The organism is Rhizobium sp. AN73 (genome assembly GCF_030757975.1).
Taxonomy (GTDB): domain Bacteria; phylum Pseudomonadota; class Alphaproteobacteria; order Rhizobiales; family Rhizobiaceae; genus Agrobacterium; species Agrobacterium arsenijevicii.
This window is the reverse complement of the sequence record NZ_JARWME010000001.1, coordinates 57,672-115,342: the sequence shown is the minus strand read 5'-3', so window position 1 is coordinate 115,342 and position 57,671 is coordinate 57,672. Positions and strand designations below refer to the sequence as shown.

The 57,671-nt window shown below is 59.3% G+C and carries 49 protein-coding genes and 1 pseudogene (2 of these 50 cut by a window edge); 36 read left to right on the top strand and 14 right to left on the bottom strand.

Features of this window, described 5'->3' with window-relative positions; genetic code table 11:
• Positions 1 to 857, top strand: the 3' portion of a protein-coding gene (locus RBH10_RS00460) for an aldehyde dehydrogenase (protein ID WP_281039201.1). The gene continues 595 nt to the left of window position 1, outside the view; 857 of the gene's 1,452 nt are visible here — the last part of the coding sequence; the start codon falls outside the window, past its left edge; it ends in the stop codon at positions 855 to 857.
• A gap of 29 nt (positions 858 to 886) precedes the next feature.
• Here RBH10_RS00460 and RBH10_RS00455 read toward each other — a convergent pair whose 3' ends face one another.
• Entirely contained in the window at positions 887 to 1,783 is an 897-nt protein-coding gene (locus RBH10_RS00455; RefSeq protein WP_281039200.1) for a LysR family transcriptional regulator, read from the bottom strand.
• Between the two features lie 94 nt (positions 1,784 to 1,877).
• On the opposite strand from RBH10_RS00455, the gene choX reads away from it, so the two are divergent.
• Together choX and betC are read left to right on the top strand one after the other, a co-directional pair.
• Positions 1,878 to 2,831, top strand: a complete 954-nt coding sequence (gene choX, locus RBH10_RS00450) for a choline ABC transporter substrate-binding protein (protein WP_281039199.1) — start codon at positions 1,878 to 1,880, stop codon at positions 2,829 to 2,831.
• Between the two features lie 14 nt (positions 2,832 to 2,845).
• Positions 2,846 to 4,360: a choline-sulfatase gene (gene betC / locus RBH10_RS00445; RefSeq protein ID WP_281039198.1), complete on the top strand. Its 1,515-nt coding sequence runs from the start codon at positions 2,846 to 2,848 to the stop codon at positions 4,358 to 4,360.
• A gap of 12 nt (positions 4,361 to 4,372) precedes the next feature.
• Here betC and RBH10_RS00440 read toward each other — a convergent pair whose 3' ends face one another.
• From RBH10_RS00440 to RBH10_RS00415, 6 genes are read right to left on the bottom strand one after another with little or no spacing between them, the layout of a single operon-like run.
• Positions 4,373 to 5,272 (bottom strand): carbohydrate kinase family protein, encoded by a 900-nt coding sequence (locus tag RBH10_RS00440; protein ID WP_281039197.1) that lies wholly within the window; start codon positions 5,270 to 5,272, stop codon positions 4,373 to 4,375.
• A complete protein-coding gene (locus RBH10_RS00435; protein WP_281039196.1) occupies positions 5,269 to 6,309 on the bottom strand; it encodes an ABC transporter ATP-binding protein in 1,041 nt (346 codons plus the stop codon). The genes RBH10_RS00440 and RBH10_RS00435 overlap by 4 nt, the downstream gene beginning before the upstream one ends.
• The gene (gene argH, locus RBH10_RS00430; RefSeq protein WP_281039195.1) at positions 6,309 to 7,823 is read right to left on the bottom strand and encodes an argininosuccinate lyase; all 1,515 of its coding nucleotides are present in this window, start codon (positions 7,821 to 7,823) and stop codon (positions 6,309 to 6,311) included. Before argH ends, RBH10_RS00435 begins: the two co-directional genes overlap by 1 nt.
• 4 nt (positions 7,824 to 7,827) lie before the next feature.
• Complete coding sequence (locus RBH10_RS00425) at positions 7,828 to 8,670, bottom strand: carbohydrate ABC transporter permease (protein WP_281039194.1); 843 nt, start codon at positions 8,668 to 8,670, stop codon at positions 7,828 to 7,830.
• Positions 8,667 to 9,608 carry a carbohydrate ABC transporter permease gene (locus tag RBH10_RS00420; RefSeq protein ID WP_281039193.1) on the bottom strand — a complete coding sequence of 314 codons (942 nt, stop codon included), beginning with the start codon at positions 9,606 to 9,608 and terminating at the stop codon, positions 8,667 to 8,669. Before RBH10_RS00420 ends, RBH10_RS00425 begins: the two co-directional genes overlap by 4 nt.
• Before the next feature lie 15 nt (positions 9,609 to 9,623).
• Positions 9,624 to 10,889: an extracellular solute-binding protein gene (locus tag RBH10_RS00415; protein WP_281039192.1), complete on the bottom strand. Its 1,266-nt coding sequence runs from the start codon at positions 10,887 to 10,889 to the stop codon at positions 9,624 to 9,626.
• A 244-nt stretch (positions 10,890 to 11,133) separates the two neighbouring features.
• On the opposite strand from RBH10_RS00415, the gene RBH10_RS00410 reads away from it, so the two are divergent.
• Genes RBH10_RS00410 through RBH10_RS00400 form a run of 3 tightly spaced genes read left to right on the top strand, consistent with a single transcriptional unit; the run spans position 11,134 to position 15,690 of the window.
• Positions 11,134 to 12,360, top strand: coding sequence for an ROK family transcriptional regulator (locus RBH10_RS00410; RefSeq protein ID WP_281039191.1), 1,227 nt, complete (start codon positions 11,134 to 11,136; stop codon positions 12,358 to 12,360).
• A 19-nt stretch (positions 12,361 to 12,379) separates the two neighbouring features.
• Positions 12,380 to 14,782, top strand: a complete 2,403-nt coding sequence (locus RBH10_RS00405; protein ID WP_281039190.1) for a PIG-L family deacetylase — start codon at positions 12,380 to 12,382, stop codon at positions 14,780 to 14,782.
• Positions 14,779 to 15,690, top strand: coding sequence for a DMT family transporter (locus RBH10_RS00400; protein WP_281039189.1), 912 nt, complete (start codon positions 14,779 to 14,781; stop codon positions 15,688 to 15,690). The genes RBH10_RS00405 and RBH10_RS00400 overlap by 4 nt, the downstream gene beginning before the upstream one ends.
• Positions 15,691 to 15,709: 19 nt before the next feature.
• Here the strand turns inward: RBH10_RS00400 and RBH10_RS00395 are convergent, their stop codons facing one another.
• Positions 15,710 to 16,171: a hypothetical protein gene (locus RBH10_RS00395; protein ID WP_281039188.1), complete on the bottom strand. Its 462-nt coding sequence runs from the start codon at positions 16,169 to 16,171 to the stop codon at positions 15,710 to 15,712.
• A gap of 80 nt (positions 16,172 to 16,251) precedes the next feature.
• Positions 16,252 to 17,139 carry an AraC family transcriptional regulator gene (locus RBH10_RS00390; protein ID WP_281039187.1) on the bottom strand — a complete coding sequence of 296 codons (888 nt, stop codon included), beginning with the start codon at positions 17,137 to 17,139 and terminating at the stop codon, positions 16,252 to 16,254.
• A 196-nt stretch (positions 17,140 to 17,335) separates the two neighbouring features.
• Here RBH10_RS00390 and RBH10_RS00385 point away from each other — a divergent pair, with 196 nt between their 5' ends.
• The 8 genes and pseudogenes from RBH10_RS00385 (at position 17,336) to RBH10_RS00350 (ending at position 27,475) form a co-directional block, all read left to right on the top strand.
• A complete protein-coding gene (locus RBH10_RS00385) occupies positions 17,336 to 18,802 on the top strand; it encodes an alpha-glucosidase/alpha-galactosidase (RefSeq protein ID WP_281039186.1) in 1,467 nt (488 codons plus the stop codon).
• Positions 18,803 to 18,908: 106 nt separating this feature from the next.
• Positions 18,909 to 20,996, top strand: coding sequence for an ABC transporter substrate-binding protein (locus RBH10_RS00380; RefSeq protein ID WP_281039185.1), 2,088 nt, complete (start codon positions 18,909 to 18,911; stop codon positions 20,994 to 20,996).
• Between the two features lie 87 nt (positions 20,997 to 21,083).
• Entirely contained in the window at positions 21,084 to 22,091 is a 1,008-nt protein-coding gene (locus RBH10_RS00375) for an ABC transporter permease (protein ID WP_281039184.1), read from the top strand.
• Between the two features lies 1 nt (position 22,092).
• Positions 22,093 to 23,229, top strand: a complete 1,137-nt coding sequence (locus RBH10_RS00370) for an ABC transporter permease (RefSeq protein ID WP_281039183.1) — start codon at positions 22,093 to 22,095, stop codon at positions 23,227 to 23,229.
• A gap of 12 nt (positions 23,230 to 23,241) precedes the next feature.
• Positions 23,242 to 24,908, top strand: a pseudogene (locus tag RBH10_RS00365) (ABC transporter ATP-binding protein).
• A gap of 21 nt (positions 24,909 to 24,929) precedes the next feature.
• Entirely contained in the window at positions 24,930 to 26,297 is a 1,368-nt protein-coding gene (locus tag RBH10_RS00360; RefSeq protein WP_281039181.1) for an alpha-glucosidase/alpha-galactosidase, read from the top strand.
• A 213-nt stretch (positions 26,298 to 26,510) separates the two neighbouring features.
• Positions 26,511 to 27,113 (top strand): hypothetical protein, encoded by a 603-nt coding sequence (locus tag RBH10_RS00355; protein WP_281039180.1) that lies wholly within the window; start codon positions 26,511 to 26,513, stop codon positions 27,111 to 27,113.
• A gap of 215 nt (positions 27,114 to 27,328) precedes the next feature.
• On the top strand, positions 27,329 to 27,475 hold the full coding sequence (locus tag RBH10_RS00350; protein WP_077983920.1) for a DUF1127 domain-containing protein: 147 nt from the start codon (positions 27,329 to 27,331) through the stop codon (positions 27,473 to 27,475).
• Positions 27,476 to 27,917: 442 nt separating this feature from the next.
• On the opposite strand, the gene RBH10_RS00345 is transcribed toward RBH10_RS00350, so the two are convergent.
• A complete protein-coding gene (locus tag RBH10_RS00345; RefSeq protein ID WP_281039179.1) occupies positions 27,918 to 28,361 on the bottom strand; it encodes a response regulator in 444 nt (147 codons plus the stop codon).
• Between the two features lie 377 nt (positions 28,362 to 28,738).
• On the opposite strand from RBH10_RS00345, the gene ftsZ reads away from it, so the two are divergent.
• The 3 genes from ftsZ to RBH10_RS00330 all read left to right on the top strand — a co-directional run bounded on the left by ftsZ (position 28,739) and on the right by RBH10_RS00330 (position 31,676).
• Positions 28,739 to 29,701, top strand: coding sequence for a cell division protein FtsZ (gene ftsZ / locus RBH10_RS00340; RefSeq protein ID WP_045020942.1), 963 nt, complete (start codon positions 28,739 to 28,741; stop codon positions 29,699 to 29,701).
• Between the two features lie 202 nt (positions 29,702 to 29,903).
• Positions 29,904 to 30,602, top strand: coding sequence for a GntR family transcriptional regulator (locus RBH10_RS00335; RefSeq protein WP_281039178.1), 699 nt, complete (start codon positions 29,904 to 29,906; stop codon positions 30,600 to 30,602).
• Positions 30,603 to 30,710: 108 nt separating this feature from the next.
• On the top strand, positions 30,711 to 31,676 hold the full coding sequence (locus RBH10_RS00330) for a dihydrodipicolinate synthase family protein (RefSeq protein ID WP_281039177.1): 966 nt from the start codon (positions 30,711 to 30,713) through the stop codon (positions 31,674 to 31,676).
• 115 nt (positions 31,677 to 31,791) lie between these two features.
• On the opposite strand, the gene RBH10_RS00325 is transcribed toward RBH10_RS00330, so the two are convergent.
• Positions 31,792 to 32,829 carry an Ldh family oxidoreductase gene (locus RBH10_RS00325; protein ID WP_281039176.1) on the bottom strand — a complete coding sequence of 346 codons (1,038 nt, stop codon included), beginning with the start codon at positions 32,827 to 32,829 and terminating at the stop codon, positions 31,792 to 31,794.
• Between the two features lie 324 nt (positions 32,830 to 33,153).
• Between RBH10_RS00325 and RBH10_RS00320 the strand changes: the two genes are divergently transcribed.
• The 7 genes from RBH10_RS00320 (at position 33,154) to RBH10_RS00290 (ending at position 40,243) form a co-directional block, all read left to right on the top strand.
• Positions 33,154 to 33,960: a transporter substrate-binding domain-containing protein gene (locus RBH10_RS00320; protein ID WP_281039175.1), complete on the top strand. Its 807-nt coding sequence runs from the start codon at positions 33,154 to 33,156 to the stop codon at positions 33,958 to 33,960.
• Between the two features lie 70 nt (positions 33,961 to 34,030).
• Positions 34,031 to 34,696 carry an amino acid ABC transporter permease gene (locus RBH10_RS00315; protein ID WP_281039174.1) on the top strand — a complete coding sequence of 222 codons (666 nt, stop codon included), beginning with the start codon at positions 34,031 to 34,033 and terminating at the stop codon, positions 34,694 to 34,696.
• A gap of 12 nt (positions 34,697 to 34,708) precedes the next feature.
• Entirely contained in the window at positions 34,709 to 35,362 is a 654-nt protein-coding gene (locus RBH10_RS00310; RefSeq protein WP_281039173.1) for an amino acid ABC transporter permease, read from the top strand.
• A complete protein-coding gene (locus RBH10_RS00305; protein ID WP_045020931.1) occupies positions 35,355 to 36,077 on the top strand; it encodes an amino acid ABC transporter ATP-binding protein in 723 nt (240 codons plus the stop codon). Before RBH10_RS00310 ends, RBH10_RS00305 begins: the two co-directional genes overlap by 8 nt.
• Positions 36,077 to 37,318, top strand: a complete 1,242-nt coding sequence (locus tag RBH10_RS00300; protein ID WP_281039172.1) for an FAD-binding oxidoreductase — start codon at positions 36,077 to 36,079, stop codon at positions 37,316 to 37,318. Before RBH10_RS00305 ends, RBH10_RS00300 begins: the two co-directional genes overlap by 1 nt.
• A gap of 113 nt (positions 37,319 to 37,431) precedes the next feature.
• Positions 37,432 to 39,141, top strand: a complete 1,710-nt coding sequence (locus RBH10_RS00295; protein WP_306180351.1) for an aconitase X — start codon at positions 37,432 to 37,434, stop codon at positions 39,139 to 39,141.
• A gap of 73 nt (positions 39,142 to 39,214) precedes the next feature.
• A complete protein-coding gene (locus RBH10_RS00290) occupies positions 39,215 to 40,243 on the top strand; it encodes a proline racemase family protein (RefSeq protein ID WP_281039170.1) in 1,029 nt (342 codons plus the stop codon).
• A gap of 223 nt (positions 40,244 to 40,466) precedes the next feature.
• Here the strand turns inward: RBH10_RS00290 and RBH10_RS00285 are convergent, their stop codons facing one another.
• On the bottom strand, positions 40,467 to 41,489 hold the full coding sequence (locus RBH10_RS00285; RefSeq protein WP_114835867.1) for a LacI family DNA-binding transcriptional regulator: 1,023 nt from the start codon (positions 41,487 to 41,489) through the stop codon (positions 40,467 to 40,469).
• 157 nt (positions 41,490 to 41,646) lie between these two features.
• On the bottom strand, positions 41,647 to 41,967 hold the full coding sequence (locus RBH10_RS00280) for a hypothetical protein (protein WP_045020923.1): 321 nt from the start codon (positions 41,965 to 41,967) through the stop codon (positions 41,647 to 41,649).
• Positions 41,968 to 42,263: 296 nt separating this feature from the next.
• Between RBH10_RS00280 and RBH10_RS00275 the strand changes: the two genes are divergently transcribed.
• The 7 genes from RBH10_RS00275 to RBH10_RS00245 all read left to right on the top strand — a co-directional run bounded on the left by RBH10_RS00275 (position 42,264) and on the right by RBH10_RS00245 (position 50,090).
• Positions 42,264 to 43,067: a transporter substrate-binding domain-containing protein gene (locus tag RBH10_RS00275; RefSeq protein WP_281039169.1), complete on the top strand. Its 804-nt coding sequence runs from the start codon at positions 42,264 to 42,266 to the stop codon at positions 43,065 to 43,067.
• 66 nt (positions 43,068 to 43,133) lie between these two features.
• Positions 43,134 to 43,838, top strand: coding sequence for an amino acid ABC transporter permease (locus RBH10_RS00270; protein ID WP_281039168.1), 705 nt, complete (start codon positions 43,134 to 43,136; stop codon positions 43,836 to 43,838).
• Complete coding sequence (locus RBH10_RS00265) at positions 43,835 to 44,494, top strand: amino acid ABC transporter permease (RefSeq protein WP_020009852.1); 660 nt, start codon at positions 43,835 to 43,837, stop codon at positions 44,492 to 44,494. Before RBH10_RS00270 ends, RBH10_RS00265 begins: the two co-directional genes overlap by 4 nt.
• Positions 44,475 to 45,206 (top strand): amino acid ABC transporter ATP-binding protein, encoded by a 732-nt coding sequence (locus RBH10_RS00260; protein ID WP_281039167.1) that lies wholly within the window; start codon positions 44,475 to 44,477, stop codon positions 45,204 to 45,206. Before RBH10_RS00265 ends, RBH10_RS00260 begins: the two co-directional genes overlap by 20 nt.
• 23 nt (positions 45,207 to 45,229) lie before the next feature.
• The gene (locus RBH10_RS00255; RefSeq protein WP_281039166.1) at positions 45,230 to 46,165 is read left to right on the top strand and encodes a 2-hydroxyacid dehydrogenase; all 936 of its coding nucleotides are present in this window, start codon (positions 45,230 to 45,232) and stop codon (positions 46,163 to 46,165) included.
• A 188-nt stretch (positions 46,166 to 46,353) separates the two neighbouring features.
• A complete protein-coding gene (locus RBH10_RS00250) occupies positions 46,354 to 48,522 on the top strand; it encodes a putative bifunctional diguanylate cyclase/phosphodiesterase (protein WP_372339757.1) in 2,169 nt (722 codons plus the stop codon).
• A gap of 512 nt (positions 48,523 to 49,034) precedes the next feature.
• Entirely contained in the window at positions 49,035 to 50,090 is a 1,056-nt protein-coding gene (locus RBH10_RS00245) for a porin (RefSeq protein WP_281039165.1), read from the top strand.
• Between the two features lie 235 nt (positions 50,091 to 50,325).
• Here the strand turns inward: RBH10_RS00245 and RBH10_RS00240 are convergent, their stop codons facing one another.
• A complete protein-coding gene (locus RBH10_RS00240) occupies positions 50,326 to 51,816 on the bottom strand; it encodes an amidohydrolase family protein (RefSeq protein ID WP_281039164.1) in 1,491 nt (496 codons plus the stop codon).
• A gap of 167 nt (positions 51,817 to 51,983) precedes the next feature.
• Here RBH10_RS00240 and RBH10_RS00235 point away from each other — a divergent pair, with 167 nt between their 5' ends.
• The 5 genes from RBH10_RS00235 to RBH10_RS00215 all read left to right on the top strand — a co-directional run.
• Positions 51,984 to 53,549: an ABC transporter substrate-binding protein gene (locus RBH10_RS00235; RefSeq protein ID WP_281039163.1), complete on the top strand. Its 1,566-nt coding sequence runs from the start codon at positions 51,984 to 51,986 to the stop codon at positions 53,547 to 53,549.
• A gap of 169 nt (positions 53,550 to 53,718) precedes the next feature.
• On the top strand, positions 53,719 to 54,687 hold the full coding sequence (locus tag RBH10_RS00230) for an ABC transporter permease (RefSeq protein WP_281039162.1): 969 nt from the start codon (positions 53,719 to 53,721) through the stop codon (positions 54,685 to 54,687).
• An 18-nt stretch (positions 54,688 to 54,705) separates the two neighbouring features.
• The gene (locus tag RBH10_RS00225) at positions 54,706 to 55,656 is read left to right on the top strand and encodes an ABC transporter permease (protein WP_281039161.1); all 951 of its coding nucleotides are present in this window, start codon (positions 54,706 to 54,708) and stop codon (positions 55,654 to 55,656) included.
• Between the two features lie 5 nt (positions 55,657 to 55,661).
• On the top strand, positions 55,662 to 56,855 hold the full coding sequence (locus tag RBH10_RS00220; protein ID WP_281039160.1) for an amidohydrolase family protein: 1,194 nt from the start codon (positions 55,662 to 55,664) through the stop codon (positions 56,853 to 56,855).
• On the top strand, positions 56,855 to 57,671 hold the 5' portion of the coding sequence (locus tag RBH10_RS00215; RefSeq protein ID WP_281039159.1) for an amidohydrolase family protein. It continues 677 nt past the right edge of the window; the window shows 817 of its 1,494 coding nt (coding positions 1-817); it begins with the start codon at positions 56,855 to 56,857; its stop codon lies off the right edge, out of view. Before RBH10_RS00220 ends, RBH10_RS00215 begins: the two co-directional genes overlap by 1 nt.

Genomic DNA, 57,671 nt, shown 5'->3' with positions numbered 1-57,671 from the left:
TGAATGCGGTCTCCAATGCTCCGGAAGATGCGGCAAAGATCGTCGAAACGCTGATCGCTCATCCCGCCGTTAGAAGGGTGAATTTCACCGGTTCGACCCGGGTTGGTCGTGTCATTGCGGAAACGGCGGGTCGTTACCTGAAGCCAGCGCTTCTGGAACTTGGCGGCAAGGCGCCCTTCATCGTGCTTGACGATGCCGATATCGATGCGGCGGTAGCTGCGGCAGCTTTCGGCGCCTATATGAACCAGGGCCAGATCTGCATGTCGACGGAACGGATCATCGTGATCGACAGCGTCGCCGATAGTTTCGTGGAAACCTTCGCCAAAAAGGCGGCGAGCCTGACGGCGGGCGATCCGCGTGAGGGGAAAACCCCGCTTGGTTCGATGGTCAGCGCCGAAGCGGCGACGCGTATCCATGCGCTGGTCGATGATGCGGTTTCCAAGGGTGCTCGCCTTGTGGCGGGTGGCGGCGGCACCGGCACGATTCTGGATGCGATTGCCGTCGATGGCGTGACGCCGGATATGCGGCTTTATTCCGAGGAAAGCTTCGGCCCGGTCGTTTCCATTATTCGCGCGGGCAGCATCGATGAGGCCGTCAGCATCGCGAACGAAACCGAATTCGGCCTTTCAGCCGCCGTTTTCGGCCGGGATCAGGCAAGAGCATTGGCGGTTGCCGGGCGCATCGAGAGCGGCATCTGCCACATCAATGGCCCGACTGTTCACGATGAGGCGCAGATGCCTTTCGGCGGGGTCAAAGCCTCCGGTTATGGCCGTTTCGGCGGCACGGCGGGCATTGCGGAATTCACCGAACTGCGTTGGGTAACGCTGCAGGACGGTCCGCTGCATTACCCGATCTAACTGGAAAAATCACCGGCTGGCTGATCGCGTTACCGTTTCTCGTCGATCAGCCAGCCGGTCAGTTTCCTGACCGCGCTGTCGTTATTTTTCGGCCGCAGCAGCCAATAACCACGGCCCGGTGCCTCAAGGCTCGGGCCTGCGGTTACCAGCACACCCGCCTCGACCAGCGGATCAACCAGGCCGGCCCAGCCGAGCGCGAAACCCTGCTCGCCGATCGTTGCCTGAACCACCATGGTGTAATTGTTGAAACTGATGTCGCCGCTGTCGTTTTCCGCGCCTCGGTGCATGCCGAAGTGCTTGAAATAGGCAGCCCAGTCGAACCAGTGCGTCTGTGAGGTGTTTTCGAGGTGGATGAGTTTCAACCGCGAAAAATCCGCGACGGTCTCGGGCGCCAGCTGCTCCGCTAAAAGCGCCGGTGAGCAGACCGGCGTGACCTTTTCGGAGAGCAGTAGCACCGCGCCATCGCCCGCATCCTGCCGCGTGCCGAAAATGATCATCACGTCGCTGTCGTGTTTGCCCTGTCCGAGCGGGTCCTGCGTGGCGACGATCTGGATGTTGATGTCAGGGTTGAGTGCGCGAAAACCATGCATGCGCGGGATAAGCCAGAGAGAGGAAAAGGCGTAGTCCGTGTGCAGGCGGATCGTCTGCCGTTCCTCCGTGCGGCGAAGCTGCTGCGCCAGAAGGTCGATGGAATCGACATTGCGCGAGACGATCTCGAACAGCTTTTGCCCCTCGGCCGTCAATTCGATGCCGCGATGTTTGCGCCGGACGAGCGGCACACCGAGATCGTCTTCCAGCCGGCGGATCTGGTAGCTGACGGCGGGCTGGGTCAACCGCAGGGAACCGGCCGCCGCCGTCAGGCTGCCGCGACGGGCGACCTCGGTAAAAATGCGCATCCATCCGAGATCGAGCGGCCGCCCTGTCATAAAAATTCCTTATATCAGTCATCGAAAAATACCTGCTTCACAGGCAAAAACAATGTGGTGTTCAATAAACTGAGCTAATAAAAGGGGAGCCGCAATGAAAACCGTTTCTCATCTGCATCGCATCGCCGCCGGTCTGTTTTTGTCCGTGGCAGCTTTCTCCACCCCGCTTCAGGCGGCCGATGGCGCGGCCTGCAAGACCATTCGCCTCAGCGATCCCGGCTGGACCGATATTACCGCCACCAACGGCGTTGCCTCGGTTCTGCTCGACGCACTGGGTTATGAGGCCGACGTCAAGACGCTATCGGTGCCGATCGGCTATCAGGCCATGAAGAATGGCGAGATCGACGTCTTTCTCGGCAACTGGATGCCTGCCCAGAAATCCTTCGTTGATGATCTGAACGCTGCCAAGGCTGCCGAGGTGATGACGAAGAACCTTGAGGGTGCCAAGTTCACGCTGGCCGTGCCTTCCTATATGGCGGAAAAGGGCGTGAAGGATTTTTCCGATCTTGCCAAACATGCCGGTGAGTTTGAGAGCAAGATTTACGGTATTGAGCCGGGTGCGCCAGCCAATCAGAACATCCAGAAGATCATCGACGCCGATGATTTCGGCCTGAAGGGCTGGCAGCTCGTCGAATCCGGTGAACAGGCGATGCTGGCGCAGGTGGAACGGGCAGGCAGGGACAAAAAGGCGGTGGTCTTCCTTGCCTGGGCACCGCATCCGATGAATGAGAAGATCGATATCGCTTATCTCTCGGGTGGCGACGCCTATTTCGGCCCGAATTTCGGTGGAGCTGAGGTCCACACGCTCGCACGCACCGGCTGGCCGCAGCAATGCCCGAATGCGGCAATGCTGTTCAAGAACCTCAAATTCGATATCAGCATGGAAAACTCCCTGATGGGCTCCATTCTCGGCGGCGAAGATTCCAAGGCGGCGGCAACGGCGTGGCTGAAAGCCAATCCGAAGGTGCTGGATGGCTGGCTGCAAGGCGTTACCACGCTGGATGGCAAGCCGGGTGATGCCGCCGTCAAAGGCAAGCTTGGCCTCTAAATCGGAAAGTGGAAATGCCGCGTCCCAATATTCTGATCCTGATGGCCGACCAGTTCAACGGGACATTCTTTCCCGATGGTCCGGCCGATTTTCTCCACGCGCCACATCTGAAAGCGTTGGCGGAGCGGTCCGTCCGTTTCGCCAATACCTATACGGCCAGCCCGCTTTGCGCACCGGCCCGGGCTTCCTTCATGTCCGGGCAATTGCCGAGCCGGACGCGGGTTTACGACAATGCCGCCGAATTCGCCTCCGATATTCCGACCTATGCGCATCATCTGCGGGCGGCGGGTTATTACACCGGTCTTTCGGGAAAGATGCATTTCGTCGGGCCGGACCAACTGCATGGTTTCGAGGAGCGTCTGACCACGGATATCTATCCGGCGGATTTCGGCTGGACGCCTGATTATACCAAGCCGGGCGAGCGGATCGACTGGTGGTACCACAATCTCGGTTCGGTGACCGGCGCGGGCGTTGCCGAAATCACCAACCAGATGGAATATGACGACGAGGTTGCCTATCACGCCACCCGCAAGCTCTACGATCTGTCGCGTCGTCTCGATGACCGCCCCTGGTGCCTGACCGTCAGCTTTACGCATCCGCACGACCCCTATGTGGCGCGGCGGAAATTCTGGGATCTCTACGAAGACTGCCCGGCACTCGACCCGCAGGTGCAAGCGCTTCCCTTCGAGGAGCAGGACCCGCATTCGAAACGATTGCTTGAAGCCTGCGACCATCAGGCCTTCGATATTTCGCCCGAGGAGATACGCCGGGCGCGGCGCGGTTATTTCGCCAATATCTCCTATATCGATGAGAAGGTCGGTGAAATTCTCGAGGTGCTGAAGGCGACGCGGATGGAGGAGGACACGATCATCCTCTTCCTCTCCGACCATGGCGATATGCTGGGTGAGCGTGGGCTGTGGTTCAAGATGTGCTTTTTTGAGGGTTCGGCCCGTGTCCCCCTGATGATCGCAGCACCCGGCTGGCAACCGGCGCTCATCGACGCGCCGGTTTCAACGCTGGATGTCACGCCGACGCTCTGCGGTCTGGCTGGCCTCGATATCACCTCGCTCAAACGCTGGACAGATGGCGAAGACCTGTCGGCTTTGGCTGGGGGAACCGGCGAACGCGGCCCGGTGCCGATGGAATATGCCGCCGAAGGTTCGATTACGCCGCTCGTCGCCATCAGGGACGGCCGCTACAAGCTCTCGGTCTGCGAGGCCGATCCGCCGCTACTCTACGACCTTGAGGCTGATCCTGAGGAGCGCACGAATCTTGCCGGCAATCCTGAGTTCGCCGACGTGCTGTCATCGCTTTCCGACGAGATCGGCCGGCGCTGGCAACTGCCCGTTTTCGACGCATCGGTGCGGGAAAGCCAGGCGCGGCGCTGGGTGGTCTACAAGGCGTTGCGCAACGGCGCCTATTATCCGTGGGATTATCAGCCGTTGCAGAAAGCCTCGGAGCGCTACATGCGCAACCACATGGACCTCAACGTGCTGGAAGAGAACCAGCGTTATCCGCGCGGCGAGTAACGCTGGCAGGGATTATGCGGCGGCGTTAGCTCTCGGCGCGCCGCCTGTGGCCTGCACGGCAAGGCTACCCGCCGCGACACCGGCCTCCAGGCATTGTCTTTCGCCCTCTCGCCGAAGCCAGGCATCGATGAAACCGGCATTGAACGCGTCACCCGCGCCCGTCGTATCTACAACAGGAACTTTTTTTGCTGCGGCATGGTGTAGGCCCGCCTGCGATGACACCCATGCGCCCTGTGCGCCGCCCTTCAGAGCCACAACGGGGAACGCCCCGGACAAAGCTTTGATAGCCGTTTCAGGGTCCGAGTGACCGGTGATCGCCTCGGCTTCTTCGAGGTTCGGCAAAAACACATCGACGCCCGTGCAGGCCTTGAGCAGACCCTTGTCATAAATCAGCGAGGCATCCCAGCTCGGGTCGAGCGAGACGGACAGTCCGCTGTCCTTCGCACGCGAAACGAGATCGGGGATTTCGTGCAGCGTGGCGAATTCGGCGATGTGCAGATGGCAGGCCTTGGTCCACGCAAAGGCGGCATCGAGGGTCGATGGCCGGGCGGTGCCGGCGCGGCGCGTCAGGAAAGCTCTGTCATGGCCGACCACAGTCGCGACGGTAACCTGAGGCCCTGCATCCGCCGAATGCTCCAGAAACTGCAGGTCGATACCGCTTTGCTGCATCTTTTCACCGATGGCGCGTGAGAAGGTGTCGGTGCCGAGCCTTGCCAGCAGCGTCGCCGTGCGGCCGATGTGGGCGAAATGCGCAGCCGCAATGAAAGCCCCGCCGCCGGCGGCGATTTCCATATCGCTGGCAAACAGTTCCCGGCCGAGCACCGGCAATTCGTCAAGCCCGGTGAAAATGAGGTCGCAATAGATGCGGCCAACACTGATGACTGCTGATTTTTCCGTGGCTGTCGTCATCATGCGCGGCCCAGAAGCTTTTCCGTCTTGGCATCGAAAAGATAGAGCGCGCCTGCTTCTGCCCGGCATTGCAACTGGCTACCGACGCTAGGAATGGATTTGCCCCTTGCCGTCGCGATCACCGAGGTCGTGGCCGTGTCCAGATGAACCAACGTTTCCGGACCGAGCGGCTCGACGGCGGTTACCGTTCCCTCAAGCGAGAAGGCGCTCTGGGTAGCTTCTCCCTCTCCAACAAGCAGATCATGGGGGCGGACACCGATCAGCAGGTCGCCCGTTGGTGATTGCGCGACGCTGTTTGTCGTTCTTGTGCCCCGCAGCAGGTTCATCGACGGGCTGCCGATGAAACGAGCCGTGAAGACATCCACCGGCGTCTCGTAAAGCTCCGATGGCGTGCCGACCTGAAGGATATGGCCGTCCTTCATCACGACGATACGGTCGGCCATGGTCATGGCTTCCACCTGATCGTGGGTAACGTAGACGGTGGTCGTCTTAAGACGTTGGTGCAAGCGCTTGATTTCAATGCGCATCTGCGACCGCAACTGGGCGTCGAGATTGGACAGCGGTTCATCAAAAAGGAAAGCTGAGGGATCGCGCACCATGGCGCGGCCGATGGCGACGCGCTGCCTCTGGCCGCCCGACAGGGCTGCGGGTCGGCGGTCGAGCAACGCCTCAAGCCCGAGCACCCGCCCGGCCTCTTCGATGCGCCGGTTCTTTTCCGCCTTGTCGAGCTTTGCGGTATAGAGCCCGAAGCCGATATTCTGGCGAACCGTCATGTGCGGGTAGATCGCATAGTTCTGGAAAACCATGGCGATGTTGCGCTGTTTCGGTTCTTTCTCGTTGACGACGTTCCCGGCGATTTTCAGCGTTCCGCCAGAAATCTCCTCAAGACCGGCGATCATTCTGAGTGTCGTGGATTTGCCGCAGCCGGAAGGGCCGACGAAAACGACGAATTCGCCGTCTTCAATGGCAAGGTCGATGCCTTTGACCGCCTCCACCTTGCCGTAGCGCTTTACGAGTTGATTGAGTTCGATTGTCGCCATTATCGCGCTCCCGTCAGGGCGGTAAATTTCTCTGCAAGCTCAGCGGCTTTCGCCGCTTCGTAGTCAGCGGATTTTTGTGCTTCGGCCTCAAAGGCACCAAGCTTGTCGCGATAGGCCGCAATCGCCTCCCGCATCGGTTCGGGGGCAGGGCCGCCGAACCGCGCGCGCACCGCGACGAAGTGTTCGGGCGAGACGATCTGCCTGAACTTTTCCTCATCGACACTGGTCTCGCGTCCTGCCAGTTCCTCGAACGCCTTGCGGAAGGGCTGGTAACCGTCGTTTGGCAGGTCGCCCTTCAGCGCGACAACGCTTTTGGCGACGGTCGCGGCAATTTCATGGGCCTGCCGGAATGACAGGTCTTCGATGCGTACGAGGGAATCCGCCAGTTCCGTGATGGTGATGCAGGAACGGCGAATATTCTGGTCGACCCTTTCCGGATCAATACTGATCTTGCCGACGAGGCTGGCAAGGAGATCGAGCACCCGGCCGGCAGAGGCGAAGGCTTCGTAACCCATGCCCTGGGTTTCGCCCTCGCTGTCATTCATATCGGTGAAGGGGGTGTTGTGCATCACGTCGAGCATGGTCCGCGCCCGCCCGAATGTCTGGCTGGCAAGGTGGCGCAGATGTTCGATCGGAACCGGATTTCGTTTCTGCGGCATGATCGACGAGATTTGCACCAGCGAATTCGGCACATAGATCTGCCCGACTTCGAAACTCGTCCAGAACTGGAAGTCCTGAATGAGCCTGCCAAGATGCAGGAACATCAATTCGATGGCGCCATAGGTCGCCGTCGTATAGTCGACGGCGGCGATGCAGGAATAGGAATTGCGCAACGGTGCCGCAAAGCCGAGAAGTTCGGCGACGCGCGCCCGATCAATCGGGAAGCCCGAGGTGGTGATGGCGGCAGCACCCATCGGCGACAGATCGACGATACGCCGCGCTTCTGCGAAGCGGTCGATATCCCGGATCAGCACTTCGATGGCGGCGGAAAGATAGTGGCCGAAGGTGGTGGGCTGGGCCGGTTGCCCGTGCGTATAGGCGACGATCAACGTCTTTTCGTTGCGCTCGGCAGCGTTGATCAGGGCGGCCAGCAGAAGCCGCGCCTTGGCAGTGAGCGTGTCGATCTTGTCTTTCAGGCCGATTTTGAAAAGCGTGTGATCTATGTCGTTGCGCGAGCGTGCCGTGTGCAGGCGGCCTGCCACATCGACACCGATGCGGGCTTTCAGCTCCTTTTCGATCAGGAAGAAGAAATCCTCGACCTCGCCGGTATAGACCAGTTCCGACGGGTTGATGGTCCTGTCGATGTCATCAAGCGCTTCGGCGATTTTCGCCGCCGTGTCCGCATCGAGAATGCCGGTCTCGCGCAGCATGACCAGATGGGCGCGGTCGATGCGGCGGAAACCGTCGACATGGTCGTTCTTGGCGCCATCGAAAAGCGGACGCAGCACGGTTTCCTTGTAGACAGGATCGGGGAACTTGCTGGTATCCGACAGGCGCGGGTTCATATCGGCCATGGTGTTATCCTTTCAGACCCGCCAGCATCACACCGCGAACGATGTAGCGTTGCAGGACGATGAAGACGATAAGGGTTGGGATGGTCGCAATGGCAGCGCCCGTCATGATCATTTCCCACTGGATCTGCTGTTCCACCGCAAAGCTCGATAGGCCGACCGGCAGGGTGTAGAGTTCCTTGCTGGTGGTGACGATCAGCGGCCAGAAGAATGCGGTCCAGTTGCCGAGGAAGGTGAAGATTGCCAGTGCGGAGAGCGCGGGCGTCACCAGCGGCAGGGCTACCTTCCACCAGATCTGGAATTCGTTCAGCCCGTCGACGCGCGCCGCCTCGATGAAGTCGTTCGGAACCGTCTCGAAGAACTGCTTCATCAGGAAGGTGCCGAAGGCCGTCATCATTCCCGGGAACATGATGCCCCAGTAGCTGTCGAGCCAGCCAAGCTGGCTGGACATCAGATACCACGGGATAACGAGCATTTCGGTCGGGATCATGAGAGTTGAAAGGATCGCGAGGAAGATGAAGTAGCGACCGCGGAACTCGAATTTCGCGAGCGTATAACCAACCAGACTGTCGAAGAAGCAGTTGGAAACGGTGACGATGACGGCGACGAAGATCGAGTTGAAGAACCAGCGCAGAAAACGGCCGTCGGCCATGACAGTCATGTAGTTTGCAAGCGTCGGTGCTGCGGGAATGAGCCGGAGGTCATAGACCTGATCCGCCGTCTTGAACGAGGTCGAAAACATGAAGAGCAGCGGCGAGACCATGATCAGGCCGCCGATGAACAAAAGCGTCCAGGCGAGGATGCGGCCGGGGCGGATGCGGGCGTGGGAGAGTGGCAGCGCTTCGCTCATTTCTTTTCCCTCAGGACCCAGAGCTGGACCAGCGATACGACAAGAAGAATGGTGAACAGGACGACCGTCTGCGCGGCGGCATAACCCATCGCATAGGAATTGAACGCGGTCTGGTAGATCATCAGCACCAGCGGTTTGGTCGAGCCGAGCGGTCCGCCGGGATCGTTGGTGGTCATGTTGTAGACCTGATCGAAAATCCGCAGGAAGCCGATCGAGGAGAAGACCACAAGGAACACGGTGGTTGGTTTCAGGAGTGGCAGCGTGATCTTTCGAAGGATCGCCCACTCGCCCAGACCATCGATGCGCGCGGCCTCATAAAACGTCGTCGGAATGGAGCGCAGGCCTGCCATGAAGATGATGATCTGGAAACCGAGACCGGCCCAGATGGCTGTCACCATGACCGAATAAAGCGCCTGATCGGTGGAGCGGATGAACGGCTGCTGCGGAATTCCGATCATGGCAAGCACATCGTTGATGATGCCGATCGGCGGCGGCTGGTAGAACCAGCGCCAGACCCAGGCCATGGCCGCTGCCGTCGTCAGATAGGGCAGGAAATACAGCGCGCGGATGAAACCGTGCAGGATTCGCACCCGATCAAGATAAAAGGCGATGACGAACGCCAGAACGAGGCTGATGGGCGTGCCGATGATGAGATAGGTGAAGGTGTTCTTGAAGACCTTCCAGAATTGCGGGTCCTTGAACAGCTTGACGTAATTGGCGACGCCGATGAATTTTGCCGGCCGCAGCAGGTCCCAGTTGGTGAAGGACAGCCAGAAGGCCTGTAGCGTCGGGTAAAAACGGATGATGCTGTAAAACAGGATCGGGATAGCCAGAAAGCTCCAGATCCACACAAGCCGTTTTGTACGCATGGAAAAGCGATCCCCGAAGGAGCCGCCGGGGCGGCCGGATGCCGCCCCCTGTTGATCGATCGCTGTCATGATTGGACCTGCGGTTTAAGGTTTGGCCGCGTCGATGATTTCCTGCTCGGCACTTGCGGCCTGCTTGATGGAGTCCTCGACGGATTGGCCTTCGAGCAAGATCCGGTTGGTCATGTCGATGGCGTTCTGCCGCTGGGCAGCCTCGTCCATGAACCGCGTCGTATGCGCATATTCGAGGCCCTTCAGGAACGGTGCGTAGACTGGGTCTTTCAGGTTCTCTTCGGTCAGTGCAGCCGCGCGCCGTGCCGGTAGCTCGCCCACTGTCTTCAGCCAGATCGCCATGGCTTCCGGCGAAGAGATATAGGCGAGGAATTTCTTCGACGCTTCAAGCGCTTCGCCGCTCGTCTTGGCGCTGATGCCATTGGCGAAATAGCTGGCATAGTTGGAGCGGATATTCTTGTCATTAGTGGGAAGCTCGGTCACGCCCCACTCGAAGTCCTTGATGGTTCTGAAAGATCCAAGCCTGAACGTGCCGTCGATGGTCATGCCTGCCTTGCCCGCACGGAAGGCGGCCTGGCCTTCATCCATGAAGCCCACCTGACCGATCTTCTTTTCAAGCTGCAGGCTGGTGTAGAACTTCAGTGCTTGGACGCCCGCCTCGCTGTTATAGGTGACTTTCTGGTCGTTGTCGGTGTAGGGCTCGCCGCCATATTGACGGATCAGAACCTCGCGCCACCACTGGTGGTCCTGGCCGCCCATATCGAGCGTGGAGCCGGCAACGGTGAGGTTTCCGGCGGCATCGTGCTTGGCGATCTTTTCAGCCGCGGCGACAAATTCGTCCAGCGTCTTCGGCGGATTGGCGGCATCAAGGCCTGCTTCCGTGAAGAGCTTCTTGTTGTAGAAAAGTGCGAGCGAGCGAACCGCCGTCGGCAGGCCGTAATAGTCGTCGCCGCGCTTCATGGCGCTGACGATCGGGAAGAATTCGCTTTCGATCTTGTCATGCGGGAAAGCGTCGGTCGGCAGGGGCTGCAAGATGCCGCCGGCTGCAAATTTGTCCAGCCAGCCGTAAAACAGCTGCATGACGTCAGGGCCCTTGCCGGACATGTTGGCGGCAATGACGCGCGTCTGGTAGTCGGCGTAAGGGAAGGTCACCTGTTTGACGGTGATGTCAGGATTGGCCTTCTGGAACTCCGCAATAAGCTCGTCCATCGCTTTTACGCGTGTATCGAAGACATATTGCCAATATTGGATTTCAACCGCCTGCGCGGCGTTGAATGCAAATGTGCTGAAACCGGCGACCAAGCCGGCGAACAAAGTTGCCCTGCGCATGTAAGCCTCCATTTTCTCCGTCCGGTCTTCCGGATGCGGAGTGATCGTTCCCTTTATCCGCGCTTTCGCGCGCTCTCATTGATTTGCCGGCAGCGGGATTTCTTTAAGTTCCGCCCCATGCAAGCCAGACCCCCGGTCGCTCTCTACGGTTCTCTGAAGCCGGGCATTTGTCAATAAGATAATTTACTTGAATTATTATATTGCGCTTATCGTCAATTCGACGCTATGAATTTTCTACAGACGGGAAGTTGAAGAGATGACGGTGCACACGGTGGAAGCCTATCCCGTAGCAATCGGAAAAAATCCTGAGCGAAGCCGCGAACACAACAGGCGAGTCGTCCTCGACATCGTCCGGCGGCACGGCTCGCTCGGCCGCGCCCAGATCGCCAAGATCACGCATCTGACGGCGCAGGCGGTTGCAAACATCGTCGATGAGCTGGTGGGCGAGGAACTCCTGAAGGAGCTCGGCCGCCGGCGCACCGGTAGGGGCCAGCCGCCGATCCAGTTTGCCGTGAACCCGGATGGCGGTGCAACCATCGGTGTGGAAATTGCCGCCGACCATATGGTCACGGTCGGTCTCGATCTGGCCGGCGTGTTGCGCACGCAGCGCGTCACCCCGCTCAAGGACACCACGCCGGAGGCCATATTCAAGACCTTTGCGGCGGAACATGCGGCAGTCGCGAAGAATGTTGGTTGCAAGTTGCTCGGCACCGGCGTCGTCATGCCCGGACCTTTCGAGATCGATGGCATGACATCCGTGGGGCCGACGACGCTATCGGGCTGGGGGGGTATCGATGCCCGCCAGATGCTGAGCGAGGCCTGCGGCCAGCAGGTCGTGGTGGAAAATGATGCGACGGCCGCCGCTGTCGGCGAGCGCCTGTTCGGCGCGGGGCTGGCGATCCCGAACTTCTGCATGATCTATTTCGGTGTCGGCATCGGCCTCGGCATCATTCAGGATGGTTCGCCCTATCGCGGCGCGTTCGGAAACGCCGGTGAAATCGGCCATGTGACCGTCTCGCCGAAGGGAAGGCCTTGCCCCTCCTGCGGGCAAAGAGGCTGTCTGGAAGCCTATGCTTCCGTTTATGTGCTCAAGGAAAAGCTCGTCTGCGCTGGTGTTGCGGATACGGAGCTTGACGATCTTGAAGCCCTGTTCAAGGCCAGCAATCCGGTGGTGATGGAGTGGATCGATGAGGCCGCCATCCATCTGGCGCCCATGGTTGCGATGCTTGAGAACATTCTCGATCCGCAGACGATCATTCTCGGCGGTGCGCTGCCTGAGATCATCATCAGCGATATTATTGCGCGGATGGGGCATCTGCCGACTTCGGTCGCAAGCCGGCGGCAAAGGGAGTTGCCGCGCGTCATCCACGGCAAGTCCGGGCAACTGACGGCGGCGCTTGGTGCCGCCGCCTTGCCGCTGTTCGACATCGTCACACCAAAACTTGAGACGTCTTTGGGCGCCGCAGCGCAGGTGCCCGGCTGAATATTGGAGGAGACCACCCATGCTTAACTCCCGGGAGCGCATCGAACGGCAGATGGCCGATCCATGGCTCGTGCGCCTGCACCGCAAACTGAGCGCACTGAAATCCACTGTCACTGTCATGCATACCGGCGCGCATCCAGACGACGAGCAGAACGGACTTCTAGCCTATTTCCGGATGGAACTGGGCATGCGGATCATCATCGCCTGCTCGACGCGCGGTGAGGGTGGGCAGAATGCGCTCGGGCCGGAGCGGCTCGGTGCGCTTGGTGTCATCCGTTCGCGGGAGCTGGAGGAGGCCGCCCGCGTCATCGATGCGGACATAAGCTGGCTCGGTCATGGGCCGGCGGATATGATCCACGACTTCGGTTTTTCCAAGGATGGCGACCAGACCTTCGGTCGATGGGGCCAACAGCGCATTGTCGAGCGGCTGGTACGCGCCTATCGCAAGGAACGGCCGGATATCGTCATCCCGACATTTCTCGATGTACCGGGACAACACGGACACCACCGCGCCATGACGCGCGCGGCGAAAAGCGCAATCGCGCTGGCTGCAGACCCTGCGGCCTATCCCGAGCATTTTTCCGAGGGGCTGAAGCCGTGGAAGGTGGCCAAATATTATCTTCCCGCATGGTCGGGCGGTGGCGACACCTATGATGACGAAGTGCCTCCGCCGGAGACAACGCTGACAGTAAATGCTCCGGGCAAGGAGCAGGCCACCGGCGCGCAATATGACCGGATTGGCGAATGGTCGCGTTATTATCACGCATCGCAAGGCATGGGGCATTGGCCGAAACGGGCGCAGGAAGTCTGGCCGCTGCATCTCGAACTCTCCAACGTTGCAGGCGGCGAGGAAAGCTCGATCCTCGACAGGCTGCCGTCTTCGCTGACCGATCTCTCGGCTTTTCCGGGGCTGGACGCCGAATTGGCAAAGGCGCTGGTTGAGGCCGAACAGGCAATCACTGACGCAATCGCAGCCTTTCCCGACACGCAGCGGATCACGGCGTCACTTCTGACGGCGGCAGCTCTTTTGCAGAAGGTTGATGAGGCCGCCGCCCAGGATTTCAAGGAGCTGCATGGGCACCGGATCGCGCGCAAACGGGCGCAGGTAGATGCCGCGATCCTGGCCGCGCTTGATCTTTTCGAGCGGGCTTATGCCCAGCCGGCCGAAATCGTTCCGGGCGGAACATCTGCTCTTTATGTGGATCTGGCCGACAAGGCGGGTGAGTTTCAGGTCGAAGTTACCCCGGTTCTTCCGGCTGGCGTTTCCTCATCCGTTCAGTCGCTTGGTCAGACGCGGGTCTTTTCGCTTGTCGCCGATCAGGATGCCGCTGTTTCCGGTCTCTATCAGCCCGACTGGAAAGCTTCAGGCGGCAATGGCCATGCCTCGGTGCGCCTTTCCGCAAGGGTCGAAGGCCGGGACGTTTCTGCCAACTTCGATCTGGAGGAGCCGTTTTTCGTAACGCCCGCGCAGTCGCTGACAATTTCACCCGATGCACTTCTGGTTCCGCTTGGACAGGGGCAGGACGCCCATGTTTTTCAGGCGCATATCAGGGGTGCCGATGCTCCAGTGTCGTTCAGGAGTGCTGGCGGCTGGAACCTGCGCAAGAGCGGTAGTGACTGGATTGCCGAACGCACTGGCGACGCTACGACGGGCCTTGCCCAGATTGAAGCGACTGTCGGTTCGCAGCCGGCTTTCCAGATCACGCCGATCGCCTATCCGCATATCGGCCGGGCGCGGTTTCTCGCACCTTCCGCTTTGAGAATCCTCTCGCTGGACCTCAAACTGCCCGAGGGTGCGCGCATCGGTTATGTCGGAGGCGGTGCCGACCGGGTCGGGTCATGGCTTTCGCGCATCGGTCTTGATGTCACCGAACTGGATGCGCAGGCGCTTGGCGGTGATCTCTCGTCCTTCACCACGATCGTTGTCGGCATCTTCGCCTTCGGCATCCGCAAGGATCTGGCCGCCGCAACGGAAAGGCTCCACCGTTTCGTTGAAGAGGGCGGCCATCTTGTCACGCTCTATCACCGGCCGACCGACGGATGGAACCCGGAGACGACGCCGGTGAGGCGGCTCGAGATCGGCAAGCCTTCCCTGCGCTGGCGGGTGACCGACCCGAATGCGGAGGTGACGGTGCTCGCGCCGGATCACCCGCTGCTTGTCGGTCCCAACACGATCGGTGCCGCCGACTGGACGGGCTGGGACAAGGAAAGAGGGCTTTATTTCGCCTCGCGCTGGGACGATGTCTACGAGCCCCTGCTTGCCATGCACGATGTCGATGAACAGCCGCTCAAGGGCGCTTTGGTCTCGGCGGCCATTGGCAAGGGCCGGCATACGCATACCAGCCTCGTGCTGCACCACCAGATGGACAAGCTTGTGCCGGGAGCATTCCGCCTCATGGCCAACCTTGTGCAGCCGGCGTGAATGGCCAAGACCGGAGTGAAAAACAGGAAAACCCGCGCGAAACCAATGCTCGCGCGGGCGTCGGCTGGCTGCTCATGGATATGGCCCTCGTTTCGGGGGGCATGACGGCACTCGTCAAGGCGCAGGGTGTTACCTATCCGGCCTTCCAGCTCGTCTTCATCAGGGCGATGATTGGCCTGATTTTCATCCTGCCGCTCATCTGGCGACACAGAGCGGAAATGGTGCGTGTCAAATATCCCTGGCGCAATATTTTTCGGATCTGCTGCAACGCCATTGCGCTCACCAGCAACTTCGTTGCCATTACCCTGCTGCCGCTTGCCACCGTTAACGCCGTCGGTTTTTCCCGGCCATTGGTGACGATGGCGATGGCCGTTGCCGTTCTCGGCGAAAGGGTGAGTCGATATCGCTGGGCGGGAGCATTTCTGGCATTTGTCGGCGTGCTTGTCGTCATCGGCCCGGGCGGCACGGAATTGAACCTTGGCGTGCTGGTCGTCCTCGTCTCGGTTGTGTTCGGGGCGCTTGCGGTGATCCAGACCCGGGCGCTACGGCAGGAGAACACCACGGTCATGATGGTGTTTTACACCGTCGGTCTGGCCGTCATTACCGCCATTCCGGCAATCTGGACGTGGAAACCTGTGCTGCCGCTCGACTGGGGACCGTTGCTCGCCATCGGCCTGCTCGCGCAATTGGGGCAATATTGCTTTTTGCGGGCCTATCGCATCGCCGATGCCAGCGTTCTGGCACCCGTCGGATATCTGTCGATCCTGTTCGTCACCGCTGTGGGTTACTTTCTGTTTGACGAGGTGCCTGAAACCCGTGTCGTGTTGGGCATCATCATCATTCTGGTCTCATTGCAGGCGACCGCGCTTGCCGAGTATCTTCTAAAGGCGTTGCGCAAGCGGCGATGACAGGTGCCGCGGCTGACCTTCAGCGTGCCAGAACCCGGAGCCTCAGCCAGTTCAATACCGAGGATTTGGCGCGATCGTAAAAGGAGCGGGCAAAACGCACATAGCGCATGATCCACGCGAACCAGGCATAGGTGAGCAATTTTTCCCGGCCGGCGTGATAGATGCGCTCGACAATCAGGAACGTGGCGAGATGGGCAAGGATGATCAGGACCAGCCCGGTTTTGACGGTGCCCTGGGCAATGAGAAACAGACCGACGATTTTCATCGGTTCGGCAATGGCGAATGGCACCGCAAGCGAAAGAAGAATCGCGAAACGAGGCAATCCGGCAATCCGGTTTTCCAGCCGCCTGATGAATGTCAGGCCGGATATCGCCTTGATGATCGGCCGATAGAGCGGGCGAAAAATACCATCAAGGATCAGGGCAAATACGATGATTGCCCGCAACGGAAAGATGAGGATCGTCTTTAATCTGCTGTTCACCTCACGCGGTCTCCAAAAAGGGATGTAACGTTCATTCTTAATCGCCTGAAACATGGCAAAACGAAGTTTCCGAACCATGGTCAGTTTTGCTGAACACTCGCATACATGCCGGTGGTGCGGAATTCACTCGGATTGGTGCCGTAAAGCCTGCGGAAGACCTTCGAGAAGTAGTTCGGGTCTTCGAATCCGCACAGCACGGAAACCTCCTTGATCGGGATGTTGCCGGCGGTGGTGAGAAGCTTGGCCGCGCGTCGCAGGCGCCGCTGCAACACGAATTCAGCCGGCGGCATGCCCTCGCTTGCCGTGAAGATGCGGGAAAAATGCGCGCGGCTGAGGCCTGCGACGGCGGCAAGGTCGTTGACGGAAAGACGCTCGCCGAGGTGCCCGTCGATGTAGCTCAGCACCTGTTGCAGGGTGCGATATTCGCCGCCGAAGGAGGGGTGCGAGCCGAACACATCGTCATAGAGCGTCATCGCCGCCTCATAGGCAACGGCGGAGGCCGCCCCCGGCGTTTCCGCGCCGTTGACGAGGCGTGAGCAGCACTCCGCAAGATGATCGACCGTTTCCGGCTGAAGCTTGAGGATAGGGCCGGTGACGGAAAGGATATTGCGATGAATGCGAAGGGCTTCCTCACCATTCATGGAGATCCAGAAGAACTCCCATTCCTTGCCCTCTTCCAGCCAGTAGCGGTGGTTGTGGGGGATGAGCACAAGCAGGGTCTCGCCCGGTTTCACCACGTAATGACGGTTTTCGTAACGCAGATTACCCTGTCCGCCGATGCAATGTTGCAGTACCGTAAAGGGTGTCTGTCCGCGCTTGCGCCCGTCCCAATCGTAGTTGCCACCACGGCGGATTTCATAACCACTGCTGGTCGGCATGGTATGCAGGGTCTGGCGGCCGCGTGGCAGCGAGACGGTCCGCATGCCGGGGCCTTGGTCGATCAAATCGCGGAGCACAAAATTACCCATTAAAGCATAATCCTTCTCTGGTACCGGCCAACTTTATACGCATAATCCCGATCCGAGGAGACAGTCGCAGGGAGAATGTTGCGGAATTTTTCGGAGAATGCCGGTTTTACGGCATTTTGGAGGATTTATTCGCGTAACGCCATTTTATGATCCTTCGGCCAGTTTCACCCGTTCGATTTGCAACAGAGGTGGCGTTATGAGTTTCAAAATCGCTATAATCGGTGCCGGCAGCGTCGGTTTCACGAAAAAACTGTTCACTGATCTTTTGTGCGTGCCGGAATTTCGCGACATCGAGGTCGCGCTGACGGATATCAGCCAGCACAATCTTGATATGATCAGGGCGATCCTCGACAAGGTCGTGGAAGCCAACGGTTTTCCGGTGAAGGTGACGGCGCATACCGACCGCCGTCGTGCACTGGAGGGTGCAAAATACATCATCAGCTGCGTGCGGGTCGGTGGTCTGGAAGCCTATGCGGACGATATCCGCATTCCGCTGAAATACGGGATCGACCAGTGCGTCGGCGATACGATCTGCGCCGGTGGCATTCTCTACGGCCAGCGCAACATTCCGGTCATTCTGGATTTCTGCAAGGATATTCGTGAAGTCGCGGCACCGGGCGCGAAATTCCTGAACTACGCCAACCCCATGGCCATGAACACTTGGGCGGCCATCGAATATGGCAAGGTGGATACGGTCGGCCTTTGCCACGGCGTGCAACACGGCGCCGAACAGATCGCTGAAATTCTCGGCGCTAAATCCCTGTCCGAACTGGATTATATCTGCTCGGGCATCAACCACCAGACATGGTTCATCGATCTGAGGCTCAACGGCCGCAAGATCGGGAAGGACGAACTGGTCGCGGCCTTCGAGGCGCACCCGGTTTTCTCGCAGCAGGAGAAGCTGCGTATCGACGTGCTGAAGCGTTTCGGCGTCTATTCGACGGAAAGCAACGGCCATCTGTCCGAATATCTGCCGTGGTATCGCAAGCGGCCGGACGAAATTGCCCGCTGGATCGACATGTCCGACTGGATTCACGGGGAAACCGGCGGTTATCTGCGCCATTCCACCGAAACGCGGAACTGGTTCGAGACGGAATTCCCGCAGTTCCTCGCCTCTGCCGCCAAGCCGATCGATCCGGCGAAGCGTTCCAACGAACATGCGAGCCATATTCTCGAAGCGCTGGAAACCGGGCGTGTCTATCGCGGCCACTTCAACGTCAAGAACAATGGCGTCATCAGCAATCTTCCTTCCGATGCGATCATCGAATCGCCCGGTTTCGTGGATCGTTTCGGCATCAACATGGTGTCGGGCATCACGTTGCCGGAAGCATGTGCGGCCACCTGCATGGCGTCGATCAATGTGCAGCGCATGTCGGTGCATGCGGCGATCAGCGGCGATATCGATCTGTTGAAGCTTGCCGTGCTGCACGATCCGCTGGTCGGTGCCGTCGCCACGCCGGAGGAGGTCTGGCAGATGGTGGACGAGATGGTCGTCGCGCAGGCGCGCTGGTTGCCGCAATATGCGGATGCCGTGCCTGATGCCAAGGAGCGCCTTTCGAAATCGACGGTCAAGACCCGTGACTGGGCGGGGGCTGCACGCCGCAACGTGCGTTCCATCGAGGAATTGCGGGCTGAGAAATCGGCTCTGAAGAAGGCCGTATAAAAGAAAAAGCATGGGAACAGGCCGGCGGCGAAAGGGAGTTCGCCGCTTCGGTCTTGGTGATGACAGACGGTGGGCGGTCGAAAGCTGCCATTTGGGAGGAATGACGATGCAACTTCAACGCAAGATCGGTATCATCTCGGCATTGGGTCTTGGTGTTTCGATGATCGCACTCAGTGCGAACGCCTTCGAGACCACCACGCCGCCGGAGCCGCCGCAATTTCCGGCGGAAGGCAAGATCAATTATGTAGCGCGCGACTCGATCCTCGAGTTCAAGGCTCTGCCGAGTTATAGCGAGCCGGACTGGATCACCGAAAAATTCGAAAAGACCGGTAAGTTGCCGCCGCTCAAGGAGCGTTTGCCTGAGGAGCCGCTGGTCTACAAGACCGGCAACATGGTGGATGGCATCGGCGTTTATGGCGATACGATGCGCCATGTAATCGGCGGGCGTCCCGAAGGCTGGAATTACATTGCCGGCCAGAGCCAGGGCTGGGGCGGCATCGATATAGCGCTTTCCGAATGCCTGACGCGCACAGCGCCGCTGTTTCAGGTGAATGCCAAGGACACCGAACCGCTGCCCAATCTCGCCAAGGGCTGGGAATGGTCGCAGGACGGTCACAAGCTGACGATGCATCTGGTCAAGGGCGCCAAATGGTCTGATGGCGTGCCGTTCAACGCCGATGACGTGATGTTCTACTGGGAAGACGCGGTTCTCGACCCCAACGTTTCGCCGCTTGGTGGCGGTGCGTCGCCGGAAGCCTTCGGTGAGGGCACCACGCTCAGGAAGGTCGATGACTACACGGTGGAATGGACCTTCAAGAGCGCCTTTCCGAAGCAATATCTCTACACCATGGCCTATCCGAGCTTCTGCCCCGGACCGTCGCATATTCTGAAACCCCAGCATCCGAAATACTCCAAGAACACCTACAACCAGTTCAAGAACGCGTTTCCGCCGGAATATATGAACATGCCTGTCATGGGCGGATGGGTGCCGGTGGAATATCGCCCAGACGATATCATCGTATTGCGACGCAATCCCTATTACTGGAAGGTTGATGAGAAGGGCCAGCAACTGCCTTATCTCAACGAGCTTCACTACAAGCTTTCCACCTGGGCCGACCGTGACGTACAGGCCGTGGCGGGATCGGGCGATTTCTCCAATCTCGAGCAGCCGGAAAATTTCGTCGCTTCGCTGAAACGCGCAGCGGATCCGAATGCGCCAGCTCGCCTTGCCTTCGGGCCGCGCCTGATCGGCTATAATCTGCAGATGAACTTTTCCGCTAATGGCTGGGGCAATCCGGACGAGCGCGGGCAGGCCATTCGCGAGCTGAACCGCAACGAGGTCTTCCGTCAGGCCGTTACCTCGGCCCTCGATCGCAAGGCAATCGGTGACTCGCTCGTCAAGGGCCCGTTCACGGCGATCTATCCGGGCGGCATTTCCTCGGGCACCGGTTTTTACGATCGCAATTCCACGGTCTATTACCCCTTCAACCTTGAGGAAGCTAAAGCCGCCCTTGCATCAATCGGCCTGAAGGACACCGATGGCGACGGCTTCGTGAACTTCCCGAAGGAGACGCTGGGCGGGCGAAACGTCGAGATCATTCTTCTGGTCAATAACGGCTACACGACGGACAAGAGCATCGCCGAAGGCCTTGTCGGGCAAATGGCAAAGCTTGGCCTCCGCCTCGTAATCAACAGCCTTGATTCCAACCAGCGCGATGCGGCCCATTATGGCGGTCAATTCGACTGGCTGGTGCGCCGCAACGCCACCGAGCTTTCGTCCGTGGTGCAGAATACCGAGCAACTGGCGCCGGTTGGCCCGCGCACCAGCTGGAACCACCGCGCACCTGAAGGCAAGGAACTGGATCTGATGCCGTTCGAAAAGGAGATGGCCGACATCGTGCGCAAGTTCATCTCCTCGCAGGATAATGCCGAGCGGGCGGAACTGATGAAGCAATATCAGAAGGTCTATACGCAGAACCTCTACACGATTGGCCTGACGGAATATCCCGGCGCGCTCATCGTCAACAAGCGGTTCTCCAACGTGCCGCAGGGCACGCCGATCTTCATGTTCAACTGGGCCGAAGATTCCATCATCCGTGAACGCCTGTGGGTCGCGGCCGACAAGCAGGGCAAATACGAGCTTTACCCCGAGCGCCTTCCCGGCAAGCCGGGTGAGGGCGGCCCGATCAACTAGGACTCCTCCCGGAGAACACCCGGTACCGGTCGCGCGTGAAGCGCGGCCGGAGACACACGGACTAGCCAAGCGGAGGAAACCCGTTCGATGCTGAGATTCCTGACGATACGCATAGGCTCCGCCATTCCGGTGCTGCTTATCCTGAGTGTGGTGACATTCGCCATCATTCAGGCGCCACCCGGTGACTATGCCGACTACATCCGCTCGCAACTGATGAACCAGGGCGGCGCGTCCTTCGAACAGGCGGAAGCGCAGGCGCAGGCCTACCGCATCGAACACGGTCTCGATAAGCCGGTCGTCGTTCAATATTTCAACTGGATCGGCGGCATCATCACACGCGGCGATTTCGGTTACAGCTTCTATTACAACAAGCCGGTCGCTGATGTGGTGGGTGAACGCCTGCCGCGCACCATTGCGCTTGCCCTTGTCTGTCACATCCTCTCATCGCTTCTCGGTATTGGTTTCGGCATCTGGGCCGCGACCCGGCAATATTCGTGGATCGACAATCTTCTCTCAACCGTCGCCTTCCTCGGCATGACCATTCCGCGCTTTCTGATGGCGCTGATCCTCGTCTACCTGATGGTGTTTCATTTCGACGTGTCGGAAATCGGCAGCTTCTTCTCGCCGCAATATGGCGGTGCGCCGTGGTCATGGGGGAAGTTCGTCGATCTCGTCAGCCATGTCTGGCCGGTGGTCGCCATCGCCGTCTTCGGTGGGCTTGCCTATAATATGCGGGTGATGCGCGGCAATCTGCTCGACACGCTGAACGCCCAATATGTGGAAACGGCGCGCGCCAAGGGGCTTTCGGAAGGCGCCGTCATCCTGCGCCATGCGGTGCCGAACGCCGTGCACCCGCTCGTCATGTATCAGGGCGTCGTGCTGCCCTACATGCTGAGCGGCGAGATCGAGACCGCGATCATCTTTGCGCTTCCGACCGTCGGTCCCGCCATCGTCGGCTCCATGGCGGTGGGCGACGTCTATGTCACCGCAACCTTCATGATGGTGCTGGCCGCCACGCTCGTCATCGGCAACATTATCGCCGACATGCTGCTGGCGATGCTCGACCCGCGCGTGCGCGAATTCGGGAGGGCTTGAGATGGCGGCAGTTGAAGAACTCAAGAATGAAACCGCCGTTGCACCGAAGCCCGACCGTGGCGTTCAAGGCAACGAGACCTATCTGGCACTGGTATGGCGACGTCTGAGACGTTCGTTCACCGGCATGACCGGGCTGGTGCTGGTGGTGCTTTTGATCACCATCTCCGTCTTCGCCGATTTTTTCGCGCCGATGAACCCGCTTGAAACCCATGACAGTTTCTCGCCGCCGCAGGTGGTGCATTTCTCCGACAAGGACGGCAATATCAGCCCGTTCCCCCGGGTTTATACCAATGCTGAAACGGACGCACTCGATCCGGTAACCTTCCAGCCCATCGTCGGGCCGGATTACGATAATCCGCTTTATCTCGGCTTTTTCGTGAAGGGTGCGGAATACCGGCTTTTCGGTCTCATTCCGGCAAACCGGCATTTCTTCGGCACCACCGACGGGCAGCCGGTGCATTTTCTCGGAACCGACAAGTTCGGACGTGACGTGCTGTCGCGCGCCATCTACGGCTCGCGCATTTCGCTCGCCATCGCGCTCAGCGTCGTGACCATCGTTACCGTCATCGGCACCAGCGTCGGGCTGATATCAGGATATTTCGGCGGCCCGCTGGATGCCTGGGTGCAGCGTTTCGTGGAAGTGGTTCTGGCCTTCCCGCAATTGCCGCTCTATCTCGCACTGACGTCGCTCATCCCGGTTACAGCGCCGACCATGGTGTTCCTTGTCTTCGTTGTCGGGGTCATGTCGGCGCTCGGCTGGGCGCAGATGTCACGCGAGGTGCGGGGAAAAACACTGGCGCTGGCGCGTATCGATTATGTGCGTGCGGCAATCGCAGTCGGCGCCACCGATCGGCGCATCATCTTCCAGCACATCCTGCCGAATGTGATGAGCCATGTGATCGTCGCTGTAACGCTGCACATCCCAAGCGTTGTGCTCTTGGAATCCTTCCTCGGTTTTCTCGGATTCGCCGTGAAGCCGCCGCTGATCTCCTGGGGGCTGATGCTGCAGGACACCGCCACCTATTCCGTCATCGGTTCCTATCCGTGGATCCTTGCCCCGGTCGGTTTCGTGCTGGTCACCGTTTTCGCCTTCAACGCGCTGGGCGACGGTCTGCGCGATGCTGTCGATCCCTATTGAGAGGAGCGTAACATGGTTGCTGCACAGAAGAACGCCTACGCGCCTGCCATCCGCTTCGATGCCGATGATCGAAACGACGAAGCCATCATCGATGCGCGCAACATCGCCGTGACCTTCAAGGTGGAGCACGGCACGGTGGAGGCGGTGAAGGACATTTCCTTCCAGCTTTACCGGGGGAGACGATTGCCATCGTCGGCGAATCCGGTTCGGGGAAATCGGTCACGGCCCGAACGGTCATGGGGCTACTGACGAAGCGGGCTTCGGTCTCGAAATCCTCAACCGTGCGCTTCAACGGCGACGACATCCTGAAGTTCTCGACCCGTCAGCGGCGTGCGCTGCGCGGCAACCGCATCTCGATGATCTTTCAGGAGCCGATGAGTTCGCTCAACCCGATCTATACGATCGGCAGCCAGATCGTCGAGGCGATCCGTGTCCACTCGAAACTGAACCGCAAGCAGGCCGAGGCAAGGGCGCTCGATCTGCTGCGGCAGGTGCAGATCCCCGAGCCGGAGGCACGTCTCAAGCAATATCCGCATCAGCTTTCCGGCGGCCAGCGGCAACGTGTCATGATCGCCATGGCGCTCTCCAACAATCCGGATGTGCTGATTGCCGACGAACCCACCACAGCACTTGATGTGACGGTGCAGGCGCAGATCCTCAACCTTATTCGCGACCTGCAGAAGAAGCGCGGCATGGCCGTGGTGCTCATCACCCACGACCTGACGATCGTGAAGCAGTTTTCCGATTACGTTTACGTCATGCAGCACGGCGAGATGCGTGAGCACAACACCACCGAGCGGCTGTTTGCGACGCCGAACCACCCCTATACCAAAAAACTGCTCGCCTCTGAGCCGCATGGCACGGCCAAGCCCCTGCCGGAAAATTCCGGCGTGCTTCTGACAGCAAGTGGCGTGCGCGTGTCGTTCATGATGCGCTACGGTGGGTTGTTCAAGCCGGAACTGAAGGAACTGATTGCCGTCGACGGTCTGGGCCTTACCCTCAATCGCCATGAGACCTTGGGGATTGTTGGCGAATCCGGCTCCGGCAAAACGACGTTCGGGCAATCCCTGCTGCGGCTGAACGAGCCGGCGGCCGGTGACATCATGTTCGATGGCGAGAGGGTCAATGGCCGCTCGCGCGCTGAAATGCGACCCTTGCGCTCACGCATGCAGGTCGTCTTTCAGGACCCCTTCGCTTCGCTCAATCCCCGCATGACGATCGGCCAGATCATCGAGGAAGGGCTTGTTATCAATGGGCTGGGCAGGACCAAGGCCGAAAGGCTGGAGCGGGTGCGTGACGCGCTGGAGGCGGCGGGCATGCCCGGCAACATCCTTTCGCGGTTCCCGCACGAATTTTCCGGCGGGCAGCGCCAGCGTATCGCCATTGCGCGGGCAGTTGCGCTGGAGCCGGAATTCATCCTGCTCGACGAGCCGACCTCGGCGCTCGACCTTTCCGTTCAGGCGCAAATCATCGACCTGCTCCGAAAGCTGCAGGACGAGCGGGGCTTAAGCTACCTGTTCATCTCGCACGACCTGAAGGTCGTCCGCGCCCTCTGCCACCGCGTCATCGTCATGCAGCATGGCAGGATCGTTGAGGAGGGCCCTGTCGAAGAGGTGCTGACCCGTCCGAAAACCGAATACACCCAGCGGCTCGTCCGGGCCGCCTTTGAAATCGCATAGTTCAAGATGCCGGAGGCAAATATGACACGAGATCCCAAGATCACATTTATCGGCGCAGGCTCCACGGTGTTCATGAAGAACATCATCGGCGACGTGCTGCAACGCCCGGCTCTTTCCGGCGCCACCATCGCGCTGATGGACATCAACCGGGAAAGGCTGGAAGAAAGCGCCATCGTCGTCAACAAGCTGATTTCGACGTTGGGTGCAAAGGCGAAAGCCGAGACCTATACCGACCAGAAAAAGGCGCTTGCCGGTGCCGATTTCGTCGTCGTCGCCTTCCAGATCGGCGGATACGAGCCGTGCACGGTCACCGATTTCGAGGTGCCGCGCAAATATGGCCTGCGCCAGACAATTGCCGATACGCTTGGTGTCGGCGGCATCATGCGGGGCCTGCGCACCGTGCCGCATCTGTGGAAGATTTGCGAAGACATACTCGCCGTCTGCCCCAACGCGATCATGCTTCAATATGTCAACCCGATGGCGATCAACACCTGGGCGATTGCCGAAAAATACCCGACGATCCGTCAGGTCGGGCTGTGCCATTCGGTGCAGGGCACGGCCATGGAACTCGCGCACGATCTCGATATTCCCTATGAGGAAATCCGTTATCGTTCGGCCGGCATCAACCATATGGCGTTTTTCCTGGAGTTCGAGCATCGCCAGCCGGACGGCAGTTACAAGAACCTCTATCCCGATCTTGTGCGCGGCTACCGCGAAGGCCGTGCGCCAAAACCCGGCTGGAACCCGCGTTGCCCCAACAAGGTGCGTTACGAGATGCTGACGCGGCTCGGTTACTTCGTCACCGAAAGCTCCGAGCATTTCGCCGAATACACGCCCTATTTCATCAAGGAAGGCCGCGAGGACCTGATCGAGAAATTCGGCATCCCGCTCGATGAATATCCCAAGCGCTGTATCGAACAGATCGAGCGCTGGAAGGGGCAGGCGGCGGCCTATCGTTCGGCTGAGAAGATCGAGGTCAAACAGTCAAAGGAGTATGCCTCCTCGATCATCAACTCGGTCTGGACCGGCGAACCCTCTGTGATCTACGGCAACCAGCGCAACAACGGCTGCATCACCTCGCTGCCATCAGATTGCGCGGCGGAAGTGCCCTGCCTTGTCGACCATAACGGCGTGCAGCCGACCTTCATCGGCGAATTGCCGCCGCAGCTGACGGCACTGATGCGCACCAACATCAATGTGCAGGAACTGACGGTGCGGGCGCTGATGACCGAAAACCGCGAACACATCTTCCACGCCGCGATGATGGACCCGCATACGGCAGCCGAACTCGATCTCGACCAGATCTGGTCGATGGTGGACGATCTCCTTGTTGCGCATCGCGACTGGCTGCCTGAATGGACGCAGGTGAAGCGGGCGCGGGCGGTGTAACTCGCGTTCAGCAAGACTGCCGACAGACAAAAGGCCGTGGGTTCCATCCACGGCCTTTTTGGCGCCGCCTATATCCCCAATATCCGTAAGGGAGGCCCGTTTTTTTTGTCCATTTCCGGATGTGTTAAATTAATTGTGTTCGGTAAGGGTATGTTCGCCCTACATGAATAGCCCTATGAGGGCGGGTTTAAGCCATGTTCAGGAGTAGCAAAAATGAATATCGCACCGCGTCTGTCGTTGGCAGCCATGATCGCCCTGGTCGCGACGCCGTCCCTTTCGTCGGAGGATATTACTTCGGAGACGAGCGAGGCGATATTCGGTTTCGGCGGCGCTCTTACCACGGAAGACATGCTGAAAAGCGCAGCACTCATTCCGGTGGACTATGAGAGGAACGCCATTCTGGGTGGCGGTTATCAGTTTTATCCCTATCGCATCGGCAACGTGAAGCTGGGCGGCGAAATCGGGGTGGCCGTCAGGTTCGGCAAAGGCTTCACCGGCGAAGCCTGGGCGGGGCCGGTCATGCGTTATGACAAGATCAGGCTCGGCGAGCGGCTGTTTGTTTCGCCAAGTTTCACGGCGGGTCTCAGCCTCGTGACGGATGCGCAGCCGGGGCGCGAGCGGCAAGAGGAAATCAAGGACGACGGCAATGCCAATGTCCTGTTCTATCTCGGCCCGGAAATCAACGTTTCCTTCAGCGAAGATTCCTCGACGGAATTCTTCTGGCGGCTTCACCATCGCTCCGGCGGTGGCAAGACGCTGGGCAACATGAAGGGCGCGACGAATGCCAATGTGTTCGGCGTCCGCTACAAGTTCTAGGGACACGGGGCGAGTGAAGGCCCCGATCTGACTGATTTTACGCCATGCTTCCGTTTTCTTGCGAACCTCAGATGGCCACCCGTGCATCCAGCGCATGGGTGACTTGCCTTATTCTGCCTGTTCATTGGTCACGACAAGGCGCATATAGAGGACATCAAAAGGACGCCGGAACGAAAACGTTACTGACGTCGCCAACACCTTGAAAGGGTTATGTCATGAACGTCGCACGCAGCTTCAACAATTGGCGCAAATATCGTCAGACCATCAACGAACTGGGCCGCATGAGCACTCGCGAACTGCATGATCTCGGTATCGACCGCAGCCAGATCACCAGCGTCGCCCGCGCCGCTGTCGGCAAATAATCAGACGATATTGCCACTTTTGAATGCCCAAACGCCCGCTTCGCGGGCGTTTTTGTTTTTGGCGAACCGTTGATGCCCAGCGTCTCCCGTTGGAGCACTCCGGCATGCCGCCAGTGCACTTCTCGTATCGATGTTTCGGGTCGGGAAATTCGCCATGCGTTTAGCGCATGTCTGGGCTGCAAGCTTGTGCCTGTGAAATGCGCAGGAAAATGGTATCTTCAAATCACCGAAACGGATGTACCTCCTCCCACGTCCTTTCGGTAATGCGGGCGATCCTACTCCTCCTCCCAAGGATTGCCCCGGGGACAGCGGTTTTCCTCCTCCCATATCGCTGTTCATTCTTTCAAAAAGCCTGCCGCACCTCCTCCCGCGGCAGGCTTTTTTGTTTTCTGCGCCCGGTCCTGTTTTCAGGCCCTGCACTTTTGTCATTCAGGAAAGTTTCTCAGTCGAAGGCCATCATGCCGATGGGGATGATGGCGTGTGTGCCCGAACGTCTGGCGAGCGCGTAGGCGAGGCATTGTTCCACGGCATCCTGCGGCACGGGCTTGGCGATGACGCCGGCGCCGATGCCGAGATTGAGCACGGCTTCCGGGTTTGCCGTCATGAAGATCACCACGACGCCATGATCCTGCGAAAGCCGCCGCCCGATCTCGGGGCCGGTCTGGCCGTCGGCAAGGTTGACGTCGACGAAGGCGATATCGGCACGGCTGCCGAGCGCCACAGCCTCGTCCAGCCGGTTGGCGATGCCGATGACGTCAGCTTCCTCATCCGCCTGCAGAATGGAATCCTCGATATCCATGGCGATGAGGAATTCGTCTTCCACGATCAACACGCGCGGCTGCTCCGTGCGGAAACCCTGTTCGTTTTGCAAGACGTTTGCGGACATATGCCTGCCTCCATTCCATGCGCATTAGCGCTGTCGGCAAGCAAACACTTGTGGGCGCAACTCGTTCCAAAGTGAGATAAACATGGTGAATGCAGTGTAAACGGTCCGGCTTTTCGGCTATCACCTCTGGATAGCGAAGCAGTTGATTCGGTTTGGTTTTCATCCGGGGAAGGGGTCGGAGACAGTCGCCGCAGCGCATCTTTCGCCCCTGGAGCACAGGCCTTTTGTCGCATTTGGCTGAACGGCTTGCATGCAAATTCAAAGCGTTACAGCCTCCTTCACGCGCCAGGAAGGAAGTGCCGGAACGTCGCCGATCATTCCTGTGCCGCGGTCAAAAACGGCGCGAGACCCTATGAGTTTAGAAAGAGAATAAAACGATGACCCAGTCTCCGCGCGCTCCCATCGCCCGCAACACGCCCAATATCGCTGTCATCGGCGTTGGCGGCGGTGGCGGAAACGCGATCAACAACATGATCGCCGAGGGCATCAGTGGCGTCGATTTCATCGCGGCCAATACCGATGCACAGGCGCTGAAGAAGACCAACGCCCCGAGGCTCGTGCAGCTCAGCTCCGAGCTGACCGGTGGACTGGGTGCGGGGGCGGACCCGGAAGTCGGCCGGCAGGCGGCGATCGACTCGCTCGATGAGATCATGGATCACCTGAACGGTTACGACATGTGCTTCATCACCGCCGGCATGGGCGGCGGCACCGGCACCGGTGCAGCACCCGTCATCGCGGAAGCCTGCCGTGCAAAGAACATCCTGACCGTCGGCGTCGTCACGTTGCCGTTCAGCTTTGAAGGCGCGCGCCGCATGCGCGCTGCCGAATACGGTTTCGCCAACCTGCTCAACACCGCCGATACCGTTATCGTCATTCCCAACCAGAACCTTCTGCGCATTGCGGACGCGGGCACCACCTTCGAGAACGCGTTGAAAACGGCCGACAAGGTCCTGTCGCTCGGCGTGCGCTGCATCACCGATCTCATCCTGCGCGAAGGTCTGGTCAATCTCGATTTCGCCGATGTGCGTTACGTCATGAAGAATGGCGGACGTGCGCTGATGGGCACGGCGCAGGCTAAGGGTCCAAAACGCGCTTCGGAAGCGGCAGCGGCGGCAATTGCCAATCCGCTGCTCGGCGAACCTTCGCTGAAGGAAGCCCGCGGCGCGCTGGTGGCGATCTCCGGCGGCAACGATCTGACATTGTACGAGATTGACGAAGCGATGACGCTGGTGCGCGAGGCCGTGAGCGAAGAGACCGACGTGGTGATGGGCGCCTCCTTCGATCCGACGCTCGACGGCGCCTTCAAGATCTCCGTCGTGGCCACCGGCCTGCGCAACTGAGGTCCACTCCTCGGGACGGCGCTTTGTAAAAAAGCGCCTGCGCCACAAACTGAATGAATAAAGCCGTCGCGGGTAATTTTCGCGACGGCTTTTTGTTGTTTTTGAACAATTATTCCGCCATTCGAAAGGCAAGTGCTGCAACGCGGCGTTGATCGGGAAAAAATATAATAGTACTCTTTATGTCGACAAGAGGGATTTGGTGATGACGGATATAATTGCTTCTGCCGAGCGCAAGCGCGGCTCCGGCGTGAAGATGGTCTATGATCTGCTGCGCGACGAGATTCTCGATCTGGTCCTGCCGCCGGGCAGTCCCATTGATGAGGTGCAGCTTGCCGAACGGTTCAAGATGTCGCGCACGCCCATTCGCGAGGCTTTGGTGCGGCTTTCCGGCGAGGGGCTGATCGATACGCTGCCGAACCGTTCGACCATGGTGTCGAATATCGATTTTCTCAACATGCACACCTATTTCGATGCGCTGGTGCTGATGTACCGGGTCACGACCCAGCTTGCCGCGCAATATCACCGCCCGGAGGATCTCGTGGAAATCCGTGCCCATCAGGCGGAATTTGCCGCTGCCGTGGAAGCGCAGGATGCGCTGGCGATGATCTCCACCAATGCCGCGCTTCACCTCTCTATCGCCGAGGCCGGTCGCAACCCTTATTTCACCACCCTGTTCAAGCGCCTGCTGGATGAGGGGCGTCGCATCCTCAGGCTCTATTACCAGTCCTATGACGACCGTCTGCCAAAGCGTTTTGTCGATGATCATGATGAGATGATCGCGGCGATCGCCGCGCGCGATACCGCTCTTTCCGAAAAACTGGCCCGCGAGCACGCCGAACAGATCGTGCGGCAGGTGCAGAAACTGCTGGTGCGGAACGAGCGTCTGGAAATAAATCTGTAGCTTGTCGATTTCTTGTCGACAAATAAAATACAAGATTGTAATGTCCTTATCGAAAGGGTGGCGCGGACGTGCGTCCATTCCCGAAAACATGTCCCTTAGGAGCTAAGAATGACGGCCAGCATTTTTTCCGGCGTGATCCCCGCCTTGATGACCCCCTGCAAGGATGACCGCACTCCCGATTTCGATGCGCTTGTTCGCAAGGGCAAGGAACTGATCGCCGATGGCATGTCGGCTGTCGTTTATTGCGGCTCCATGGGCGACTGGCCGCTTCTGAGCGACGAGCAGCGCATGGAAGGCGTGGAGCGTCTGGTGAAGGCCGGCATTCCGGTCATCGTCGGCACCGGTGCCGTAAACACGGCATCCGCCGTTGCGCATGCCGCCCATGCCCAGAAGGTTGGTGCAAAGGGCCTGATGGTCATCCCCCGCGTCCTGTCGCGCGGTTCGGTCATCGCTGCCCAGAAGGCGCATTTCAAGGCCATCCTTGCCGCCGCTCCTGAAACTCCTGCCGTCATCTACAACAGCCCCTATTACGGTTTCGCCACCCGCGCCGATCTCTTCTTCGCGCTGCGCGCCGAACACAAGAACCTCGTCGGCTTCAAGGAATTCGGCGGTCCGGCCGATATGCGTTACGCCGCTGAAAACATCACCAGCCGTGATGACGAAGTGACCCTGATGATCGGCGTCGATACCGCCGTTGTCCACGGTTTCGTTAATTGCGGCGCAACCGGTGCCATCACCGGCATCGGCAATGTTCTGCCGAAGGAAGTCATTCATCTCTGCAAGCTGTCGCAGGCCGCTGCCAAGGGCGATGCGGATGCCCGCGTCCGCGCGCTGGAACTGGAACAGGCGCTTGCCGTGCTCTCCTCGTTCGATGAAGGCCCGGATCTGGTCCTTTACTTCAAGCATATGATGGTGCTGAAGGGCGACAAGGAATACACGCTGCACTTCAACGAGACCGATGTTCTGAGCGACAGCCAGAGCGGTTATGTCGAGGCGCAGTTCAAGCTGTTCAACAGCTGGTACGCCGATTGGAGCAAGCTGCCGGGTGCGGTTCAGGTCTGCAAGGCTGCCTGATTAATAGCTGAAGTGAAAAAGGCCCGCATTTGCGGGCCTTTTTTCGTTTTATGAGGTTCGATTGCTATCCTTCGTCATGCCGGATCAAGTCCGGCATGACGAAGCAGGGATGCTGTCAGGAGACCGCGTCCAGCCCGTTTTCCAGTAGCCGGTCGAGACCGGCTATTTCAGCGGCTGTGAGAGTGATGCCTTCGCTCTCGGATTTGGCGCGGGCGGCAAAGCGGCGGCCGGAGGGCAGGCGGGCGCCCTGGCCGATGATGGCGTCGAACAGGATTTCAGCCCGCTGGAACGGGTCACCCGGCCGGCCCTTGGCGAAGGCTTCCGGGGAGAATGCGACGATCAACTCGCCATGGAAGGGCGCAAGCGTCGTGGTGCCGAGATAGTCAAGCACTTCGGGGCTGGTAAGGTCGCCGATCATGATACCGGCGAGAAGCTCAATCATGGTGCCGATCGCCGATCCCTTGTGGCCGCCAAACGGAAGCATGGCGCCGGCCAGCGCAGCCTCCGGGTCGGTCGTCGGGTTGCCGTCGGCATCCACGGCCCAGCCTTCAGGCAGGGATTTGCCTGCGCGTCGGTGCAGTTCTATCTCGCCGCGAGCGGCAACAGATGTCGCGAAATCAAAGACATAGGGGGAAGTGTTCTTGCGCGGCCAGCCGAAGGCGAAGGGGTTGGTGCCGAGCAGCGGCTTGCTGCCGCCGGTCGGGGCGACGGTGGAATAGCTCGGGCACATGACGAGCCCGGCAAGACCGTTTGCGGTCAGTCCTTCGACTTCCGGCCAGAGCGCCGAGAAGTGCGTGCAATCATTGATGACGAGTGCGGCGATGCCTGAGCGTTTCGCCCGCTCCACCAGAACCGGCAGGCCAAGCTCGAAGGCGGGATTGGCAAAACCGCCATTGGCATTGACTTTCACGATTGCCGTGCCGTCGTCTTCGGCCACTTCCGGTGTCGCATCGGGCTTCACCTTGCCCGCCTTGACGGTGCGCAGGGCGCCTTCGATACGGTAGATGCCATGCGATTTGCAGGCATCCCGCTCACCGGCAACGATAACCCGCGCGAGCGCTCCCGACTGCACGGCATTCAGCCCCGCCTTGCGGAAAATCGCTTCGACCCGCTGAAAAAGCCCGTCGATGGTCAAGGTGGTGGCGTCGCTCATTATATTCCTCCGATAGGGCTCGCATATTTTGAATACATAAAGTATACAATGGCTGTTCTATTGCAACTCGTCTTTTCGGCATTGTGCGCCCGGTGCCCATTCCTGTCACAGGCGCTGAATTGAGGGTAGGGCAGATGTGCCCACCCATCGCGTCATTTTCACCCGTTCTTGTGGTCCGAAGTGCCTGTGTGCTGCGGTAACGTTGTTCGCTCATGCAAAAATTCTTTTTGTATACTCATTGTATTTTTATGTTGATTTATCGCTTCCATGGGGAAATAGTGACCTCGCCTTCAACGGCAGAGCAATTCTGGGAGCAAATCAACAATGAAAAAATCGGTCATCGTCGCCGGCCTGCTGGCCACCACTTTCGCTATTACTCCGGCCAAGGCCGACAAGCTTGACGACATCATTTCGTCTGGCACGCTGCGTTGCGCCGTAGTGCTCGACTTCCCGCCCATGGGTGCGCGTGATGCCGCCAACAACCCTGTTGGCTTCGATGTCGACTATTGCAACGATCTCGCCAAGGCGCTCGGCGTCACGGCTGAAATCGTTGAGACACCTTTCCCCGAGCGTATTCCGGCCCTGATGTCCGGCCGCGTCGATGTCGGTGTCGCCTCCACCTCCGATACGCTTGAGCGCGCCAAGACGGTCGGCATGACCGTGCCTTATTTCGCCTTCGAAATGGCCGTCACTGCCAACGACAAGTCCGGCGTCAAGTCCTTCGAGGACATGAAGGGCAAGACCGTCGGTGCGACCGCCGGTACGTTCGAAGCGATCGCGCTCGAAAAGTCGGTCAAGGAGTGGGGCGTCGGCGAATTCCGTCCTTACCAGACGCAGGCAGATGTGTTCCTCGCGCTCAGCCAGGGCCAGATCGACGCCACCGTGTCGACCTCGACCGTTGCGCAGGCCAACGTCAAGACCGGCAAGTTCGCCGGCATCTCGGTTGTCGGCAAGGCGCCCTATGACATCGACTATGTCGCGCTCTTCACCAACCGCGATGAATACGGCTTCATCAACTACCTGAACCTCTTCATCAACCAGCAGGTTCGCACCGGCCGTTACGCCGAACTCTATGAAAAATGGGTTGGCGGCGCGCTTCCGTCGCTCACCGTCAACGGCGTTTATCGCTGATCAGGACTTTTCGTAAACGGCGCGGTCGAAATGATCGCGCCGTTGATCGTTTCTGAAAGGCGGGACACCTATGTTCAACTATACATTTCACTGGAATCAGGCGCTGAAGGCTTTGCCGCAGCTTCTGGACGGTGCGGTGGTGACGCTGCAGATTGCCATCCTGTCGATGGTGATCGGTCTTTTCTTCGCCATCGTGCTCACGCTGTTCCGGCTTTCCGGTAACAGGATCTTTAGCGCCATTGCCTCCGTCTGGGTGGAAATCGCCCGCAACACGCCGGCGCTGTTCCAGATTTACATGGCCCATTTCGGCCTTGGCAATTTCGGCATTCACCTCAGCCCCTTTACGGCACTTCTGGTTGGCATCGCCTTCAACAATGCCGGTTATCTGGCGGAAAATTTTCGCGGCGCGCTGAAAGCGATACCGGACACACAGACCCGCTCCGGCCGCTCGCTCGGCATGACCTCGATGCAGACTTTCCGTCTCATCATCATGCCACAGATGCTGCGCGTCGCCTTTCTGCCTGCTACCAACCAGATGGTCTGGGCGATCCTCATGACGTCGCTCGGTGTTACGGTCGGCATGAATACGGATCTCGCCGGTGTCACGCAGGCTTTGAACGCCCGTTCGTTCCGCACCTTCGAATTCTTCGCGCTCGCTGCGGTCATCTATTACGTGATCGCCAAAATCGTCACGCTCGCGGCCAGATTGCTGGCTTCGCGTCTGTTCCGTTACTGAGAGAGGTGCGCCATGTTTGAAACCGCTCTCACCTGGAGTGATCTCGCCTTCCTTGCCAAGGGTGCGGGGATGACGCTTGCCGTCACCGCCGTCGCCGTTACGGCTGGCACCATCATGGGGATCATCTTCGGCGTCATCCGTTTCCAGTTCGGGGCCTACTGGTCCCTGCCTTTGACCTTCGTGCTGGATATCTTCCGCTCCGTGCCGCTGCTCATCCAGCTGGTGCTTGGTAATGCCTTCCAGTCCATCGCCAAGTTGGGCTGGCCGCCATTTACCACCTCCTGCGTGGTGCTGTCGCTTTATACGGCGGCCTATTGCACCGAGATCGTGCGTGGTGGCATCGGCGCCGTTCCGTCGAACACACGCCGTGCCTGCCGGTCGCTCGGCATGACCTGGTCGCAGGACATGCGCTACATCGTGCTGCCGCTGGCAACCCGTGTGTCGTTGCCCTCGTGGATCGGCCTCACGCTTGGCGTCATGAAGGATTCGGCGCTGGTGCTGTGGCTCGGCCTCATCGAGCTGCTGCGCGCCTCGCAGATCCTCGTCACCCGCCTGCAGGAACCGCTGACCATCCTCATGATCTGCGGCGCCATCTACTTCCTTATCAGCTTCCCCATCGCCCGTTTCGGCGGGTATCTCGAAAGACGGTGGTCCCCCAATGATTGAGATCGAAAACGTCCGCAAATCCTTCGGCCCGCTGGAGGTTCTGAAAGGGATCAACCTGACCGTCAACAACGGCGAGGTCGTCACCATCATCGGCGGCTCCGGCTCCGGTAAGTCGACGCTGCTCACCTGCATTAACGGCCTTGAGCCGATCGACAGCGGCAAGATCGTCATCGATGGCACCGAGGTGCATGCCAAATCGACCGACCTCAACAAGCTGCGCCGCAAGGTCGGCATCGTCTTCCAGCAATGGAACGCCTTTCCGCATCTAACGGTGCTGGAAAACGTCATGCTCGCGCCACGCAAGGTGCTTGGCATTTCGAAAGAGCAGGCCGAGGAAATTGCGGTCAAGCAACTGACCCACGTGGGTCTTGCCGAAAAGCTGAAGGTCTATCCAAACCGCATGTCGGGCGGCCAGCAGCAGCGTATGGCGATTGCCCGCGCCCTTGCCATGTCGCCGGAATATATGCTGTTCGACGAAGTCACCTCCGCGCTCGATCCGATGCTGGTGGGCGAAGTGCTCGATACGCTGAAGATGCTGGCTGACGAGGGCATGACGATGATCTGCGTCACCCATGAAATGGCCTTCGCCCGTGATGTGTCGAACCGTGTCGCGTTTTTCCATCAGGGTGTGATGGCGGAAATCGGCACGCCGGATCAGCTTTTCGGTGCGCCGCAGCATGCCGAGACGCAGAAATTCCTGTCGAGCGTGCGGTGATGCCTGCAAACGATGTCATCGTCATAGGGGCCGGCGTTGTCGGCCTCTCGGCGGCAATCGCTGCGCAGACGCGCGGTCTTTCGGTCACGGTCATCGATCGCGAAGGTCCGGCGGCAGGGGCGTCCGCAGGCAACGCCGGTGCCTTTGCCTTCACCGATATCCTGCCGCTCGCATCGCCCGGCATTCTCTGGAAAGCGCCGAAGTGGCTGCTCGATCCATTCGGACCGCTCAGCGTGCCGCCGGCCTATGCGCTGAAGATCGCGCCATGGATGTTCCGTTTCTGGCGGGCCTGCGCCGCTTCCAGGGTGGAGCATTCCACCGCCGCGCAGACGGCGCTGATGGACCTGTCGAAATCCGAGCTTCAGCCATTCCTCAGGAAAACCGACACGATTGCCATGCTGCGCAAGGAGGGCAATCTCCAGGTCTATGAAAGTGACGCCGAGTTCGAAGGTTCGCTTGCCGGCTGGAAGGTGCGCGAGCGACACGGCATCGAGTTCCGACACCTCAATGCCGAACAGATGGCCGAGATACAGCCCGGCATCGCGCCGCGTTTCACCTGTGGTACGTTTACACCCGGCTGGCATTCCATCGCCGATCCGAAGCTCTACACGCTGGCCCTTGCCGAGCATTTTCGCAGCATCGGTGGCCGTATCGAACGTCTCGATATCGCCTCGCTCCGGCCGCTCGAAGACGGTGTCGAAGTGGTGAGCCATGATGGGCGCACCCGCAAGGCCGGCAGGGTGGTACTGGCGGCGGGCGCTTTTTCGCATCGCATCGCCCGTTCGCTCGGGGAAAAAATTCCTCTGGAAACGGAACGGGGGTATAATACCACCCTGCCTTCAGGCGCCTTCGATCTGCGCACGCAGGTGACCTTCGGCGGCCACGGTTTCGTTGTTACGCGGCTTTCCACCGGCATCCGTGTCGGCGGCGCGGTGGAACTGGGCGGGCTGGAGCTTCCAGCCAATTTCGCCCGTTCCGAAGCGCTTCTGAAAAAGGCAGCGAGTTTCCTGCCGGGCCTGAAAACCGAAGGCGGAAAACAATGGATGGGTTTCCGCCCGTCACTGCCGGACAGCCTGCCGGCCATCGGCCAGGCGCGGCACACGGCGCGGGTGGTCTACGCTTTCGGCCACGGCCATCTGGGGTTGACGCAATCGGCGGGCACAGCCCGCATCGTCGCCGATCTACTGACGGGGCAGACACCTGCCATCGATACCAGGGCATTTTCGCCGCAACGTTTCTAGAGAATTTTGGCTTTTCTCCGAAACGCAAAAATTCTCTAGCTCTTTTTTTTACGCATTTTCCGGGCGTAAAACCGCTACGCACTTTTACTGGAAATGCTTTAGGGAGATTTTGAATGTCTTCTTCCGTTTCGACAAAAACCGTTCGTCAGGCGCGCAGCATCCTGCCGGGTGTGGCCGAAGGCGCGGTGATCGCCACCACCGAGGCACTGAGCTTCTGGGGTGGGGTCGATCCCGCCACCGGGAAGGTGATCGATGTGCACCACCCGCTGCACGGCGTCTGTCTCACCGGCGGTGTGCTGTTCATGCCGTCGAGCCGCGGCTCCTGCACCGGTTCGGGCGTGTTGCTCGATCTTATCCTGACTGGCCGTGCGCCCTCGGCACTGGTCTTCTGCGAGGCGGAAGACGTGCTGACGCTCGGCGCGCTGATTGCCGCCGAAATGTTCGGCAAACCTTTGCCGGTACTGCGCCTCGACGCGGAGAATTTCGCCCGGTTTTCTGAAGCCGCCCGTGTCCGTATCGATGAGAAGACCATCGAGGCCGATGGCGCTTTCCTTGCAATAGCGCCGCCCGCGACGGCCCATCTCGATCTCAAGGATAATGATCGGGCAATGCTCGAAGGCCGCGATGGTATCGCTGTGCAGCAGGCGATGCGCATCATCGTCGCCATGGCCGCCCAGCAGGGGGCTTCAGCGCTTGTCAATGTCACGCAGGGCCATATTGACGGCTGCATCTATGCCAGCCCCGCCAATCTAACATTTGCGGAAAAGATGGCGGAGATGGGCGCGAAGGTACGCGTACCGACGACGATGAATGCTATCTCGGTGGACAAGGCGCATTGGCGCGCGCAGGGTGTGCCCGAGGATTTCGGCGATCCGGCCGCGCGGCTGGCGGAGGCCTATGTGCGCATGGGCTGTCGCCCCACCTTCACCTGTTCGCCTTACCTGCTCGACAGCGCACCGCAGGCCGGCGACATGATCGCATGGGCCGGATCGAACGCGGTGATCTTCGCCAATACGGTTCTCGGCGCCCGTACAGCCAAACATCCGGATTTCCTCGATCTCTGCATCGCGCTCACGGGCAGGGCGCCGCTTTCCGGCGTCTATCTGGAAGAAAACCGTCGGCCGCAACGCATTGTCGATGTGGCTTTGCCTGAGGGCATCAACGATGCCTTCTGGCCGCTCGTCGGTTATCTCGCCGGCAAGGCAGCGCCGGATTGCATTCCGCTTCTGCGCGGTCTTGGATCTGCAAAGCCCTCGCGGGATGATCTGAAGGCGCTCTGTGCGGCCTTCGGTACCACTTCGGCGGCTCCCATGCTGCATATTGAGGGCGTGACACCGGAGGCCGGGCTGGCCCCGATTGTGACGGCTGATGCCGTCACCATCTCGCTTGCCGATATGTCCGCCGGCTGGTCGCTTCTGAATGAGGGGCCGGAGGATGTGCAACTCGTCGCCATCGGCAGCCCGCATGCCTCGCTGGAGGAGTGCCGCGCGCTTGCGGATACCTTCGCCGGTCGCAGGCGTCATGCGGATGTCGCCGTCATCGTTACCGCCGGACAGCAGGTCATCGATGCGGCCGAGCAGGATGGCACGCTGCAAAGCCTGCATGATTGCGGCGTGCAGGTGCTGCCTGATCTCTGCTGGTGTTCGATTTCCGAGCCGGTTTTCCCGACGAAGACCCGCGCCTTGATGACCAATTCCGGCAAGTACGCCCATTATGGCCCCGGCCTTAGCGGCCGCGCGGTGCGCTTCGGCAGCCTTGCCGATTGCGTTGAAAGCGCGCTGACCGGCCGCGCCATTTCCCGTCTTCCGTCCTGGCTCTGTTAGAGCGCGTCCTCACGCGCTCTCTATCCCTCGTTTTCGACGCACGTTTCCTGGAAATTCTCTGGAGGAGTTTTTAATGCGCAGTATCAAGACCGTTCACGTCATCTCCGCCCATGCGGAAGGCGAGGTGGGGGATGTGATCGTTGGTGGCGTCAGGCCGCCGCCGGGCGAGACGATCTGGGAGCAGAGCCGTTTCATCGCCCGCGATGAGACCCTGCGCAACTTCGTGCTGAATGAGCCGCGTGGTGGTGTGTTTCGCCACGTCAACCTGCTGGTGCCGCCGAAACATCCTGACGCGGATGCCGCCTTCATCATCATGGAACCGGAAGACACTCCGCCCATGTCCGGCTCCAACTCCATCTGCGTCTCCACCGTGCTTCTGGATGGCGGCATCGTGCCGATGCAGGAGCCAGAAACCCATATGCTGCTGGAAGCGCCGGGCGGGTTGGTGAAGGTGCGTGCCGAATGCCGCAACGGCAAGGCCGAGCGCATTTTCGTGCAGAACCTGCCGAGCTTTGCCGCGAAACTCGATGTCGAACTCGAGGTCGAAGGCCTTGGCACATTGAAGGTGGACACCGCCTATGGCGGCGACAGTTTCGTCATCGTCGATGCCGAGGCGATGGGGTTCAGCCTGAAGCCGGAGGAGGCGCATGAGATTGCCCGCCTCGGCGTGCGTATCACCAATGCTGCCAACAAGGCCTTGGGTTTCGAACATCCCGAAAATCCGGACTGGCGGCATTTTTCCTTCTGCCTGTTTGCGGGCAAGGTCGAGCGCACCGCTGAAGGTCTGCGCGCCGGTGCTGCCGTCGCCATCCAGCCGGGCAAGGTGGATCGCTCGCCAACCGGTACCGCGCTTTCGGCCCGCATGGCTGTGCTACATGCACGCGGTGAGATGAAAGAGGGTGAAACGCTGACAGCCGTGTCGCTGATCGGCTCCACCTTCACCGGGCGTATTCTTGGAACAACGACGGTCGGTGACCGTCCGGCCATCCTGCCGGAAATTTCCGGCCGCGGCTGGATCACCGGCATTCACCAGCACATGCTTGATCCTTCCGATCCATGGCCGGAGGGGTATCGACTGACGGATACGTGGGGTGCGCGGTAAGAGAAAACCCCTCCCTTGTTATCCTCGCCTTTGAGGCGAGGATCCATCGGTCGCAAGAATTGTGGATCCTCGGGTCAAGCCCGAGGATGACGTCGAGATTGGGGGGCGATGGTGTTTACATTGTTTCTTCTCCCCCCGGGGAGAAGGCGAAAGACGCACCCTCTCGTTTATGGTCGTTGAGACTTCAATTTTTCGCACGATGGGCGTTCAAGTGGCGGCTGCCTCAGCCACCCGCCCGCTTCGTCGTCTCCCGCACGATCAGCTCGAACCCGACATCCACCCGCGCACTCTCGGGAATGACAGCATCTTTTTCTGCTTCCAATATCGAGAGCAGTAATTCACCCGCCTTGCGGCCGATCATCTGGGCGTCGACCCTAATTGTCGAAATCGCCGGATAACATTGCCTGCCGATATCGAAATCACCAAAGCCGAGGATGGAAATCTGTTCGGGCACATGAATGCCGCGACGGTGACATTCCATCAGCGCGCCGACGGCGGAGATGTCGGAGACGGCGAAGATTGCCTCAACATCGGGTTCCTTCACCAGCAACGAGCCGAGTGTTTTTGCCCCGTGATCGTAAGAGACGGGGGCGCTGCCTTCGCGAATGATGAGGTCGTCGGCAATGCCGGCTTCACGCAGCGCTGCGCCAAAGCCAAGAAGACGGCTTTCGCCACGCCAGTCCTTCACATCGCCATCGGCCCGTGAGCCAAGTGCGCCTATTCTTTTAAATCCGAGCGATATCAGGTGCTTGGCGGCAGTTCTTCCCACTTCGTAGTTGGAAAAGCCGACGGCATGGTCGATCGGGTGTTCGGGAACGTCCCAGATTTCCACGATCGGGATACCGGCGCGCATCAGCACTTCGCTCGCCATCTTGGTATGCACCGTGCCGGCGACCACGATGGCGTCGGGTCGGCGCTCCATCATGGTGCGGATGACGCGCTCCTCTTCCTGCAGATCATACATCGTATAACCGATCAGCAATTGATAATCGGCGGCGCGAAGTGCGTTGGCGAGCCCTTGCGCGCTGTCGGCGAAGTTGGAGTTGGTGAGCGTCGGCAGGATGGCGGTGATGAAATTGGTGCGACGGGATGAAAGCGAACCGGCGATTCGGTCCGGCACATAGCCGAGCTTCTCGATCGCCTTCATCACCTTCTGGCGAGTGTCTTCAGACACCAGCGCCGGATCGGCCAGTACCCGCGAGACGGTCATCTTGGAGACGCCCGCGAGTTTCGAGACGTCGCTCATGGTTGCTTTTTTTGACGTGACTAACGCTGCGGCCAAGGGCGTGCGCTCCACCAAAGCATGTCTCCCTAAATTTGAACCGGTTCAGGACAAGACATACACGAATATATCAGGGGAAAGCACGCAGCATGATTGCAGATCGGTGCGGCGTGCACCGGATTTATGCGACGCGGCTATAGACCAGATGGTAAAAGCGTCCGTCGCACATGCTCATCATCTCATCCGTCAGTACACGGCCCTCCAGCCGGACCGGCGAAACCAGCGCTTCTTCCACAGCCTCAATCGACGGATAATCGATTTCCTGAACCATGATGATCGCTGCCGCATCCGGGTCCGTGCGCTCGGTGCGCATCACCCGCACAGCCTGCGCGTTCGGCATGCGTTTCCAGACCGGCAGAAGTTTCTCCTCGACGATACGGAAAAACTCCTCCTCCCGGCCGGGGTGGATCTTGCCTTCAAAAATTGCCGAGCGCGTATACATGGTTTCCTCCCGAATGAATGCCCGATGCTACAGTTCTGTAGATCGGACTTGCAATGATACCGATAACATGCATTATTGATCCTGCCAAGAACGTGAAACGGTGTCGACCAGAGGAAAATCGATAACCAGCCGAAATCATTGAATTTCATCAGGAATTCTGCCGGTTTCGGACTTTCGCGTCACCTTGGGAGGAGTTTTTTGTAAATCGGGTCAAAATGTTATCGAGAACATTTTTCGGTTTGCGCAAAGGCCGCTGTTCCCGTTCGGGCAGCCACTAAAAGGTTGGAGGAGAAACCATGAGCATAGCCACATTTCTGAAAAACATGACCGTTGCTGTCGGTGTTGCCGCAGCAACGCTTGCCGCAACCACCTCGGCCCATGCCGTCTCGCTCAGCGAGATTACGGCGCGCGGCAAGGTCAAGATCGGTGTTCTCACCGGCGCACCGCCGATGGGCATGGTGGACGAGAAGGGCAATCCTTCCGGTTATGACGTGGATGTCGCCAACCTTATCGGCTCTTACCTGTCGCTGCCGGTCGAACTGGTGCCGCTGACGCCGCCGGCACGTATTCCGGCGCTCCAGACCGGCAAGGTCGATTTCCTCGTTGCGACGCTTGCGCCGACCGGTGAACGCGCCAAGACCGTAATGTTTACGCAGCCTTACAGCGCGTTCAACATGGACATCATTTCCGGCAAGGACCAGAAGTTCGAAAATCTCGAAAGCCTCAAGGGCAAGCGCGTTTCGGTCAATCGCGGCTCCTCGCAGGAAACCGCGCTGCGCAAGGCCAATGTCGAAGGTCTTGAAATCGTCGTCTACGAAGACGATTCCACCAGCGCCCAGGCTCTGCTTGCCGGTCAGGTGGATGCCGTGGCACTGCCGTCCACGGTTGGCGAAGCGATTATCAAGCAGCGTCCGGAAGCCGGTCTGCAGGTTGGTTTCACCTTCTTCCAGCAGGGCAATTCCATGGCGACGAAGATTGAGGATTTCGAGCTGCGCCAGTGGCTGAACACCTCCATCTATCTCATGAAGATGTCGGGCGATCTCGACCGTATCTCGGTGAAGTGGACCGGCCGTCCGCTGCCGCAATTGCCTAGCTTCTGATTGAGCTTTTCAACGCGCCCGCCGGGGAACATTCCGGCGGGCCGGGAAATGTCCACGGAGTGACGCATGTCCTATACATTTCAATTCGGCGCGCTTGCCCAATATCAGAATGAAATTCTGAACGGCATATGGCTGACGATCAAGCTGTCGGTCTTCTCCATCGTGCTCGGTTGCGCTTTCGGCATTCTTTTAGCCTCACTGCGCTCCATCAATGGCGGCATCGTCCGCGTCATGGTGGACGGTTATGTGGAGGTGATCCGCAACACGCCGTTTCTGGTGCAGCTTTTCATCGTCTATTTCGGTCTACCGGGTCTCGGGTTCCGCGTCGGAGCCGATACGGCGGCGCTGATCGGCATGACCATCAACCTTGCCGCCTATTCGACGGAGATCATCCGCGCCGGCATCGAGGCGGTGCACAAGTCGCAGATCGAGGCGGGCGAGGCTCTCGGCTTCACCAGGTACCAGATTTACCGCCACGTCATCATCGTGCCTGCCATCGCCAAGGTCTACCCTTCGCTGTGCAGTCAGTTTGTGCTGATGATGCTGGCATCGAGCGTATGCTCGGCCATTTCCACGCATGAGCTTGCCGCTGCTGCCGCCTTCGTGGAATCGCAGACCTATCGCTCCTTCGAGGTCTATATCGTCGTCACGCTCATCTATCTTGCGCTGGCGCTCAGCCTGCGGCTCATCCTTGCCCTTGTCGGCATGTGGCTGTTCGGCCGCCGTGTGGCCCGCAAGACAATGACCGCTTTGCCGGAGGTGCAGTCATGACTCTTCGAACTTTCGGCTGGAACGAGTTCGGCTTTCTGCTGACCGCCCTGCAATGGACCGTGCTTCTGACGATCATTGCGCTCATCGGCGGTGGCCTCGTCGGTTTCTTCGTGGCGCTTGCCCGCACCTCGAACTTCAAGGCGCTTCGCATCGCAGCCGGCACCTATATTCAGGTCATTCAGGGTATTCCGGTGCTGATGATCCTATTCCTGTCCTATTACGGCCTCAGCCTTGCCGGACTGGAACTGCCGCCCTTGATCGCCGCCGGCGCATCGATGACGATCTATACATCGGGCTATCTCGCCGAAATCTGGCGCGGCTGCATCCAGGCGGTGCCGAAGCAGCAGTGGGAAGCATCGGAATCGTTGGCGCTGACCCGTGCCCAGCAGTACCGCTACGTCATCCTGCCGCAGGCGATCCGCATTTCCCTGCCGCCGACCGTCGGTTTTGCCGTTCAGGTCGTCAAGAATACGTCCATCGCATCGATCATCGGTTTCGTCGAACTGGCGAGAGCGGGGCAGCTCATCAACAATGCCACGTTCCAGCCGTTCCGCGTCTTCGTCGCGGTGGCCGTGCTTTATTTCATCGTCTGCTACCCGTTGTCCCAGCTGTCGCGTTGGCTGGAAAGGAGGCTTCATGCCGGAAGTAATCGTTGAAAACGTTCACAAGAGCTTTGGCGCTCTGGAAGTCCTCAAAGGCGTATCGCTGACGGTCGGCCGTGGTGAAGTTTTCGCCCTTATCGGCCGCTCCGGCTCGGGCAAGAGCACGCTGCTGCGCTGCATGAACGGGCTGGAGAAGATCAATTCCGGTCGCATCGAAATCGCCGGCCATGCACTAGGTGAGGATGCCAAGGCGCTGCGCAAGCTGCGCACCGATGTCGGCATCGTCTTCCAAAGCTACAATCTTTTCCCGCATCTGACGGTCGGCGAAAACATCATGCTCGCCCCGCGCATCGTCAAGGACGTGGCGAAATCGGAAACGAAGGAGATTGCCCGCGAGGTTCTGCAGCTCGTCGGCCTGTCGGAGAAGTACGATTCCTATCCCGACCAGCTTTCCGGCGGCCAGCAGCAGCGCGTGGCGATTGCCCGTTCGCTCGCCATGCGGCCGAAGGTGATGTTGTTCGACGAAGTGACCTCGGCGCTCGACCCTGAGTTGACGGAAGAAGTGCTGACGGTCATGGAAAACCTCGCCAAGGGCGGCATGACCATGATCCTTGTTACCCATGAAATGGCATTTGCGCGGCGCGTCGCCACCGAAACCATCTTCATGCACAAGGGCAAGATCTGGGAGCAAGGCCGCTCGGCCGAGCTTTTCGCCAATCCGCAAACGCCGGAACTCCGGCAATTCGTCAAGGCCGATGTGAAATAGCGCAAGGCCGCAAAGGAAGCTCCATGACAACTGAAATCCTGCAATTGTGCCCGCTCATCCCGGCACTGGAAGAAGAACTCGGGCAGCGCTTCACCGTGCATCGCCTGTTCGAGGCCGCGGATAAAGCCGCGTTCCTCGCCGAGAAGGGCGCTGCAATCCGTGGCGTCGTTACTGGTGGTCATATCGGCCTGCCGGCTGATATCGGCGTGGCACTGCCCAATCTCGAAATCGTCGCCATCAACGGCGTCGGTTTCGACAAGGTCGATCTCGCCGAAGCCAAGCGACGCGGTTTCCGCGTTTCCAACACGCCGGATGTGCTGACGGCGGATGTCGCCGATCTGGCGCTCGGCCTGGTTCTGGCGCAGGCGCGCAAGCTGCCGCAGGCGGACCAGCATGTGCGCACCGGCCAATGGCTGAAGGGCGATATGGGGCTTTCCACCCGTGTGGCCGGTCGCCGTTATGGCATTTTCGGCCTTGGTCGTATTGGCCAGGCGATTGCCAAAAGGCTTGAAGGTTTCGATGCGCGGATTTCCTACACCGCCAGAAACCGCCGCGATGTTTCCTATGACTATTACGGCAGCATCGAGGCGCTGGCCGCCAATTGCGACGTGCTGATCATCGCCGCTGCAGCCACCGCCGAAACGCGCCATATCGTCAATGCGGATGTCCTGAAGGCTCTCGGTCCCCAGGGTGTTCTGGTAAACGTGGCGCGCGGCTCGCTGGTGGATGAAAAGGCGCTGGTAGAGGCGCTTTCGAGCGGCACGATCGGCGGCGCAGCACTCGATGTTTTTGAGGACGAGCCGCGTGTGCCGGAAGCGCTTTTCGCCTTCGAAAACGTCACGCTCGCCCCGCATGTCGGCAGCGGCACCCACCAGACCCGGCGCGCCATGGCCGATCTGGTTCTCGCCAATCTCGATGCGCATTTCGCGGATAAAGAGCTGCCCACACCGGTGGTCTGACGTATAATTTATCGAGGTTTGCAATCTCACGGCGCGGCACCTGTCGCGCCGTTTTGATTGAGTCCATTAGCCGCCTGCGCGTTGTGCTAGAAAAGGCGGTATTACTCCGCATTCTTCCCGTTGTTCACATTTATATAATACGTGTAATTCTACTATTCTGCCTTCTTATACAGTAACGAGGCGGACAGGTGCGTTCCAAAGGCCCGAAGACACCCTTGCAGAACCGGACGCAGCCCGACGCGCCGCAATCCGACCGGCATACGCTTCTTGAAGCGATGATCGATCATGTGCCAGACTTCATTTATGCCAAGGATTTGGATGGCCGTTTCCTTTTCGCCAACCGCGCGATCGTCACCGAAAATGGCTTCGACACCGTCGAGGAGCTGATTGGCCTCACCGACTACGATATTCACGGCGATGCGGCGAATAATGCCGGCATTCCCGATACCGAGGCGCGGGTGATGCGCACGGGAGAACCGGATCTCGGCTATGAGGAACGTGCCCTGCGCGGCGATATCGACCGCTGGCTGATGATGTCGCGTGTGCCGCTGAAGGACAAGGCCGGCACGATCATCGGCGTGGTCGGCGCCTCGCGGGATATAACCCAGAAAAAGGCCTCGGAACGGCTGCTTCAGGCGCAGGCGCATATTCTGGAAATGATTGTTGCGGCGGCGCGTATCGAGGATTTCCTCGAGGAATTCGTCAAGGCCATCGAAAACCTTGCCACCGGGCTTGCCTGTGCTGTCCGGGTGTTCGACGCGGCGGTGGGAGAACCTTCGGTCTATGCTTCGCCGGCGCTGGCAAAGCATGTGGGCCTGACGGCACTTGTTTCCAGCACCAGCGATCCTGAAAACCTCACCTATCCAGCCGACCATGCGGCCTTCAGTTTCGATATTCCCGCCAGCGAAGGGAATGCGCACGGTTTCGTCTGGTGCATGCTGGCGGCCCGCGCGCCGGATGCAGCGCTTCTGGAGTTTATCGCGGCCGCCGCGCGCATGGCGGGTCTCGCGATCGATCGTAAACGGGCAGCGGAACATATCGCCTTTCTTGCCGACCACGACATGTTGACGCGGCTGCCCAATCGCCGTTTTCTGGATACGAGGCTGCCGGAAATTCTGGCGGCGGCGACAAGAGCGAATCGGCAGGTCGCCATCGGCTTTCTCGATCTCGACAATTTCAAGCAGATCAACGATACGCTCGGCCACAGCATCGGCGATGCGCTGTTATCGAAAACCGCCGAGCGCATTGCGCGCAGCCTCAGGCGAAACGATCTCGTGCTGCGGGTAGGCGGCGACGAATTCGTCATCATTCTGGAAAAGCAGAAGGATGATTTCGAAAGCCGCCTGCAACGCATCCGGGCTGCGGTTTCGCAGCCGCTGCGCCTCGGCAATTACGATATCAAGGTCACGTGCAGCATCGGCATGGCCTTTTTCCCCGAACACGGGGAAACCACGGCGGAAATCGTCGCAGCGGCCGATCTTGCCATGTATGAGGCCAAACATAACGGGCGGGATGGCATCGCAACCTTTACGCCGCGCATGGCGGACGATCTGCGAAAGAAGTTCACCCGTATCGAGGAATTGCGCAAGGCGGTGGAGAGGGACGAGTTCGTTCTGCACTATCAGCCGCAGGTCGATCTTCTCACCGGCCGCATCAGCGGCGTGGAGGCGCTGGTGCGCTGGCAGCATCCAATGGAGGGCCTGCTGGGGCCCGTGGAGTTCATCGGCCTGGCGGAAGAAACCGGCCTTATCGTGGAACTGGGCGAAAGCATTCTGAAAAAAGCCTGCCGCCAGGCGCAGGCATGGCGCGCTGCCGGCCTGTCGCCGGTCAAAATGGCGGTCAATATTTCGCCCAGACAGTTCCAGAGTGGGCTTGTGGAGCAGATCAAGTCGGCGCTGCAGGAAACCGGCCTTGCGCCATCCCTGCTGGAAATTGAAATCACCGAGACCCTCATCATTCAGGATGTGGAAACATCCGTGCGCATCATGCGCGCCATCAAGCAAATGGGCGTCAGCCTGGCGCTGGATGATTTCGGCATCGGTTATTCCTGTCTCGGCATGCTGAAAACCTTTCCCCTTTCGTGCATGAAGATAGACCGGTCGTTCCTCACCCATCTGCCGGAAAAAACCAAGGACAGCGCCATCGTCTCCATCATGATCCAGCTTGCCGGGTCTCTGGGCATCGATGTCATTGCCGAAGGTGTGGAAACCGGCGAGCAGGCGGCGTTTCTGCGTGCCGCCGGTTGCCCCTATGGGCAGGGTTTTTACTTCAGCCGCCCCGTGCAGGCGGACGTGATCGAGGGCATGCTGGGGAACATGACGACATTCCCCACCGGTCTATCCAACGACATACAATAAACTCAGCCTGAGCGGCCGGCTCTGATCCGGTTTCGTCGGGCGTGAATTGCCGCAAAAGGGCATGTGTCGCGCATCTGAGCCGCACCGCACAGCCACGATTGCGGCGATACCACTCTTCTTGACATACAGCCGGGCAACGAAAGCCCACGTCGCTTAGCCACCGCACGTCAAGGCTTTGATCGTTCCCGATTTTCTAAAGATTTAGGAATTAAGCCGGATAATGTTCTGGTTCTGCAATGTGTTTTGTATATTAAGTTATTTTAAATAAGTAATAAATGTAGTAACTTTAAAATATATCGCTGTATTATTTTATATTAAACTATTAAATTGTTGTAATTTTACTACGAAACTAGATTGTGTCCTTTTGTTGTATTTGTATTTGTTCGATTTGAATTGCGAGTCTCCAGCAATTTCTGTCATTTGCTGAATCAGCGCAGAGAGGCGGGCGGCAGGGAAAAGACCAGCCCTCAGTTTTGCGCATTTGTTGAAAAATTTTTGACTGGAGATTAAAAATGAACATCAAGAGCCTTCTCATCGGCTCCGCTGCCGCTCTCGCAGCAGTATCCGGCGCACAGGCCGCTGACGCTATCGTCGCTGCTGAGCCGGAAGCCATGGAATATGTTCGCGTTTGCGACGCCTTCGGCACCGGCTTCTTCTACATCCCCGGCACCGAAACCTGCCTGAAGTTCCAGGGCTACGTTCGTTTCCAGACCGACTTCGGCCGTGACAAGGTTGGTAAGTCTGACTGGGATTCGTTCACGCGCGCTCAGTTCGAAGTTGACACCCGTACAGACACCGAGCTCGGCGCTCTGCGCGGCTTTATCGGCTTCCGTGGCAATGCTGACTCGGGTTCTGCCGCAGCGTCTACTGTTGCTAACTCGGGCGACAAGGGTTCAGCAGTTTTCGTTGACCAGGCTTTCATCGAAATCGCCGGCCTGAAGGTCGGTAAGTTCCTGAGCTGGTGGGATGATGGTCTTTCCGGCGAGACCGACGACGTGGCTACCAACGCTCTGTTCAACTCAATTCGTTACACCTACGACGCAGGTTCCTTCTGGGCTGGTGTTTCGGTTGACGAACTCGAAGGCATCGCGGTCAGCACGTTCAACAAGAACGGCAACCTCAACAACAATGTCGGCGTCGTCGCTGGCGTTGGCGCAAAGCTAGACAGCGTATCGCTGCAGCTCATCGGTGGCTACGACACCGACCGCGAAAACGGCTCCGTCCGCCTGATCGCAACGGCTGGCGTTGGTCCGGGCACGCTTGGTCTGTCCGGTGTTTGGGCTTCCGGCGCAAACGCTTACTACAATGCTTCCGAGTGGGCAGTTGCTGCTGAATACGCCATCAAGGCAACTGACAAGCTGAAGATCACCCCCGGCTTCCAGTACTACGGCAGCTACGGTCTGGTCTCCTTCGACGAGTTCTCCAACAACGACGCCTGGAAGGCTGGTCTGACGGTTGATTACAAAATCACAGACGGTCTTACTGCGAAGGTTGCTGCAAACTACCTCGACGTAGACACGAAGCCTGAGGCTTGGACCGGTTTCGTTCGTCTGCAGCGTTCGTTCTAATAAACGATAAAAAGCCTAAACCGGGTTAGATAAACTCAGATCCACCCCGTTTCCGAACGGGTGAGTCCTAGCTCCAGTCAAAGTTCCTGACATGACGTCAGGTTTGCTCCCCGGACCCCTCCAGGCCGGGGAGTTTTTGTTTCGTCGAAGGTTCCGGCAATTTTTTGTCAACAATCTCGTTGCAGGTAGCCGCAAGCGGGTCGACGCATCCCCGGTCTTTGAGATCACGGTTGTGCTATTGCCGACCAAGCGCCGGAACGGGCGGCTGGGGAGGGTGGACCGGTTCTTCGAAGGTTCGCAATAAACGTCCCCAACCCGGATCGTGCATATGCGCCTGAAGACCGGCGCGGGCGGCGAGTGCCAGCGCTTCTTCTTGTCCGAAGGAGAGAGCAGCATCGACGTCGGTCGTCAGAACGCGGCCGTTTTCCATCAGCATCCGTCCGTCCACAAAAACGGTGTCGACGTCGCTTCCCAGCACCTGATGCACCAGACGGTGCACCGGCATCCACATCGGCATCAGATGCGGTTTGCGCATGTCGATGATAACGACATCCGCCTTCTTGCCGATCTCAAGCGAGCCGATTTCATCCTCCATGCCGATGGCATGGGCGGCGTCGATGGTGATCATTTCGAATATCTTGCCCGGCGGCAAAAGGTAACGATCGTGATTGTGCAGCAGATGTTGCGTGAATTGCGCCAGACGGGCGGTCTGGAGCATGTCGAAGTGACGGCTGGGTGCCGCACCATCGGTGGTGATGGCGACGCGAATACCCTTGGACATCATCTCCATGATCGGCGTCGCGCGGCCGGGCGGGGCATGGGTCACGCGCGTGCCGGTTTCGGCAAGAATGTCGATCTCCTCATGCGAGATGCCCCAGCAATGCTGGAGGTGGATATCCGGGCCAAGCAGCGCGTTTTCCTTATCCTGAAACGCCATGCGGATTTGTCCGGCGAAAGCATCCGAATGCAGTCGGACGCCCATTTTTCGGGCCGTCTCGCGTATGCGGCGGGCCTGCATACGGTCATTGTCCGTCAGTTTTACCGCCTGGTCCGGGCTTGAAGCGTTGGAGGGTTCCACGGAGGGAACGATGGTAAAGGGTGTCAGGAAGACGCTGATGCGTCCATCCGCTGTTCCGTTGAGGGCTTCGATCGTGGCTTCGCTGCCTTCGATCATCTCCTCGAAGCTTATATTACGGCGCTCGGGAGAACCGCTTTCCCATCGGGTTACCGGGTGCGGCCATGGCAGGCCGGAAGGTCCGACGCAGATGATTTCGCGAAGCCCGATTTCGTCATAGGCGCGGGCGTGGTTGATGGCAAAGACGGGGTCGTCGGCGCGTGGCATCGAGGTGATGATGCTGGCACCGGTCGTGACACCGGCGCGCAGCCGCTCGATGCCAGAGACAAGGCCGTCCGCATACCAGTAATCGCGCGTGACGTAGTGGTAATAGGTCGGCGTTACGACCTTCATCCACATCGCATTGGTGTCGGCCGCGATGCTGCGGATCAGCGCGTGTCCGGCATGGCCATGGGCGTCGATCAGGCCGGGAATGATCAGTTTGCCCCGACAATCTATGATCTGCTTGTCGGTGTGGCGTGGCGCCAGTTCGTCCGCCGTGCCGATGTCGACGATCCGGTCGCCCTCAATGGCGAGGCCGCAATCCTCGATGATGCGCCTTTGGCGATCCACGGTGACCATCGTACCGTGCAGTAGCAGAAAATTCCCCATTTTGCCTTCTCCCATTGTGTTCGCAGCTGGTATCCAGAATGCATCGATTTTGAATACGATAATTGTCAACAATATTATTGACAATAAGGCTGAGCGAAACAATACTCCGCCTTGCCCGGCCGGTACGTCTGCCGGCTTTCCAATGATTTATAAAAAGGGGGGATCAAATGTCCCGAATTAGAAGTTTCGTTCTGGCCGCCATGGCGGCCGCTGCCATCGCCGCTCCCGCAAGCGCGGAGACCCTGCGCTGGGGTGCCCGCGCCGATCTCTATTCGCTCGACCCATATTCGGTGCCTTCCACCTCCAACCTCGCCTTTCTCAATCATATCTATGAAGGGCTTGTCCGTTACGGGCCGGACTTTAAGATCGAGCCGGCGCTTGCGACGGAGTGGAAACTTGTCGACGAAAAAACATGGCGTTTCACCCTGCGCAAAGGTGTGAAGTTCCATGATGGCGCTGAATTTACCGCTGATGACGTCGTTGCGTCCTTCACACGCGCTTCCGATGCCACTTCGCCATTGCGTGGCAACATCCCGGTTTTTGCGGGCGTTAAGAAGGTCGATGATTATACCGTCGATCTGAACGTCACCGCGCCGACATCGCTTTTCCTCAACGACATCACCAATATCTTCATCTTCAACGCCAAGTGGTTGAAGGATAACAACAGCGAGAAGCCGACCGACTTCGCCTCCAAGGTCGATGGCTATACGACGATGCATACAAACGGCACCGGGCCGTTCAAGCTGGAGAGCCGTGTTCCCGATAGCAAGACGGTTCTTGTCGCCAATGATGCCTGGTGGGATCAGAAGAAGCACAATCTCGACCGCATCGAATTTGTGCCGATCGCCTCTGCCGCAACCCGTGTTGCCGCTTTGCTCTCCGGCGAAATCGACCTGATCGATTCCGCGCCGATCCAAGATCTGCCGCGTCTGGAATCCTCGCCCAACATCACGGTGAAGAAGCGCACAGAACTGCGCACGCTGTTCATCGGCTTCAATCGCCGCGAAAAGCTGGAAGACGGCAAGCCCAACCCCTTCAACGATCTCCGCGTTCGCCAAGCATTCGAGGCGTCGATCGATCGCGATCTCATCAACAAGAAGGTGATGCGCGATCTTGCGCGGCCTTCCGGCTCCCTCATCGCGCCGGAGATTGCTGGTTACGCCAAGTCGCTCGATACCTACCAGCCTGCCGATCCAGCGAAGGCACAGAAGCTGCTTGCCGATGCGGGCATGAAGAACCTTGCTTTCACCTATACCTGCATGAATGACGAGAGCATCAACGAGGAGGATATCTGCTCCGGCGTTGCCAACATGCTGAAGCGTGGCGGTTTCCAGCCGACAATCGATATCGCCCCGCGCTCGGTGCAGTCTCCCAAGCGCAATGGTGGCAAGGCCGACGTCTTCAACCTCAGCTGGGCAAACGAACCGACGCTCGATGCCTTCTCGTTCCTGTCGCAGATCCTCTCGACCCGCAAGGGCGCCATGGGCGTCTCCAACTATGGCGGCTGGTCGAACCCCGAGATCGACAAGCTGGTCGATCAGGCCGCACACGAGCAGGACAACACCAAGCGTCTTGCCCTCGAAGAAGCCGGATTGAAGATCGCCAAGGACGAGACGATGCTTGTTCCGCTTCACCAGCAACCCATCGCATGGGCCATGCTCGGAAAGGTCAAGAGCGTCGATTTCCGCGCCGACAACAAGCCGCGCCACTGGCTGACGCAGGTCGGCAAGTAATCGGAACCATTAAAAAGGCGTTCGGCATCCCGCTGAACGCCTTTTCGAGTTCCGCTGCCGGTGCAATTGTCGACAATGTTACGGGCGCTACGCCCCGTGTCCCGTCTCTTGCAAAGAATGGGCGAACCTGCCTGCCTGACGGCCACGGGTTCGCATCCGAGAGGTTACAATGCTGGTTTTCATCATCAAGCGTATGGGAAATGCCATTCTGGTCATGCTTTCCGTCGCGCTTATTGCATTTCTCATTTTCAGGCTTGCGGGAGATCCCGTCGAGCTGATGGTGGGGGAGCAGACCTCGCAGGCAGATCGCGCCGCATTGCGTGAGCGTCTTGGCCTCAACGACAGTCTGCCGACGCAATATCTGCGATTTGTAAAAGACGCAGCCCAGGGCAATTTCGGCGTTTCCTATCGCAACGGCCAGCAGGTGCTGCCGCTGATCGCGGAGCGGTTTCCGGCAACACTGGAACTTGTTCTGGTGGCGACGATCATCTCGCTTGTCGTTGGCCTGCCGCTCGGGGTGCTGACGGCGATCCGGCGCGGAAAATGGTATACGGAAGGCCTGCAATTCCTGTCGATTGTCGGCGTTTCGCTGCCAAGCTTCGTCGTCGGCATTTTGCTCATTCTGGTCTTTTCGGTCATTCTCGGCTGGGCGCCGGCCTTCGGTCGCGGGGATGTCGTGCAATTCGGCTGGTGGTCCACCGGTCTGCTCACCTCGTCCGGGCGTGCCGCACTTATCCTGCCGGCCATCGCGCTGTCGCTTTACCAGATCACGCTTGTCATGCGTCTGGTCCGGGCCGAAATGCTGGAGGTGCTGCGGTCCGATTTCGTCAAGTTCGCCCGTGCACGCGGCATTCCCCGCTGGCGCATCTATTTCCGCCATGCGCTGCGCAACTGTCTTATGCCTGTCGTGACGCTGACGACGATGAATGTCGGCTCGCTTATCGCTTTCGCGCTGATTACCGAGACGGTGTTTCAGTGGCCGGGCATGGGCATGCTGTTCATACAGGCGGTGACGTTCCTCGATATCCCCGTCATGGCAGCCTATCTCTGTATCATTTCCTTCATCTTCGTTGTCCTCAACACGTTCGTCGACATTGCCTATGCGGTGATCGATCCGCGTCTGCGCACCGCGCGCTAACCGAAGGGAGCCGGTTTCATGGCCACAGACCTTCCGCAAACGGCAAAACCTGCCCGCCCGTCGCTCATCAAGCGCATACGCAACAGCGATCTCTACTGGTCGTTCAGCCACAGCAGATCGGCGAAGATCAGCGCGCTGATCCTCGCAATCCTCATCCTTGCCGCCATTTTCGCGCCGCTGATTGCACCCCAGAACCCCTATGACGGCGCTTCGCTCGACATGTGGAAGGCGGAATTGCCGCCGGTGTGGCAGCAGGGTGGGGAATGGCCCTATCTGCTCGGCACGGATACGCAGGGGCGCGACATGCTGTCCGCCATCCTTTATGGCACGCGCATATCCATCGTCATCGGCGTCGCCTCCGTGGTGCTCTCGTTGGTCATCGGCATGACGGCCGGGTTGGTTGCCGGTTATTTCGGCGGTTTTGCCGATAATCTCCTGATGCGCATTGGCGATATCACGCTTTCCATTCCGACAATTCTGGTGGCAATCCTTGTTTCCACGGTCGTGCGGCAAATGCTGCCGGACAGTCTTCGCGAGGTCGGCGCATCCGCCGTGCTCATTCTCGCCATCGCGCTTTCCGCCTGGGTGCAATATGCGCGCACCGTGCGGGCCCAGGCCATCGTGGAAACCGGCAAGGACTATGTGCAGGCGGCGAAGTTGATCGGCGTTCCCGCCCGCCGCATCATGGCAAACCATATTCTGCCCAATACGCTGACGCCGATCATGGTTGCCGCCACGCTCAATTTCGGCATGGCGATCCTGACCGAAGCGACACTGTCATTCCTCGGCATCGGCATGCCGCCCAGCCAGCCGTCGCTCGGAACGCTGATCCGTATCGGCAACCAGTTCCTGTTCTCCGGTTCCTGGTGGATCGTATTGTTTCCTGTTTTCCAACTCTGCCTGCTCGTCGTCACCGTCAACCTTCTGGGTGACTGGCTGCGCGATGCGCTCAATCCGAAACTGAGGTGAGTTCCATGCACGATCTTCTGCTCCGCAACATCAGGCCCATGGCGGGCGACACCTGCGACATCATGATAAGGCAGGGAAAGATTGCCGGTTTTGGAAAGTTCGAAGCCGAACCCGGCATGCCGGTCGAGGATGGCAACGGCGCAATCGTCGCGCCCGGCCTGATCGACGCCCACACCCATCTCGACAAGACGACATGGGGCATGCCCTGGCATGAGAACAACCGTGCCGCGATCCTGCGCGGACGGATCGATTTCGAGCGCGAGAACCGCAGCCAGATCGGCATCGATCCCCATCGCCAGTCCATGCGCCATGCCATCGGTCTTGCGGCGAACGGCGGAACGCACATCCGCAGCCATGTGGATATCGATCCGACCCACGGCCTGAAGCTCGTCGAAGGCATATGGGAAACACGCGAAAAGCTGAAGGGTATCATCGATATCGAGGTCGTTGCCTTCCCGCAGTCCGGCGTCATGGTCATGCCCGGCACGGTGGAGCTTCTGGATGAGGCGCTGAAACAGGGTTGCGAAGTGCTTGGCGGCATCGATCCCTGTGGCATCGATCGCGATCCGAAAGGCCAGCTCGATATCCTCTTTAAACTTGCGGTCAGGCACGGGGTGCCGATCGACATTCATCTGCACGAGGCAGCCGATCTCGGTGCCTTCACGATGGAACTGATCTTCGAGCGCATTCGTGCCAACGGCATGGAAGGCAAGGTCGCAATCAGCCACGCCTTTGCGCTCGGCATGAACGATTATCTCCGGGTCGGCAAGCTGATCGATGAGATCGCCCGGCTTGATGTCGCCATCCTGACGACGGGTGCACCCTCGGCAAACGTACCGTCGATCATGCGCCTGAAGGAAGCCGGTGTGCGTGTCGGCGGCGGTTGTGACGGCATCCGCGATACCTGGGGTCCTTGGGGCCAGCCGGATATGCTCGACCGCGCCAAGATCATCGGCATGAAGAACGGTCTGCGCTCGGATATCGAACTTGCCCATGTCCTGCATGTCGTCTCGCAGGGCGGCGCCGATGTCATGGGCCTCAAGGATTACGGTCTTGAGGTTGGCTGTGCCGCAGACTTCACACTGCTCACCGGCGAAACCCTGGCCCATGCCGTTGTCGATGTCGCGCCGCGGCCGCTGGTCGTAAAGGGCGGACGTGTGACCGCCAGAGGCGGCAAAGCCGTGGTGGAGGCGCCATGATGAGCGAACCGCTTCAGTCTCTCGCTCTTGGTGAACGCCCTTCCGGCCGCACGCTGCTTACCGCAAGCTGGGTGGTGGGTCATAAAGACGGGTCTCACCGGCTGTTGAAAAACGGCGAAGTGGTTTTCGAGAACGGGGAAATCCTTTTCGTCGGTCATGGCTTTCCCGGCGAGGTCGCCCGCCGCGTCGATTTCGGAAATGCCTTGATCAGCCCCGGCTTGATCGATCTGGACGCCCTTTCCGATCTCGATACGACCATTCTGGGAATAGACCACCACCCCGGCTGGGCGAAGGGCCGCGTCTGGCCGCGATCCTATGTCGAGGCTGGTCCCTATGAAATGTATTCCGAGGAGGAGCTTGCCTTCCAGAAGCGCTTTGCTTTCGGTCAGCTTCTCCAAAACGGCATCACCACGGCAGCACCCATTGCCTCGCTGTTTTACCGTGAATGGGGAGAGACCGTTGCCGAATTCGAGGCAGCGGCCGATGCTGCCGGCGAACTTGGTCTCAGGGTCTATCTCAGCCCCGCATTCCGCTCAGGCGGCATGGTGCTGGAAGAGCCGGGACGCATGGTGCCCGTGTTCGATGAGGAGCGCGGCCTTCAGGGGCTGAAGGAAGCGGTGTCGTTCATCGAACGGCAGACCGGAAGGCACGGCGACCTCGTACGCGGCCTGCTTGCACCCGACCGGGTCGAAACATCGACGCTCGCTTTGATGGAAAGAACCGATGCGGCCGCCCGTGATCTCGGCTGTAAATTCCGCCTGCATATGGCGCAAGGCACCATGGAGGTGGACACGGTTCGCAAGCTGCATGGCTCGA

Bases quoted from the DNA above. Each gene is read 5' to 3' on its own strand.
- RBH10_RS00300 (WP_281039172.1), top strand. From the start codon at position 36,077: ATGCCTGCAAACGATGTCATCGTCATAGGGGCCGGCGTTGTCGGCCTC.
- RBH10_RS00355 (WP_281039180.1), top strand. From the start codon at position 26,511: ATGAATATCGCACCGCGTCTGTCGTTGGCAGCCATGATCGCCCTGGTC.
- RBH10_RS00255 (WP_281039166.1), top strand. From the start codon at position 45,230: ATGACAACTGAAATCCTGCAATTGTGCCCGCTCATCCCGGCACTGGAA.
- RBH10_RS00335 (WP_281039178.1), top strand. From the start codon at position 29,904: ATGACGGATATAATTGCTTCTGCCGAGCGCAAGCGCGGCTCCGGCGTG.
- RBH10_RS00280 (WP_045020923.1), bottom strand. From the start codon at position 41,967: ATGTATACGCGCTCGGCAATTTTTGAAGGCAAGATCCACCCCGGCCGG.
- RBH10_RS00405 (WP_281039190.1), top strand. From the start codon at position 12,380: ATGCTTAACTCCCGGGAGCGCATCGAACGGCAGATGGCCGATCCATGG.
- RBH10_RS00235 (WP_281039163.1), top strand. From the start codon at position 51,984: ATGTCCCGAATTAGAAGTTTCGTTCTGGCCGCCATGGCGGCCGCTGCC.
- ftsZ (WP_045020942.1), top strand. From the start codon at position 28,739: ATGACCCAGTCTCCGCGCGCTCCCATCGCCCGCAACACGCCCAATATC.
- RBH10_RS00435 (WP_281039196.1), bottom strand. From the start codon at position 6,309: ATGGCGACAATCGAACTCAATCAACTCGTAAAGCGCTACGGCAAGGTG.
- RBH10_RS00305 (WP_045020931.1), top strand. From the start codon at position 35,355: ATGATTGAGATCGAAAACGTCCGCAAATCCTTCGGCCCGCTGGAGGTT.
- RBH10_RS00220 (WP_281039160.1), top strand. From the start codon at position 55,662: ATGCACGATCTTCTGCTCCGCAACATCAGGCCCATGGCGGGCGACACC.
- RBH10_RS00270 (WP_281039168.1), top strand. From the start codon at position 43,134: ATGTCCTATACATTTCAATTCGGCGCGCTTGCCCAATATCAGAATGAA.
- RBH10_RS00330 (WP_281039177.1), top strand. From the start codon at position 30,711: ATGACGGCCAGCATTTTTTCCGGCGTGATCCCCGCCTTGATGACCCCC.
- choX (WP_281039199.1), top strand. From the start codon at position 1,878: ATGAAAACCGTTTCTCATCTGCATCGCATCGCCGCCGGTCTGTTTTTG.
- RBH10_RS00230 (WP_281039162.1), top strand. From the start codon at position 53,719: ATGCTGGTTTTCATCATCAAGCGTATGGGAAATGCCATTCTGGTCATG.
- RBH10_RS00245 (WP_281039165.1), top strand. From the start codon at position 49,035: ATGAACATCAAGAGCCTTCTCATCGGCTCCGCTGCCGCTCTCGCAGCA.
- RBH10_RS00225 (WP_281039161.1), top strand. From the start codon at position 54,706: ATGGCCACAGACCTTCCGCAAACGGCAAAACCTGCCCGCCCGTCGCTC.
- RBH10_RS00320 (WP_281039175.1), top strand. From the start codon at position 33,154: ATGAAAAAATCGGTCATCGTCGCCGGCCTGCTGGCCACCACTTTCGCT.
- RBH10_RS00275 (WP_281039169.1), top strand. From the start codon at position 42,264: ATGAGCATAGCCACATTTCTGAAAAACATGACCGTTGCTGTCGGTGTT.
- RBH10_RS00265 (WP_020009852.1), top strand. From the start codon at position 43,835: ATGACTCTTCGAACTTTCGGCTGGAACGAGTTCGGCTTTCTGCTGACC.
- RBH10_RS00420 (WP_281039193.1), bottom strand. From the start codon at position 9,608: ATGACAGCGATCGATCAACAGGGGGCGGCATCCGGCCGCCCCGGCGGC.
- RBH10_RS00385 (WP_281039186.1), top strand. From the start codon at position 17,336: ATGAGTTTCAAAATCGCTATAATCGGTGCCGGCAGCGTCGGTTTCACG.
- RBH10_RS00345 (WP_281039179.1), bottom strand. From the start codon at position 28,361: ATGTCCGCAAACGTCTTGCAAAACGAACAGGGTTTCCGCACGGAGCAG.
- RBH10_RS00440 (WP_281039197.1), bottom strand. From the start codon at position 5,272: ATGATGACGACAGCCACGGAAAAATCAGCAGTCATCAGTGTTGGCCGC.
- RBH10_RS00350 (WP_077983920.1), top strand. From the start codon at position 27,329: ATGAACGTCGCACGCAGCTTCAACAATTGGCGCAAATATCGTCAGACC.
- RBH10_RS00310 (WP_281039173.1), top strand. From the start codon at position 34,709: ATGTTTGAAACCGCTCTCACCTGGAGTGATCTCGCCTTCCTTGCCAAG.
- RBH10_RS00260 (WP_281039167.1), top strand. From the start codon at position 44,475: ATGCCGGAAGTAATCGTTGAAAACGTTCACAAGAGCTTTGGCGCTCTG.
- RBH10_RS00360 (WP_281039181.1), top strand. From the start codon at position 24,930: ATGACACGAGATCCCAAGATCACATTTATCGGCGCAGGCTCCACGGTG.
- RBH10_RS00315 (WP_281039174.1), top strand. From the start codon at position 34,031: ATGTTCAACTATACATTTCACTGGAATCAGGCGCTGAAGGCTTTGCCG.
- RBH10_RS00375 (WP_281039184.1), top strand. From the start codon at position 21,084: ATGCTGAGATTCCTGACGATACGCATAGGCTCCGCCATTCCGGTGCTG.
- argH (WP_281039195.1), bottom strand. From the start codon at position 7,823: ATGGCCGATATGAACCCGCGCCTGTCGGATACCAGCAAGTTCCCCGAT.
- betC (WP_281039198.1), top strand. From the start codon at position 2,846: ATGCCGCGTCCCAATATTCTGATCCTGATGGCCGACCAGTTCAACGGG.
- RBH10_RS00380 (WP_281039185.1), top strand. From the start codon at position 18,909: ATGCAACTTCAACGCAAGATCGGTATCATCTCGGCATTGGGTCTTGGT.
- RBH10_RS00390 (WP_281039187.1), bottom strand. From the start codon at position 17,139: ATGGGTAATTTTGTGCTCCGCGATTTGATCGACCAAGGCCCCGGCATG.
- RBH10_RS00370 (WP_281039183.1), top strand. From the start codon at position 22,093: ATGGCGGCAGTTGAAGAACTCAAGAATGAAACCGCCGTTGCACCGAAG.
- RBH10_RS00415 (WP_281039192.1), bottom strand. From the start codon at position 10,889: ATGGAGGCTTACATGCGCAGGGCAACTTTGTTCGCCGGCTTGGTCGCC.
- RBH10_RS00455 (WP_281039200.1), bottom strand. From the start codon at position 1,783: ATGACAGGGCGGCCGCTCGATCTCGGATGGATGCGCATTTTTACCGAG.
- RBH10_RS00410 (WP_281039191.1), top strand. From the start codon at position 11,134: ATGACGGTGCACACGGTGGAAGCCTATCCCGTAGCAATCGGAAAAAAT.
- RBH10_RS00325 (WP_281039176.1), bottom strand. From the start codon at position 32,829: ATGAGCGACGCCACCACCTTGACCATCGACGGGCTTTTTCAGCGGGTC.
- RBH10_RS00285 (WP_114835867.1), bottom strand. From the start codon at position 41,489: ATGAGCGACGTCTCGAAACTCGCGGGCGTCTCCAAGATGACCGTCTCG.
- RBH10_RS00295 (WP_306180351.1), top strand. From the start codon at position 37,432: ATGTCTTCTTCCGTTTCGACAAAAACCGTTCGTCAGGCGCGCAGCATC.
- RBH10_RS00290 (WP_281039170.1), top strand. From the start codon at position 39,215: ATGCGCAGTATCAAGACCGTTCACGTCATCTCCGCCCATGCGGAAGGC.
- RBH10_RS00425 (WP_281039194.1), bottom strand. From the start codon at position 8,670: ATGAGCGAAGCGCTGCCACTCTCCCACGCCCGCATCCGCCCCGGCCGC.
- RBH10_RS00240 (WP_281039164.1), bottom strand. From the start codon at position 51,816: ATGGGGAATTTTCTGCTACTGCACGGTACGATGGTCACCGTGGATCGC.